This is a genomic window from Microbacterium album (genome assembly GCF_014643695.1).
GTDB lineage: Bacteria > Actinomycetota > Actinomycetes > Actinomycetales > Microbacteriaceae > Microbacterium > Microbacterium album.
Genome location: NZ_BMJY01000011.1, coordinates 57,232 through 104,948 on the forward strand (window position 1 = coordinate 57,232; position 47,717 = coordinate 104,948).

The following is a 47,717-nucleotide window of genomic DNA, read 5'->3' on the forward strand; positions in this document are numbered from 1 at the left end:
CCCATCGGGGAGCAGATCGTCGCGCCGGACGTGTACGCACAGCTGGTGCGCAGCCGCGACGAAGGGATCGCGGAGTTCCTCGATCTCGCGCACGTGAAGCCGAACACCCTCGGCAACACGCGCATGCTCAAGCTGCTCTGACCCACGGCGGCACGCGCGGCGACACGCGACGCGCGTGCCGGAGGGGACGCCCAGACAGCCGCGCCTACGCTGGAGGCGTGGGATCCCAGCCGCGTCGTCGACACTCGCCCGCCGTGTACCGGCGGCGCAGGATCGCGGTGCTGCTGATCGCGCTCCTCGTCGTCGCCGGTGTCGTGTGGGCGGTGATCGCGCAGCCCTGGCGCGGCCTGGCCGATCTGCTGCCGCAGTCGGCACCGGAGCCGACCGCGTCCGCACCGGCATCCTCGCCGAGGCCGACCGGTTCGCCCACGCCGACCGAGTCTCCCGCGCCGACGGAGAGCCCCGAGCCCTCCGAGTCGCCGGACGACGGCGAGCCGCCGGCGCCCCAGCCCTGCGACCCGCACGTCATCGAGGTCGTTCCGCTCATCAACGGCGAGCGGTTTCGGACGCGGCCCATCGAGTTCTCGATCCAGCTCACCAATACCGGATCCGTCGACTGCACCATGAACGTCGGCACCTCCGTGCAGCAGTTCGTCGTGACCAGCGGCACCGACACGTGGTGGCGTTCGACCGACTGCCAGCGGGAGCCGAGCGACATGGTCGTCACCCTCGCCGCGGGCCAGACCGTCACGAGCGCGGAGCCGCTCGTGTGGGATCGGACGCGCTCCAGCGTGGACACGTGCGACAGTGAGAACCGGCCGCGGGCGCCGGGCGGAGGCGCGACCTATCACCTCAAGGTGCGCGTCGGCGAGGTCGAGTCCGCGTCCATGACGCGCTTCTTCCTGTACTGAGCGACGCCTGAGCCGCGCGCGCGGCCAGAACGTGCGGGGGTGAGATGGGTGGAAATCCGGGGCGGACGCTCGTACCGTGGGGCTACATGGGCACACTCTTCTACGGGGCCGGCAGCACGCCGATCGAGATCGACGACAGGGCGCTCGCGCACCTGAAGGCCGTGATCGTGGCGAAGCTGCGGCGGGACGAGGCGTTCACGCTGTCGCTGCAGCACGAGGACGGGAGCGGCCGGAGCACGCTGTGGATCAACGCCGCGATCCCCCTGCGGTTCCGTTTCGACGAATCGGAGCGGCCGGAGCTGAATCCGGAATGGCTCGAGGATCTTGCGGAGTCGGCCAGCCTCCTGGGCGGGATCACGCTGGTGCCGGAGCGGCCGGGGCCCTGACCGGCCCGCGGTATTCTCACATGCCGCTCGGCTGCTGACCAGCCCCCTGTGCGCCTTCTCCACCGCGCTTTGACTGGGTCCGTAACGACCACCCAGCACATCGCCTCACGGCGGAGAAGGAGAGACGCATGTTCTTCCACAGGCAGGAGCTCCAGCACACGGTGAAGCCGGATGCGCCCGACGCCGTCTACGCGCGCAAGCTGCAGGAGGTGCTCGGCGGCCAGTACGGCGAGATCACCGTGGCGATGCAATACCAGTTCCAGGCATGGAACATGCACATCCCGGGCAAGTATCGGGACCTGCTCTTCGGCATCGGCGCGGAGGAGATGGGCCACGTCGAGATGCTGGCGATCATGATCGCCCAGCTGCTCGAGAAGGCTCCGCTCGGCGTGACCGAGAAGGCCGTCCAGGACGACCCCGTCGTCGCCGCGATCGTCGGAGGAACCGACGTGCAGCAGGCCATCGTCGCGGGGGCGGGCGCGCGCCCCGTGGACAGCAACGGCAACCCCTGGCAGGGCAGCTACATCACCGCGAGCGGCAATCTGCTGGCCGACTTCACCGCGAACGCGAACGGGGAGATGCAGGGCCGTCTCCAGGTGGCGCGGCTCTACCACATGACGGACGACGCCGGCGTGCGGGACCTCCTGGCGTTCCTGCTGGCACGTGACACGATGCACCAGAACCAGTGGCTCGCGGCGATCCAGCAGCTGAAGGAGGACGGCGTGGAGGATCTGCCCGTGCCCAGCAACTTCCCGCTGAACAAGGAGCACCGCGAGGTCTCCTACCAGTACCTCAACTTCAGCGACGGGAAGGCCGCCGCCGAGGGGGCCTGGGCCAGCGGTCCCACCCCGGACGGCAAGGGCGAGTTCACGTACCACGACGGGCCGACCACCAGCGCGCCGATGCCGCCGCCGACGCACCCCGACTCGCGGTTCTACGGCACGACCGAGCTGCCGAACGTCGTCGAGAAGACGGCGGGAGCGGTGCAGGACGCGATGAACAAGGAGTAGGAATCGCGGGAGGGGCCGGGAGCCGGTGCTCCGGGCCCCTCGCCGCGTACCCCCCCCGCATAGGCTGGGGGAATGGGTTCTCGGAAGCGCTTCTCGAAGGCTGATCCCGCGGCGTTCCGCTCCGAGGCGCTCGCGCAAGCGCTCGAGCGCCAGGACATGGCGGCCGTGGCGTTGGCGCTGCGCAACGGGAACACGGTGGTCCCGCTGCTGAAGCCGGGACCCCGCGACAACCCCCTCGACGGGGGTGAGGTCTGGACGTACCGAGACCCCGGCACGGGCGACGTGGCGCTGCTGCTGTTCAGCGACGCACGCAACAAGCCCGCGAACCTCCCCCCGAGCGTGGGCCTCTACTCGCCCGCGTGGCTGCGGTCGTTCCTCTCCGCGCATCGCGACACGCTCACGACGGTGTTCCTCGACATCGCCGGCCCGCATCCGATGCAGGCGTCGCCCGCCGAACTCCTCGCCGCGCTCGACGCCTGAGGCGCCCGGGCGCGTGAGCGGGCGGCGCCCCGCGACCGTCAGAAGCCCGGGATGTCCTTCAGGTAGTCCGGGATTTCCGGCGCCCGCACGTCCTCCAGTGCCGCGAGGAGCTTGCCCGAACGGTCGTCGACGACCCGTCCGTACCCGAGGCGCGTGGCCTCGGAACGGCGCTGGGCGGCCTGCGTGATCGGCCGGATCTCGCCCGCGAGGCTGAGCTCGCCTACGGCGGCGATCCCACGCGCGACGGCCCAGTGCCGCACGGAGCCGGCGACGGCGATCGCGATCGCCAGGTCGGCCGCGGGCTCGGTGAAGCGCACGCCGCCGACGGTCGAGACGTACACGTCGAGGTCGCTCGTCTTCACGCGTGCCTTGCGCTCCAGCACCGCGAGCACCATCGCGACGCGCGACGCGTCCACGCCGTGGACGACGCGTCGCGGGTTCGGCGCGCTCGTCGGCACCGTGAGCGCCTGCACCTCGACCGGAAGCGCCCGGCGCCCCTCGAGCGCGATCGCGACGCACGTGCCTGGCTCGGGCGTGCCGCGCGAGAGGAACAGGCTGCTGGGGTCGGGGACCTCCATGATGCCGTAGCCGGTCATCTCGAAGCAGCCCACCTCGTCGGTCGGCCCGAAGCGGTTCTTGAGCGCGCGGATGAAGCGCAGCGCGGTCTGCCGATCGCCCTCGAACTGGCATACGACGTCCACGAGGTGCTCCAGCATGCGCGGCCCCGCCACCTGGCCGTCCTTCGTCACGTGACCGACCAAGATGATGGGCAGACCCCGCTCCTTCGCCACGCGGATCAACGATGAGGCGACCTCCCGGACCTGCCCGGGCATGCCGGCGGCCCCGTCGGAGAGCGAGGACGAGACGGTCTGCACCGAATCGACGATCACGAGCTGCGGCGCGACCGCGTCGATCTGACCGAGCACGGCCGCGAGGTCGGTCTCGCTGGCCAGGAACAGCTCGTCGTGCAGCGCACCCGTGCGCTCCGCGCGGATGCGCACCTGAGCCGGCGACTCCTCGGCGCTGATGTAGAGCACGCGGCGGCCCTCCAGCGCCGAGCGCGCCGCCACCTCGAGCAGCAGGGTCGACTTGCCGACGCCGGGTTCGCCCGACAGGAGGATTGCGGCGCCCGGGACGATCCCGCCGCCCAGCACCCGGTCGAACTCGTCGACGCCAGACGCGCGCCGGGGAGCCTCGGCCGGGTCGATCTGGGTGATCGGCCGCGCGGCCGCGGTCGGGATCAGCGGTTCGACCCGGCGGGTGATGCCGGTCTGCTCCGACGCCTCCGCAACGGTTCCCCACTGCTGGCACTCGCCGCAGCGGCCCACCCATTTGGCGGCGGTCCAGCCGCACTCGGTGCAGCGGTAGGCGGCGGGGGCGGTGCGCTTGGTGGCCATGGGATCAGCGTAGGCGGGGCCGCCGACATCGCCGGTCGGCGATGCACAGGTCAGGCCGCGTCGCGCACGCGGTCCGCGGTCTCCCTGATGGCTTCGGCCGACGCGTGCAGCAGCGCGTGCTCCTCGTCCGAGAAGCGGGTCTCCCGGATGGGGAAGGCGCCCGACGATCCGACGATGGACGGCACCGACAGGGCCACCTCCGGCAGCCCGCGGAAGTCGGACAGCACGGTCGAGACGGGAAGCACGGCCCGCTCATCGCGCAGCACCGCCTCGACGATGCGCGTCGCCGAGAGCCCGATCGCGTAGTTCGTCGCGCCCTTTCCCGCGATGATCCGGTACGCCGCCGTGCGGACGTCCTGCGCGATCTCGTCGAGCTCATCCGGAGTGAACGGGTCGCGGTCGAGCGGATCCCATTCGAGCAGCGGCACGGGGCCGATCGTCGCCGACGACCACAGCGGGAACTCCGTGTCGCCGTGCTCGCCGACGATGTGCGCGTGGACGGAGGACGCCGCCACCCCGGCGCGCTCGGCGAGGCGCCACCGCAGGCGGGAGGTGTCGAGCACGGTGCCGGAGGCGAAGAGGCGCTCGGCGGGCAGTCCGGTCTGCTGCTGCGCGAGGAGGGTGAGCACGTCGCACGGGTTCGTGACGATGACGAAGACGGCGCCCGGCGACGCCTCCACGAGCCGGGGCATCATCGTGCGGAAGATGCGCGCGTTCGTGTCGATCAGCTCGAGACGCGTCTGCCCGGGCCGCTGGGGGGCGCCGGCGGTCACGACCACGACGTGCGAGTCCGCGGTCGCGTCGACGTCCGCGGATCCCGTCACGGTGCTGGAGCCGGTGAACAGGGAGCCGTGCGCGAGATCCAGCGCCTCCGCCTCGACGCGCGCGGCGTCGATGTCGTGGAGCACGACGTGCCGCGCGGCGCCCCGGATGAGCGACGCGTACGCGGTCGCGGCGCCGACCGCGCCCGCACCCACGATCGTGAGCTTCGCGTTCTCGATGACCGCCATCGCGCTGGTCCCTTCGCTGGCACTGCGTCCCCGTCGGCCCGGGCGCGTCGCGCCGGGAAGACAGATCGACGCGGCCAGTCTGTCAGCGCGGTCGCGTCAGCGGGAGGGGGTGGGGCGTTCCCGTCGTGCCCGTCGCCCCCGCGGGGCTACGCGACGCGGGTGCCCTGCGGCAGCCGTCCTGCGGGCGTCCGGTTCCGGGACCACGCCCATGCCAGGGCGCCCGCGGCGAGGAGCACGTGGCTGCCGAGCCCGACGAACCAGCTCGGGGTCGTCGACGCGATGACCTCTTCGCCGGTCGCCCACGAGGGCCCCGACGACGGTACGAAGCCCTGGGGTGTGGGTACGCACCCGTCGTCCACGGGGTTCAGGTCGGGGGTGCGCTGGGCGTGGCGGGCACCGAGCTTGATCTGCCCGAACAGGTCGACCGGGTTGCCGTGACGGTCGAAGGTGGTGGGCGTGGCGTCCGCGAGGATGACGTAGGGATTCGCCGCCAGGAACCCCCACACCAGGTCGAACCGGGGCGTCTCATAGGTGTAGGTCTGCCACTCCGAGCACTCGTACTCCTGGCCGGCGACGCCGTACTCGATGTAGCGGCTCGTGCTCACGACCTCGCTGCGGACGGCCGCGCCGCCGAGCCCGAACGCGATGAGCGTCCCGATGCTGAGGGCCGCGACCGTCAGGTAGGTCACGGCGACCGAGAACAGCGGTCGCGCGAGCACGCCCGACAGGCCCACGCCGATGGCGGCGACCACGCCGACCTCGGCCATGAGCACGAGCAGAGACACCGCCACCACGCCCGGATCGCTGTTGCCCGCCACGGTCGCGATCAGGATGAACGGCACGGCCGCCGCGAGGAACGCCAGGCCCGTGACCCACGCCGCGAGGAACTTGCCGAGCACGATCTGCCCGGTCGTCGCGAGCGTCACCTGCACGGGAGCGAGGGTCGCGGCGTCCCGGTCGCCGTTGATCGCGTTGCCGCTGAGCGCAGGGGAGACGAGTGTGGCCAGCAGGAGCACGAAGAAGATCACGATCGAGTAGACGAACCCGCCGACGGCCTCCCAGGTGCCCGACACCAGGAAAGCCAGGACCGTGACGATCAGCAGCAGCAGGGCGAACACGCCGAGCAGGACGTACCACGCCACGCTCCGCACGCGCTGGCGCAGCTCGAGCGCGACGATCGTGCCGAGGCCGGTCAGATAGGTGTTCACGACGCGCGGCCCTCCGGTGTGCCCAGACCCAGGAACGTCTGCTCGAGTCGCCCGGCGACCGGGGCGAACTCGGTGATGCGCAGCTCAGCCGCGACGAGCGCAGCGAGACCGGCGGCGGCCGCTTCGTCGGACGCGAACGGCACGATGAGGTCGCCGCGGTCGCGGCGCAAGGCCGAGACGTCCACACCGACGCCGACGAGCGCCGTGACCAGCTCCGGAGAGGCGGCCGGCTCGGCCTGCGCGGCGAGGAAGCGGATGCGCCAGTCGCGCGTCCCCGCGCCTGCCCGCGCCACGTGCTCCTCAGGCACCGTCGCACCGCGCAGCATGAAGACGGCGCCGTCGGCGATCTCCTCGAGTTCGGACAGCACGTGGCTGGAGACGAGCACCGTGCGTCCGTCGGCGGCCAGGCCGCGCAGCAGCGTGCGCAGCTCGATGCGCGCCTCGGGGTCCAGCCCCGAGGCCGGCTCGTCGAGTAGCAGCACGGCCGGGTCGTGCACGAGCGCCCGGGCGAGCCCCAGCCGCTGCTTCTGCCCGCGGGACAGGACCCGGGCCGGGCGATCCGCCAGCGCGTTCAGGCCCACGACGCCGAGCAGCTCGGCGGCCCTCGCCGCGGCCTGCTCGCGCGTCATCCGGTACAGCTGTCCCGTGACGGTGAGCGTCTCGCGCGCGGTGAGCGACGGCCACGCGCCGAGGGCATCGGGCATCCACCCCATCCGGGCGCGCACGGCCGCGGGTGCCGCCACCGGATCGGCGCCCGCGATCTCGATCGATCCCGCGTCGGGGCGCAGCAGCGACGCGAGCATGAGCAGGAGCGTCGTCTTGCCGGACCCGTTGGGCCCGACGAGCGCCGTCACCTAGCCCGCGGGTGCCTCGAACGTCGCGTCGGTGACCGCGTGCACGTCGCCGAACGAGCGCCGGAGGCCACGGGCGACGATGCCGAGGTTGTCCGTCACGCCCCTGAGCCTAGGGCAGACCTTCCCTCGGGCCAGGTCCGGCTCGCGCGCATGCGCGGCTACGCTCGGTGCATGGCCCGCCGTGACCTCGACCTCATCCGCACCGTCGACGAGGCGCTCCGCGGCGACGCGTTCGACCTCCTCGTGTACGCCAGCCGCGTGCTCGAGATGCTGCGACGCCCGCTCGATCCCAACGGCGAGCCCATCGAGGGCATGCCGACGCTTGCCGAGATGGTCGAGAGTACGCTCGCCGACGCCGTACGGCAGAGCGACGCGCTGCTGCTGGCGATGGCGGTGCTGCTGGATGGGGGCGGTACGGCCGACGACGCCGTCGCCGAGCGCATCCGCTCCTCGGCGGGCGACCGCTGGCGCACCCTTCCCGGCTGGCTGTCGGGATCGGCCTCCCGGCAGCCGGGCGCGGAGATCGCCGGCGTGATCGCGTTCGAGCACGTCCTCGGCGCCGACGCGACGATCCTCATCGGTGCGGTCCTGCCCGACGGCACGCCGATCACCGCGACCGTGTTCATCGACCGGGACGGCGGTGGCACCATCGGCGACGCCTTCGTCACGCCCGAGACCCTCGACGCCGCGCTCGCCGCGGGCGCCCGCGGGGTCGACGCCGAGGAGTTCCCGCGTGTCGAGATCGCGCCGGCGGATGCCCGCGAGCGGGTCGCCCGGGCGATGGTGACGGACCTCGCGCTCGAACCGGCGCTGGTCACGGACTCGTGGCCCGCGTGCCGGCCCCTGCTCGCGTGGCTGCTGCGGTCGCTCCCCGACGGCGGAGGGGACTTCCCGCGGCCGCCGGCCGAGTCCTCCACCGACGACGCGCTGATCGCCGCCGTGCGGGAGACGGTGCCCGACGGAGAGCAGCACGCCCGGCTGCTCATCGCGCTGAACCGCGAGCACAGCGGCGCGGGAGACGCGCGACTGTGGAGCGACACGTTCGTCGAGTCGCTGCTGCTCGACCTGCTGCCGTTCGAGGACGACGCCGAGGCCGATCCGGAGGGCGTGCTCGCGGCACTCCGGGCGCTGATCGTGGCGGGGCACGTGCGCGCCGAGGTGCCGGAGCGGCTCACGCTGCGGACGCTGGAGGCGGTGGACGAGCTCGCAGATTCGTTCCTGGAGCTGCTGGCGATCGACGAGGATCCGTACGGCGACGGCTTCTTCGACGACCTTGGCGACGGTGCGCCCGACGGCGGTGCGTCCGAGGGCGACGCGGCCCGCCGCGAGCTCGCGCTGCTGGCGCTGCGCGTGGGAGGGCACCGACACCTCGACGCGCTGGACACGGTTCCGATGACGCGGGTGGTGCGGGATCATCGCGCGCTCGACGAGCGCGCCCGCACGGGGCTCGCGACGGTGCGTGGCCTGATCGAGCGGGCGTGCGGCACGCTGTTCGAGGACCCTGAGCTCGCAACCGCCGCGACGAGCGTCGCCGACCTCCTGGTCGACGCAGACCCGCGGATCTTCGCCAAGGGCAAGCCGGAGCTGGCCGCCGCGGCGGTCATCTGGATCGCTGCGACAGTCAACGACGCGCTCGCGCCGGCCGGCGACGTCCCCGTCTCCGCCGTGATGTCGGCGCTCGGCCTGCGCGGCAGCACGCCCGCGGCACGCGCCGTCGGCTACCTCGCGGTGCTCGACGTGGACGAGCCTGACCTCTGGTCCGGACTGCCCTCGCTCGGCGACCCGTCGCTCCTCACCGCCGGCACCCGCCGCGAGCTGATCCGCCGCCGGGACGAGGCCCGCGCCCGGCTCTGATGCCGCTTCGTCCCTGATTCGCGTCTCGCGTGAACCTCACGTAAACTGGTCGGCGGTGACGTGTCCGAGCGGCCGAAGGTGCAACTCTCGAAAAGTTGTGTAGGGTAACCCCCTACCGTGGGTTCAAATCCCACCGTCACCGCCACTGTCCTGAGTCGCGACATCGTTTACGAACGTGTCGCGACTCAGGGCTTTTTTGTGGGTTCGGGTCTGCTGAACGAACTGGTGACAGTTTCGGTTAGGCCGCGAGGGCCAGGTTCTGGTTAATGATGGTCTCGAACTCGATCGGCGTCAAACGGCCCAGGCGGGTCTGTCGGCGGCGCCGGTGGTAGGTCCGCTCGATCCAGGTCACGATTGCGATGCGCAGCTGTTCTCGGGTGGCCCAGGACCGGCGGTCGAGGACGTTCTTCTGCAGCAGGCTGAAGAACGATTCCATGGCCGCGTTGTCGCCCGCAGCTCCCACCCTGCCCATCGAACCGACGAGTCCGTGACGGGTGAGCGCGCGGGCGAAGCGCCGACTTCGAAATTGCGATCCGCGGTCCGAATGCACGATGCAGCTGGCGACTTGCCCGCGCATCGCGACGGCGTTCTCGACCGCACGGACGGCGAGTTGGGACTTCATGCGGTCGCTGATCGAATAGCCGACGATCGGGTTGCTGAAGACGTCTTTGACGGCGCAGAGGTAGAGCTTGCCCTGGCGGGTCCGGTGCTCGGTGATGTCCGTCAGCCACAGCTCGTTCGGCGCGGTCGCGGTGAAGTCGCGCTGCACGCGGTCGTCGAACACGGGCGGGCCGGCCTTCTTGCCGTTCTTGCCGCGCTTCTTCCCGAACACCGACCACACGCTGTTGCGGGAGCTGTGTTTCCAGACCGTCCGATCCGACACCTCCCACCCGTTGTCGCGGACGGTGTCGGCGATAAGGCGATACCCGAACTCTGGATCGTCGGCATGCGCGTTGATGATCGCGTCGACCAGATGCGCCTGCGCCCAGTCCCGGTCGGTCACGGGGTCGGCCAGCCACCGGTAGTACGGCTGGCGGGCGATCTTCAGCACCCGGCACGTCACCGCGACCGGCACCCGGACGAGCGCCGACTTCGCGGCCAGCTCGCGGACGAGCGGGTACATCATTTTGAGGAGCCACCGAGGCGCAGGTTCGCCTGCGACAGATACGCCGCCGCCTTCCGCAGCACCTCGTTCTCCTGCTCGAGCAACCGGTTCCGCTTGCGCAGCTCACGGAGCTCATCGGCCTCGGTCTTCGTCACGCCGGGCTTGACCCCGGCTTCGACGTCGTCCTGGCGCATCCAGTTCTGCAGGCAGGTCTCGCTGATCCCGAAGTCCGCCGCGATCTTACGCAACGGCACCCCGGCATCCCGACCACGAGCAACGCGGACCACGTCCTCACGGAACTCGCGCGGATAGGGCTTGGGCATGATGACATCCTCCCAGCGGCGCCTCCCGGCACCACAGATCAGGTGTCACCTATCCGTTCAGCAGACCCGTCTTTAGGAATCCGGTGCTGCGGTCGATGACATCGTTGGCTTGCTCGGCCGTCAACGCGCTGTGGGGATAGCCGTCGTTGACCGTCCTTTCGTGATGACCGCATCGTGCGCTTCGGTCCTTCAAATGCGCTGAGCGCCCGACAATTCGGTTACCCCGAAGGCCTCCAGTCGAGCCTTCGTCGCACTCATCGGCGGCAGCGACTCCGGCGGTCTCGGTTGCAGGCCAGTGAGACGCCCACCGGAGCGCAAGGAGACGCCGTCCTGGGAGAGCTTCGTGCCTCCTTCGACCCGGTGGACGCTGGTGGACCATTCGGTTCGTCGAGCACGACCTGTACTTCAGTAAACGTGCGGCTCGGCTGGCGGTGCTGCCGCCAGCCGAGCCGCAGAACGGGCCGCATCAAGCGATGAGGAAGCCTCCGCCGTCGACGCCGATGAGCTGCCCGTTGACGTACCCGGCTCCCTCGCTCGCGAGGAAGACCAGGACAGGCGTGAGGTCCTCGTACGGGGTGCCGAACCGCCCTGTGGGGTTGTTCGCGGCCATGGACTCCGCGGCGGCCCGACCCTGTTCGCTCAGGTCGTACGCTGGAGTGCGAACAACAGGCATGAAGGTGTTGGCGACGATGCCGTACTTCGCCCACTCCTGCGATGCGTTGCGCGTCAGGGCCATGATGGCTCCCTTCGCCATCTCATAGGGGGCGAAGCCCGGTGCCCCCATCACTGCGGAGTGGGACGCGGTGTTGATGATGCGACCGTAGCCGCGCTCCTTCATGTGCGGGAGGCACTTCTGCATGAACAGCATGCTCTGGAGCGGACCCGTGACGAAGTTCGTGGTGGCCTGATCGATGGTCGTCTCGTCCAGATACGCCATGTCTCCCATGGCGCCCTGGGCGATGTTGGCCATGATGTCGATCTGACCGTAGTTCTCGACGGCAGTCTGCACGACCTTGTCGATATCGACCTCCTTCGCCACGTCGCAGGTCACGGCCACGGCGGTTCCGCCGGCCTCCGTGATCGTCTCGGCGACCGCTTCGACGCGATCGCCGACGATGTCCGCCAGAACCAGCCGGGCTCCCTCCTCTGAATAACGACGCGCGACAGCAGAACCGATCCCTCCGGCTGCGCCCGTGATGATGGCCACGCGTCCCTCGAGTTGAGTCATTGCTTTCTCCTTGTGTTGTATGCGGTCGGATTGGGGTGCGAGGTCGCGCGGCTCAGAGGTTCCGCGGCGACCGGGCTCGTTGTGAGGGCAGAGCCTTCGAGTCCGCGGGGATCTGCGCAGTTGGGCTCGCTGACGAGCCCGCCTATCGGGTCTGTCTCGGATACGTAGGCCATTGGCGTATTGCAATGCGGTTCTGCCAGCACCCAACTGGCGTCGTGCGCCTGCTGTTGTTTGTTCCTCGTCATCTCAGCGACCTCACCGTGCGGGGTCGACCAGCGTGCGGATTGGAGAGGAGGGAGCGTTGATCGATGGAATCGCGGCCGCGACCTCCTCGAGCCCAATCGTGCGCCCAACCCACGACCGCACGTCGATGCTGCCATCTGCGATTGAGGCGAGCGCGAGGGCCATGTCCTGGAGTTCCTCACCGCTGGCGAAGTAGATAGTGAGCCGGCGGTCCTGCGCCGGCGGAACGAGAAGTTCTTCCGGCTCGAGGCTGTAGCCGCCCATCACTATGCGGGCACCGACACCGAGGCCCGGGATGATCTGGTTCAGCATCCCCCGCCGGCCCACGCACTCGTAGACGAGATCGACCTGCTTGCCATCGAACGCTTTCTGCGGGCCGTAGGGCGAGGTCTCACGAGGGTCGACGCCGAAGGTGGCGCCCATCTGCACTGCGAGGTCGCGACGGCCGGCGTCGAGATCGGCCGCGATGATGCGCTCAACGCCAGCCTTCTTCAATCCGGCAATGACACCCAGCCCGATCGCCCCGGCTCCGATGACCAACACCGTGTCGTCGACCGTTGGGTGACCTGCGCGAGCGTGCTCAAGACCTACGGCCAGCGGTTCAACCAACGTAGCGAGGTCGTCGGACACTTCATCGGGTACGGCGAGCATCAGAGGCTCGAACAGCAGCATGTACTCGGCAAATCCCCCGGGGTAGCTGCTGTCATAGCCGACGATTGACAGTTGGTCATCGACGACCATGCCAGGAATGGCAGTTACCCGCGTGCCCACCGGGTGCTGCTGCTGGGTCTGCGGACCGTACTCGACGATTTCGGCGACGAATTCGTGTCCCATCGCGATGGGCTTCGTCAAGTCGATGTTCGCGTACGGGCCGCCGAACCGCTTGGAATTCTCGATCATCACATCGGCGGATGTCACGAAATGAGTATCGGAGGCGCAGATCGCACATCGGCGGGTCTTCACCAGCACCTGCATCGGTCCCGGGACGGGAATGGGAAGCTCATCGACGGTGATGGAGCCGTTGAGCAATGTTGCTGCACGCATGGAAGTCCTTTCTACAAAATTCTAGATCGAGGAAGAAGGTTGAGATTCTGTCCGTAGTGAGCGTTTGTCAGCGCTGGACGGACTCGGTGTGGAGGCTAGAGAACGTCGGTCCAGCAGACCGCCCACTCCCTCGCTCAGGCGCCCCACAACGCGCCGGGCCGGTCGGCTCTCGACGGATCCATAGAGTCCATATCCGCTACGTATCGACTGGGCGAGCGTCCGATTGGAACGGGTTCAACGACCGTCAAGTCGACCGGGTCGCGAAGTCGATCCGCCCTGACGTGCAGCCTCCATACAAGCGATGAGCTGAAGGGCGGGCGCAGGATGCTGCTTAGCACCTCGCGGCACGGCGATCGATCTACGTGAATCGCGGGCTGACGTAGTCCACCACGGCTTGAGTTCTCCGCCGCCTGCTCGAAGCTGTGCGAAGTGTGGACCCCAAGATGTTCATGGTCTCCCGGCCCCGGCCCAAACCATGCCGGGTTCCGCGGCGACATTGCCGTAGCCCGTGAACACCATCGGCTTGTGTCCGAATTCCACAAAGAAGTGATCGAGTATATCTTCAGTGGCGCGATGAAGCCGTAGTTGTGATCGCTCGAAAGGACGGGGTACCCGCTCGCGGCATCCAGCCGTCGACCAACTTGACCTTTGACAGCAGTGCCGTAGCTGCGCCAGACCGACGGGTAGCCGGGCGCCGTCGGTGTGTCGCGATCGAACTCGGGCTCGTCGCGTAGGTCGAGGGGGTCGACCCCGAGGTCGCGGCGGAAGCGCAGGCGTCCGAGCGCCCAACCCGCGGGAAGATCCGGAAACCTCCCCTGGTGCACGGTGGCCACGACCAGTTCGACGCGTACCACTGACTTCCGCTCATCGATCTGTGCCATCTGTCGCAACTGCAGGAAGGCACCGTCGACCTCATAGGTGCTGCCAGTGACGCAACTTGCTTCATCAGACAGCAGGAACGCGACGATGCTGGCGACCTCGGACGGTTCGGCCATTCGATGCAACGGGATGTGAGCGGCCCACTGATCCTGCAACTCCTGCGGAAAGCTCGCCATCGCTGGCTTCCGGGTGGTGCCCGGCGCGACCGCGTTGACGCGGATTCCGAGTCCTGAATATGCGAGACCTGCGTTCCGAGTCAGTCCGACGACGGCATGCTTGGAAGCGACGTACGCGTCGAGGTTCAGCGACACCTTCTGTCCGGCCCCCGAAGGGGTGTTGACGATTGCGCCCGATCCCGCACTCACCACGTGCCCGAGCTCGCCGCGAAGGCGGAAGAAGGTGCCACGCCGGTCGGTTCCGGTCACGCGATCCCACTCAGCAGTGGCAAGCTCGTGCAACGGAGTCGGCGGATAACCGATACCCGCGTTGTTTTGGGCCAGGTCCAGTGCCCCATACGTCTCCAGAGCGAACGCGACCATGGCATCGACCTCGCGCTCGTCGGAGGTGTCCACGTGGACGAAAGCGGCAGTACCGTCGGCCTCCTCGATCTCGGTGACGACCCTGTGACCGCCGTCATCGACGACATCGGCGACGACCACCCGCGGGCCGCGAGCAGCTTCGCCGTCGCCTCACCGATACCGGAACCCGCTCCGGTCACCACTGCCACCTTGCTGGTGATCGTCATCGACCGCTCCCAACTAGTGTCGCTCCGACAGCAATGATCGTACTCGTTTAGTGGCGCTCCGAGAGCAGGTGACCATACCTGTACGCTGGCTTCGTGACTGTCGGACCTGGGCCACGAAGGAACCAACGGCAAGAACTCCCGACCGAGCTGCCCTACCACGTCGACGCACTGACGGCAGTCAGTGCACTGGTCTACATCTGGACGCTGCCAGCGTTCCAGCACGCACTCGGGGAGCAGGTCGAGGCCAACCCCGATGTGCCCGTGCAGTTGCTGGTCCGGCACCTCGAGATGTTCGGTCCTCAGTCGCCCACCGCGCTGGCACGCGACCTCGGAATGACGCGCTCGAACGTCAGCAAGATCGTCGGCCGGGCAGAAGCACGAGCGCTTCTGGTGCGAGTCGTCGACCACGAGGACGCCCGGTCGATACAGATCCGACTTGTTGAAGCGGGACGGGACCTCGCCCGCCGAACCCTCGCAATCGGTGACGCGATGATGCGGCAACTCACCAAGGAGTGGGCGGCCCAGGAACTGCAAGCCTGGACCGACCTTTCCCACCGACTATCACGGGAAGCAGCCCGATATGCCGAACGCATCATTGGTGGGCACTGATCCTGCCTCCGACACCCGGCCGCTGTCGTCCTCGAGTCATCAGGGCGACCCCATCGGCGTCGCCCTCGGCGAGAAGACCGTACTAGCGGACAAGCAAGTACTTCGCATTAACGCACTTCGCGGCCAGCTACTCGGCGCAGATGCTCGCCAACCTCTGCGCCAGCCGCGCCGCCGTCTACCGCGCACTCGCCCTTCTCGACGCTTGGCGTGATCGCGGTGCGCATGAGCCGCTGCTGCCGGGCCGACCCGGTGGGGCCGTGACCGGCAGGGATCGCCCTCGCAGCCGTCGCACTCGCCGTCACCAGCAGGAGGAAGCGCAGCAGCGCATGACGCTAAGTCGCTCCTCGCGGGCTGGGACCCGGACGCGACTTTCTGGCTTACTGACCTACTGGCGCCTGATCCGCAGCACGAGCGATGGCAGCGGAACTCTCAGAACTACCAGTAGTCCAGGTCTAGCGGATCAGCCGATGACCCGCGCCGCCTGGGCTCGCTCGATCCCTCGAACTCCACTTCGAGTAGGCGATCTGGGTGCAGTTGGTGGCTCGGAGCTGTCGGCCGACATGACAGGGCTCTGTCCCGGGGCTTAGTCCTCGACCGCGGCGTCGAGCTCAATGCCGTCGTACTCATCTTTTTCCGCCTCGATCGGCCGCGTCTCGCCAATCATCGAGGACAGCTTGCGACGGATCCGCTCGGCGAGCGCCGCCCGACGCCTTTCGAAGAAGTGGGGGAAGTCGCGCGCGTCGCTCGGGAGCGTAGTCAGGAGCCAAGAACGGCGATTAAGACGATCTCGGCGTCGCGCGGACTCCCGCGGCGAGTTGCCACGCGGCGGCAGGCATAGATCCGACAGAGGCGACGGTCACGGCGCGAGCCGACGCTGCCTGCGGTTCGAGTTGTGTGACGCAGCCGTGGGATGCCTCCACGCGCACCGAGACCGCGTGGGGACGCAGGACGGTCATGATCGCGTCGGCGATCTCCTGCCCGAGGCGCTCCTGCAGTTGCGGACGACGAGCGGCCACGTCAACGACCGCCGCGATGCGGCTGAGACCGGCGATATGTCGCTCCGGTGCGTAGTAGACGTCCACCGATCCCTGGAAGGGCAACAGGTGGTGTTCGCATACCGAGTGAAACGGGATGTCCGTCAAAGCGACGAGCTCCCCGGGCTGATCGTTGTCGGTGAGAGCGACCGGCGTGCCCAGTGCGGCGGCCGCATCGACACCGATGCCGGCGAAGAGATCCAGGAACAGGTCGGCGACCCGCTCCGGGGTGCGAACAAGGCCGTGTCTCGTAGGATCCTCTCCGACGGCGGTCAAAAGGAGGCGAACCGCTTCGACGGCGTCCTGGCGATTGACCGATCCGCCCCTCTGCGACTGCAAGGGCCTCATCTTCTCCGGCAACGGCGAATCCTTCCACGACGACGGTGCGGATGTGCTCGATCTCCGGATGCTTCGCGAGCTCGGGCGGTGATGCCTGCGGTCGCAGGCACCCCAAGGCTAGAGCGCTCCCCGGGAGGACGCGGTGTGATTCTTTCCTGCCGAACCGGATTGAACCGTACGCGTCGGACCGGCTCAGCGCTCAGCGCTGAACGACGCAGTGCTCGGCGAGCGCGGCCTCACGCGCGCAGGAGAACGCATCGGGATGACGCAATCCGCCGTCAGACACGCCCTGGCGAAGCTTCGCGAACTGATCGACGACCCGATCCTCATGCGTCATGGCCGTGGGTGGGTGCTCACTTCCCGCGCGGAAGCGCTCCGGCCGATCGTGTCCGAAGCGATCGCGCAGGTGCAGCGGGTCGTCGACGTGCGATCTGGCTTCGACCCACGCACCAGTACCCGGGAGTTCCGGATCTCGGCCTCCGACTACGCCCTCGCCATGATGACGGCGCCTCTCCTGGGCCTGCTGGCGGACGAGGCGCCCGGCATCTCCGTGCGCTTCGACTCCTTCGACAATCCTGACCCGGTCGATCTCCTGAGGAAGGACGTGCTGGTGGCGTCCGCGCATCAGGGCATTGCGGGCAAGCGTCAATCGCTGTTCTCCGACTCGTTCGTGTGCGTCGTTCGCCGCGGGCATGCCCGCCTCAGAAACGGCGCGCTCTCACTCGAAGATCTGGCGGCGATGACATACGTGCAGGTGCGATTGCTCGGGAATCTCGTGATGCTCGCCGACGGAGCGCTGGCCGCTGCGGGAGTGAGTCCGAGAGTCGAGCATGACCGTTCCTGGATTCTTGAGCGTTCCCTTTCTGGTGGCGGAGTCGGACATGTATGCGTTCGTGCCCTCGCGGGTCGCGGACGTTTACCGGAGCGACCTCGACTTCGTCGTCGCGGCGACACCGGTCCAGCATCCGACCCTGGTCGAGGCGGTGTACTGGCACCCATCCAAGAACGACGATCCTGCACTCCGCTGGATCGTCAAGCTGCTGCGTACGACCGCCGAACGGATCGAGTTCGCCTCCGAGGCGGGGGATGTGGCCGTTTGCCAGTCTACTGACCGGTAGGCTGGCAGGAACGCCAGGAGGAGGAGGACTGTGAGCGTGTCAACCGGGAAGCCCGCGCCGACGGGGACGCGGCTCTCGGGTGAGGTGCGCCGCCAGCAGATCCGAGACGCAGCCGCACGACTCTTCGACCGCTACGGGTATCACGAGACGTCGATGGACCGCATCGCGGAAGCCGTGGGCATCCGCAAAGCCTCGCTGTATTACTACTTCCCCAGCAAAGATCGCCTGCTCGTCGAGATGCACGATGAGATGATCGAGCGGGTCATCGCCTCTCACGAGGCCCGGCTCGGTAAGACGGAGACCTCCCCAACGGACTTGATCGTTGGAATTATGATCGACCTGATCTCGCTCCAGGAGACGCATCCCGGGTCGCTGCGCGTGTTTTTCGAGCACCGGCGCGAGCTTCCTGAGGGAGAGCAGCAGCGGGTCGCCCAGCGTCGCGACCGCTACGCCGAATACCTCCGTGACGCCATTCAGGCGGGAATCGCGTGCGGCGCTTTCCGCGAGGTGGACGTGACGCTCACCAGTCTCGCGATCCTGGGCATGTGCAACTGGTCCTATCAATGGTTCCGATCGGGCGGAACCCAGGACGCCGCCACGGTCGCTCGTTCCTTCTGGGCGGTGCTGTCGGAAGGGCTCGTCGCCCCGTGAACTTGCGAGCCGGTTCGGTCATTTCAGGGCGATCGGGTTCACGGGCGAGCCGACCGCGCCTGTGAACGGCAGCGGGGGAGCCGACAAGAGGAATTCGAAGACTCCATCGTCCGCGCAGTCGGCCGCGAGGATGTCCAGGTCCCACATCTCGCCGAGGAGAAGGCCGACGTGGGGGAGAAGCACCTGGTGCAGCGGCTGTACGGAGCCTGGGAACTCGTTGGGGCGCACCTCGACGCCCCACGTGTCCGTCGCCACGGTGGCAATCTCGTGCTCATGGATCCACGATGCGGTCGTGAACGAGAGCCCGGGAGCCGGACCTCCGGCGTATGTGCCCCACCCCGCGCCTTTCCGGACGCGCGTCAGTTGCCCCGTGCGCACGAGGAGCAGGTCGCCACGGCCCACACGGGAGGTTTCGCCCTGCAGCTCGATCGTCGCGTCGAGGTGCTCCGGCGTGATCGCGAACCCGTCCGCCAGCTCGCCGTCGATTCCGAAGGCACGCCCGACGTCGAGCAGCACCCCGCGGCCGATCACAGAAGCGGACTGGTTCTCGATCCCGGTCTCGAGATCTCCGTCGCTGGTGACGGTGGTCGCCGCGTTCCTGCCGTTCCACCCGATTCCGTGGTCGAAGACGTGGCCGAGTCCGTCCCATTGCGTGCTGCACTGAAGCGGCATGTAGACGGCGTCGTCCGCGACGCCCAGACCGTGTGGCAACCCGAGCATCTCCGCGGTCGACGCGCCTGTCGACGTCATGGTGTGGACGGGATTGACGCGCCGACGCCAGCCGTTCTGCGGTCCGTCGTCATCAAACGGGAGGGAGAGCGAGAACGAGACGCCGCGCCGGACGAGCGTCCCCGCGTAGGCCCTGTGCGACGGCTCGATGAAGTTGACGGTGCCGACCGCATCGTGGGGTCCCCAGCGATTCCAGTTGCTGCAGGCAGCGGCGGCGGCGGCGATGGCCGCTGCGGGATCCTGGCCGTATCGGCGCGTCGCCGCGTTGTCGTAGGTGCCGGCCGCGGTCGCGTCGTCGGGGGCTGGTTGATTCATCGTCGTGCTCCATTCGCTGTCAGACGGTTCCCGAAGAGGAGCCGGGCGCTGTGTTCAGTCGTGGCATGGAAGTCGTCGACGCTGAGACCAGCGGCCGCAATGCGTTCCAGCGGATCGGTGATGCCCATGTCGAAGGGATAATCGGTGCCCACGGTCACGTGGGCGGCGCCCACGCTTTCCACGAGGAACCTCAGCGCGTGCGGTGTGTAGACGAGGCCGTCGACCCACACTCGATCCCGGAGATAATCGCTCGGCTTAGAGGCGCAGGTGCGTGCGTCTGCGCGCTGCTTCCAGGCGTGGTCGGCGCGACCGCTGTAGCTCGGGAGCCATCCTCCGCCGTGTGCTGCCCACACGCGCAGCGCGGGGATGCGGTCGAAGACGCCGCCAAAGATGAGCCGCGACAGCGCGAGCGAGGTCTCCGTCGGATTTCCGACATGGTTGAACAGATAGCCGATATCCAGGCGCGCGCCGAGCGTGCATCCCCACGGATGGATGAGCACCGGCACATCGAGCTCGACTGCTCGCTCCCAGAGCGAATCGAGCCGACGATCGTCGAGTTCGAAGTCAGGACCGGCGTGCGTGAGAATTTGAACCCCGATGGCGCCGAGTTGCTCGACGGCCCGCGTCAGCTCGTCGGCGGCAGCCGCCGGGTGCTGATAAGGGACCGACGCGATCATCCGGAGCCGCTCTGGGGCTGCCGCGCAATGCTGAGCGACACCGTCGTTGAGGGCTCGGTGATACCGAACCGCGAGACGTTCCTCGAGCCAGTGCCGCTGCGTCGGCATGGCACTCACGGTCTGCACGTCGACGGAGGATGCGTCCATCTGGGCGAGTCGGACCTCGACGTCGGTCAGGCGGGGAAAGAGGTCGGAGAAGGCCCGCTGGTTGTATTCGTTGCTTGCGGCACCCATCGTCGCGAGATCGACGGCCTGCTGCCGTTGCAGGCCCGGGTGGTCGGCCAACAGGGCTTCCGCCTCGAACACGGCGAGGTGGGCGTGGACGTCGACGATCGGCACTGTTTACTCTTTTCTGTTCAACACGGTACCCTGCTCGAGTTACGTTATCGACCGACTGTTAGGTAGGCAAGCATGAGGCTCGCAACCCGGGACGACGGAACCCGCGACGGACGATTGGTGGTCGTCTCTGCGGCGGGAGACCGCGCAGCGGAACACCCCAGCATCCTCACTCTTCGTGAGGCGCTAGAGGATTGGGGTCCGGCGGAGGAATCTCTTCGTTCCCTCGCCAGGGAAGTGGACGCGGGTCGGATCGGGGAGCCCTTCTCAGACGCAGAAGCCCTTGCTCCCCTACCCCGTACGTGGCAGTGGTTGGACGGATCGACCTACTCATCGCACGGCGACCTCATGGCCCGGTCCCTAGGCGTCGAGCCCATCGTCTCGGACGAGCCTCTCATGTATCAGGGGATGTCGCACACGTTCCTGGCGCCCTACGCCGACGTTCCGTTCCCTTCGGAGGATGGGGAGATCGACTTCGAGGGCGAGCTCGGGGTCGTCCTCGTAGACACACCTGCAGGGATCGACGCACACACCGCGCTGGAACACATCGCGCTCTTCGTCCTGGTCAACGACTGGTCCCTGCGCGCCGTGGTCGTGGGAGAGATGCAGCGCAGATTCGGCTACATCGTCGGCAAGCCGGCGTGTGGGGCGGCTCCGCTCGCAGTGACGCCCGACGAGCTGGGCGGCACGTGGCAGGGCGGCAAAGCGCGCCTGGTGCTGCACGTGGCGCTGAACGGGACACGTTTCGGAGATGTGCCGACGGACGGGATGAGCGTGGGATTCGGCGAGCTGATCGCGCATGCTGCGCGGACGCGTGACCTTCCCGCGGGCACGATTGTCGGTGCGGGGACCACCTCCAGTCGCGACTACGCGCGCGCGGGATCTGCGTGCGTGGCGGAGCGCCGAGGGATCGAGATCCTGCAGACCGGCGCTGCGGTGACTTCCTACCTCTCCGACGGCGACGTCGTCACGATGACGGCGAGCGCGGGGAACCGCTCGCTCTTCGGCCGCCTTCAGCAGCGCGTCGCAGTGGGTCGCTCGCGCGAATGAGCGGGTGGACCGACCCGGGGGCGGGCATGCGGGTCTGTGTCAGGCGTAAGCCGGAGCGATGGTGGCGATCGCCGTCCTGCACTGCCCAAACCTCTCTCATCTACGTGATTGTGAACTGCGCCGCACTGCCGGCGCAGATGTAAAGGAGCATCGGATGTCGAACACGCAACTCTTCCCGCTCATCAGCGCGGCAGGTGGTCGAAGGTGACCGGCGGCTACATGATCGGCAGAATCACTCAGCCGGGGGTGGAGACTCCGAGCACGGCGGTCGTGTCCGGCGACGCATTCGCACTCCTCGGCCCGGAGGCCGACGACGTGAATCGGCTTTTCGGCGACCTGGCCTCCTGGGAGGAGCGGATCGGAGCCGCCCTGCAGGGTGAGCTGCGCCCCTTGAGTGAGGTGCGGGTCGAGGCGCCGGTCGCGCCCCGCCAGCTCATCCAGGGCGGCGCGAACTACCGTAAGCACGTCATCGACCTGGCCGTCGCGCACGCCGCGCCGGATGGCGATCTCGCGGAGGTCCGAGCGGCGGCGGAGCGTGAGATGGATCAACGTGCTGCGTTCGGACTGCCGTTTCTCTTCACCGGGTTGCCGACCGCGATAGCGTCGACGGCCGATCCGCTCTCGCTGCCCGCCTGGAGCGACGCGCACGATTGGGAGCTCGAGCTCGCTGCCGTGATCGGCGCACCAGCATTCCGCGTCGGCCCAGACGAGGCGCTCTCGCATGTCGTGGGCTACACAATCGTCAACGACATCACGACACGCGATGCGATTTTCCCGAAAGGGGCCCCGGCGACATTCGCGGATTGGTTCCGCGCGAAGAACTCGCCAGGCTTCTTCCCGACGGGGCCCTTCGTCACGCCGGCGCAGTTCGTCGCCGACCCGCAGTCGCTCGCTCTTCGGCTCGAGGTGAACGGCGTCGTTCGCCAGGACGAATCGACAGCGGATATGGTCCATGGCGTCGCACAGCTCGTGTCTGCGGCTTCGCAGATCACCCGTCTGCTTCCGGGCGACCTCATCCTTACGGGCAGCCCGGCGGGAAACGGTATGCACTACGGCATAGCACTCCGGGATGGCGACGTAATGGTGGGGTCGATCACCGGCTTGGGCGCGCAGACCATTCGTTGCGTCGCTGGCTAGTGGCGAACCGCGCGATTCGAAAAGTCACCTACCAACGGAGCGTGGTCGCCGTCATCGACGGCGGCCCGCGCCGCGGGCTGGATGCGCGCCCAGACGGGAGTGTGGGGTCCGATCGGCACGGGGACGGCCTCATGATGGTGCGCGGTGCAGTACCGCGGGGGTCGGCGACTCGTCCGGACTTTCGCTCCGCCAATTTTCCGACATCGAGCCCGGACGCGACGCAGTTTAGGTCCGCAGTTTCGCAGTCGGCCTGAACCCCTCCGACGCGGAGGACCGAAAGGCCATGGGCACCGGTCCAGGTAGGGGACGCCGTATTCGGCGCTCATGACCGGGGGGCGCCCTGCGCGAGTGAATCACGCTCTCCGCTGCAGAGCCTGCCCGCAAGGCGGAGCACCTGACGTGGGAGATCGCCGCATCGTTGCCTCGTCCCGCCGTCGCAGCGCGTGCGGCTCTCGACGAACTGACGATCGGAGCGGGCGATATCGTGCTCGTCAGTGCGGCAAGCGGCGCGGTCGGTTCGCTGTATTCGCAGTTGGCGCTAAGCAGCGGCGCCTCCGTCATCGGCAGGGCTTCTGCACTCCACGATCCCCATCTGACCTCACTCGGGATCGTGCCCATCGAGTACGGCGCCGGCCTGATCGATCGGGTCCGTCAGAGCGCGCCGCTCGGACTCACCGCGGTGCAGGACTGCCATGGTGGCGAGACCATCGCCGTGGCACTCGAACTCGGCGTGCAGGCGGAGCGGATCTGCACCATCACTGGCTACGCGGCCAAAGCGAACTTCGACGTGCGGATGCCGACAGATTACCGGTGCACTCAGCAACGCCTCGAAGAGTTCGCGGCACTCGCCGCTTCAGAAGGGCTGCAGATCGGGTGAAGGATCCATTCGACCTCGAGGACGCGCGCGGCGTTCCAGCTGCTGGAAACAGGTCATCCCGTGGGGCATCATCATCCGAATGCCTGACCCCACAACTTCCTGAATCGCCCGCGCTTCCCATCCGAATCAACCCTTCAGTCCAAGAAGTGGTCGGTTGGCCGTGTCGTCAGAGCGGCGCGGCAGCGCATGCGACCAGCCCGTACGCGGCGTACAGTGCGGGGATGTCGATCGTGGACGGGTACTTCCTCGCGCATCGCTCGCCGGAACAGAGCTCACCGATACGGCGGGGGTGCGTGTGGCACTCGAAATGTCCGAGGGACATGGCGTCGAGCACACGACGTTCCAGGTCAACCAGCCCACACTCCAGGACGGCTGTTCCACGACTCGAAGCCCCCGGTTCGTCCCTTCCGCGATTTCGTGCTCGATCACACGAAGTTCCTGCAGAAGCAGGTGCGCGACAAGAGCCCTGTTCAGATTTGCTTCGCAGCTGCAGGAAATGGGCGCAGACGCTTTGGAGCCTGCCTGATGCCGATCCTCGCGGTATCGGTCGGCGAATGCTGACAGCGCATAGAGACGACGTCGTTGCCGCGGCGCAGGAGGCGGCGCTCGAGACGTGGTCGGATGAAGGCTGCCGGGTCTACCACGTCGGTGTCGACGCAGGAGACAGCGAGCTGCTGATCGCCGGAGAGCTGGGGAACTCCGAGGCGGACCTCGACGCGCACTGAGACCACGAGCACACCAACGCTATCCTCGACGTGGCCATCCGAGGAAGTGACAGTCCACTCGCGCTGCGGATCACCGCCGTGAACGAGCCGGCTTAGCGAAACGGTTGGACCTGCTCGCTTCCCGTGAGATTGAGGAGGCGAGCAGATCACCCCGCTCCGCCAGGGCTGGATAGCGGCCAGAGCGTACGCTCCGGCCCGGTCACCGGTGGCGGAACTCGGGAGTCCGCTTTTCGCGAAACGCGGCCATACCCTCGCTCTGATCCACGGTGTCGAACAGCTGCGCGAATGCGCGCCGCTCGAAGCGAAGACCCTCGGACAAAGAACCCTCCTGTGCGGCGTCGAGCGCCGCGGTCGCCGCGTACAGCGCGGGCAACGAATGAGAGGCGATGGCGGCAGCCACATCCGCCGCTTCCTCGAGAAGGTGCTCCGCCGGGACCACCCGGGCGACCAGTCCGGCCCGTTCCGCTTCCTCCGCACTGAGCTGCCTGCCCGTCAGGACGAGATCTGCTGCCTTCGCGGGACCTACGGCGCGCAGCAGACGCTGCGTGCCTCCCATGCCGGGGATGATGCCGAGGCGGATCTCAGGCTGCCCAAATCGGGCATCGTCGGCGGCGATGATGAGGTCGCACATCATCGCGAGCTCGCAGCCGCCGCCGAGTGCGTAACCGGCGACGGCGGCCACGACGGGCGTGCGCACCTCGGCGAATCTCTCCCACAGCGCGAAGGGGTCGTCGAGCAACATGTCACTACTGCTCATGCCCTCCATCTCGGCGATGTCGACGCCGGCCGCGAAGGCGCGAGTGGAGCCGGTCACGACGATGGCGCCGATGTTGTGACTGCGGTCGAAGGCTGCGGCAGCCTCGACGACTTCGCGCATCAGTTGCGCAGTGAGCGCGTTCAGTGCGCGGGGCCGGTCGAGCGTGATCCATCCGACGCGCCCGTCGGTATGAGTGCGGATCGTGGATTCGGTCTCGCTCACGGCGCACCCGCCTCGAGCCGCGCGAATGTCAGCCCGGTGAGCTTCTCGAGGTGATCGACGGTGTTGTGCCCGAACAGCTCACGAACCGCGAAGCCGCCTGCGGCGACGTCGAAGACAGCATGGTCCGTATACACGCGGGTGACGCAACGCAGGCCGGTGAGCGGGTAACTGCACTCCGCGATGAGTTTCGACTCGCCCTGCTTCGTCAGCAGGTCGGTCATCACGTAGACGTTCTTCGCGCCGATGGCGAGGTCCATGGCGCCGCCCACAGCCGGGATCGCGCCGGGTGCACCTGTGGACCAGTTCGAGAGGTCTCCCGCCTGCGATACCTGGAACGCCCCTAAGACACACACGTCGAGGTGTCCGCCGCGCATCATGGCGAAAGAGTCGGCGTGGTGGAAGTACGCCGCGCCCGCGAGCGCTGTGACGGGCTGTTTCCCCGCGTTGATCAGGTCGGGGTCGATCTCGACGTTGGGCGGCGGGGGACCCATGCCGAGCAAGCCGTTCTCGGTGTGCAACAGGATCTCGCGGTCCGGCGGCAGGAAGTTGGCGACCAACGTGGGTGCGCCGATGCCGAGATTGACGGTCGCCCCTTCGGGGATGTCTGCGGCGATGCGCGCGGCCAGCGTGAGGCGATCGATCTTCGTACTCATACGTGTTCCTTCCGTGGTCGCCCCTCGACGTCGACGCCACCCACGAACACCCCGTCACGCAGCCAGCGGCGCTCGCCGACAGCGACGACGCGATCGACGTAGAGGCCGGGAGTGACGACGGCCTCCGGATCGAGCGCGCCGAGCGGCACGACCTCGTCGACCTGCACGATCGTCGCCGTCGCGGCGGCCGCCATGACGGGGCCGAAGTTACGGGCCGTCTTCCGGTAGACGAGATTCCCCCACCGATCGGCCGTCCGTGCACTAATCAAGGCCACATCAGCGCGGATGGGGTACTCCAACACATAAGTGCGGCCGTCGAGCTGCCGTGTCTCTTTGCCGTCCGCGAGGTGAGTGCCCACGCCGGTCGGCGAGTAGAACCCCCCGATGCCCGCGCCGGCTGCACGGATGCGCTCGGCCAGGTTTCCTTGCGGAACCAGCTCGAGCTCGATCTTTCCGTCGCGGTAGAGCTGGTCGAAGACCCACGAATCGTTCTGCCGAGGGAACGAGCAGATGATCTTCCGTACGCGCCCGGCCGCGAGGAGCGCCGCGAGGCCGGTGTCCCCGCTTCCGGCGTTGTTGTTGACAATCGTCAGTTCGGACGCACCCTGGGCGATCAGCGCATCGATGAGCTCGGCGGGCTCTCCCGCGCGTCCGAAGCCGCCGACCATGATTGTCGCGCCGTCGTCGATTCCGGCGACGGCTGTAGCGACGTCGGTGACCGTCTTGTCGATCATGCCCGCGCCTTCGCCGGGTGAAAGAGGTCGCGACCCATGAGACCCAGTTGTGCGTTGATCTCGGCCGGGTTCTTGTCGCCGACCTGCTTCTGCAGGAACGGGGTGCGATCGAGCATGAAGTCGCGGATGGGGCGGAGGATGGCCGGCGTGTGGTGGAACGTCCGGCCGAGCATGTAGGCCTGCGCGACCTGGTCGGAACAGTGATCGACACGGTGGGCCTGGTAGGTCTGCAGTGCGGCCTCCACAGCTGCGGTATCTGACAGGTCCGTGGTCGCCAGCACCTGCCCGAGGAAGTAGCCGTCGACGATGGACATGCCCGCGCCGTAGGCGGCGTAAGGACTCGTGGCGTGCACCGCATCCCCCGCCAGGACGACGCGGCCGCGTGCCCACTCACGCGGAGGGACCCCGCGGTCACGGATCGGCCACCGGATGACGTGCGCGGGATCGGTGCGTGCCACGAGCTGCTGCAGGTCGGCGGGGAACTCTTTCGCTAGTTCGATGCTGTGCTCGTGCAGCGACGTCGGCGCGGGTGCCGCCGGATCCATCGCCTCGACGAACCACCATTCCGCGCCATCGCGACCGTCGCTGCGGACGCCCGTGTAGCTGCCCTGCACGGTGCGCGAGTGCCGGATGATCGCCTTGCGCGTGTCGACGCCGTCGGGCACGTCGAACGTGTAGCCGCCGATGACGTGCAGATTGTGCTCGCGCATCGGCGCCTCGCCGAGAAGTTTCCGGCGCACGGTCGAGTTGATCCCGTCGGCGCCGACGAGAAGGGGGGTGCGCACGGACGTCCCGTCGATGAACCGCACTTCGACGTGGTCACCATGATCTTCGAAGCTCGCCACCTCGTGCTCCCCCACGAGCGTCTCGTCGGGCAGGGCCGCGAGCATGCGGGTGAAGAGATCCGGGCGCAGCAGACCGATGAAGCCGCCGCCGTAGGCGCGTACGACATCCTCGGAGATGTGCACGTCGGCCCGGAGGCGGTCTCGGTGATTGCGGAATGTTGACTCGCACGGTGCGCCGATGTCATCGACATCGACTCCCAGGCACTCGAGCGCCTTGATGGACGGGGGCCAGAGGTTGAGGATGTTGCCCGCGGGTTTCGGTGAGGCGTACCGCTCATAGATCTTCACCGGCTTGCCCACCGCTCGCAGCGCGAGGGCGGCGGCGAGGCCGGCTGGCCCGGATCCGATGACGGCGATGGTTTCGTCTGTGCTCATACTGGCTCTCCTCTTCGAGTGCGAGTGGGACTGGTCGATTGTGTTTATCTTGCGAGGAACTCTGCGCGGCGACGGAGATGATCGACGGATCGAGCGGCCTGATTCTGCCCTCGCGCCTCCAACTCCAGCACGTCCGCGAGAGGGAGTGAGCTGGCCTCGCGCAGGAGGCGTTTCGCGAGCGTCTGTGCGAGGCGTGGCCCCGCGGCGAGCTCGCGGGCGCATGCAGCGGCGCGTGCCGGCAGTTCCTCGACGGGAACCGCCTCCGTGGCTAGGCCGAGGCTGACGGCCTCCTGTGGCTGCACTCTGCGACCCGTCGTGACGAGTTCGAACGCGCGCGCCGCCCCGACGGTACGTGCGAGCTGCCACGAGGTACCGCTGTCGGGTACGAGACCGACTGCGCCGAACACGCACGCGAGCGAGGCCCGTTCGGACATGAGCACGACGTCGCACGCGAGGGCGATGCCCATGCCTGCGCCGACCGCGGCGCCGTTCACCGCCGCGATGACCGGAAGATCAGCGTCGACGATCGCGTGGACGATGGGGTTGTACGTCCGCGCGACCGTGTCGTAACAGTCGTCTAGCTCCGCAATGGCCGAAAGGTCCTGTCCGGCGCAGAAGGCGCGTCCAGCACCGGTCAGGATCACGGCGCCGAGCTCGGGATCGTTGCCGCAGGTCGCGATGGCCTCGGCCAACCGCAGACGCATCGGCTCATCGAGAGCGTTCAACCGCTCCGGTCGGTCGATGGTGATGGTCGCCACGCGGTCGGCGACGTCGATGCGCACCGTCACTGCGCCGCTCCCGCCGGGATATGGATGGCGCTGGCGGGGGTCGCGAGCGTCGAGTAGCCGCGCTGCGTGTAGGGGAACCCGTCGAGCTCGGTCGACTCGTTCCTCTGCTGGTAGTACGAGCGGATCTCGCTGATCCGGCCGTCGGTGAAAGTGAACCACTCCGAGCCGCGTGTCGCCACCTGCTCGCCCGTCTCCGGCGGTGTCCACATCATCGTCCACTCGATGACGGCGTCGTTTCCCGATTCCACGATCGCGTCGATGATCCAGGTCGCTGCGATCATCCCGGTCACTTTGCGCCAGTAGCGAGCGAGATGCTCCGCGCCCGCCACGGGTGCGGAGCCGACGTTGGGAGCCAGGAAGTAGTGGACCACGTCGGGGTGCAACGTGCTCAGCATCCCCTCGACGTCTCCCGCCGAGCACCCGTCGTAGTAGCGGCTGATCACCCGCAGCGCGCTCATCGCTGCATCGCCTTCACAACGGTGAACTCCTCTATTCCAAATTCACCGAACTCCCGGCCGTATCCCGAGGCTTTGACACCTCCGAACGGTGCGACGGGATTGAACGCCGCGCCGTTGAGGTCTACTTGGCCGGTTCTGATCCGACGCGCGACGCGCTCGGCGCGCTCCACATCCGCGCTCCACACCCCGCCCGCGAGACCATAAGGGCTGTCGTTCGCGATTGCGATCGCCTCATCCTCGGTGTCGTAGGGGATGACGGACAGCACCGGCCCGAAGATCTCCTCCTGTGCGAGTGCGGAGGCGTTGTCCACGTCCGCGAAAATGGTGGGTGCAACGTAGAAACCCTCGTCGAGCCCGACCGGAGATCCCGCGCCGCCGGCCACCAGGCGAGCGAGCGTCTCGCCGCGACGGATGTGCTCACGAACGCTCTCACGCTGCTTCTCCGAGACCAGCGGTCCGAGACGAGTGCCCTCGTCCAGCGGGTGGCCGAGCCGCAGGCGCTCTACGGACGCGACCGCGATCTCGAGCACCTGTTCCTGCAGCACGCGGGGAACCACCAGGCGTGTCCAGGCCGAGCAGGTTTGACCCGAGTTCAGGAAGGCGTTGCTCACACTTGATCGGATGGCGCGTTCGAGCTCGGCGTCGTCGAGAACGACGCTCGCCGACTTACCCCCCAGTTCGAGGCTTGTGCGGGTGACATTGCGTGCTGCCGCGGTGGCGATGCGCACGCCCACGGGTGTGGAGCCCGTGAACGAGACGAGATCCACACCAGGGTGCCCGGCCAGGGCCTCGCCGACGGCAGCACCGCTGCCGCTCACGAGGTTGAACACTCCCGCAGGCAGCCCGGCGGCGGCGATCGCGTCCGCGAGGGCGAACGCCGCCAGGGGGGCATCGGAAGCAGGTTTCGCAACGACGGTGCTGCCCGCAGCGAGCGCCCCGCCCACCTTGCCCATGAGCTGGTGCAGCGGATAATTCCACGGGGTGATTGCGGCGACGACCCCGACGCCCTCCCGGGTGACCGTCGAGTTTCCTACCTGACGATCCCACTCGAAGGTGCGAGCGGCATCCGCGAAGCCCTGAAGGGTGAGGAGGGGCAGACCCACCTGCACCTTCTTCGAGATGTTCGAGGGCGTTCCGACCTCCAGGCTGATGATCTCGGCGATCGCGTCGGCGCGGGCGGACAGCTCCTCGCGTACGGCCTCGAGGGCCGCGGCACGGTCTTCGGGTCGAGTGTGCCGCCACTCGTTCGCCGCCGACTCGGCCGCCCGCACTGCGCGGTCGACGTCCGCTGGGCCGGCGGAAGGCACGGTGCCCAGTTGACTGCCGCTCGTGGAGTCGATGACCGTGAACGGTGCGCTGCTTTCCACCGGCGAGACCCACTCGCCGTCGATAAAAAGTCCGTCGCGTTCGCGTGAGGTGTCGGTCATGTCATTCTCCTTCTCGGTAGAAGCCGGCGCCGCTCTTGCGCCCGAGTCGTCCTGCGGCGATGTGGGCGTGCAGCGTCGCGGCCGGCCGCAGTCGTTCGTCGATCGAGGTCTCCGCCATCGATGACAGCGCCGCCACGGTCACATCCAGGCCGATGAGGTCAATGAGCGCGAACGGCCCCATGGGAACGCCCGCCTCGGCCACGAGGGACTCGTCGATGAGCTCGATCGAAATGCCCGATTCGTGCAGGCGGACGGCGTCGTTGAGGTAGGGGATGAGGAGCCGATTGACGATGAACCCCCGCTCGTCCGCGCTGCGAACGGGCGTCTTGCGCAAGCTGCGCACCCATGCTTCGGCGAGGGGGACGAGGTGGGCGCTGTGGGGCCCGGGGATGATCTCGACCAGTCTCATCGCCGGCGCGGGGTTGAAGAAGTGAAGGGCGAGAACGGGACGGTCGGGCCCGACCCTGGACATGACCTCGGCGACCCGGTACGAACTGGTGTTCGTCGCGATCGGGACCGCAGGGGCGAGCGTGCGGTCGAGTTCGACCATGAGAGTCTGCTTGACGGCGAGGTCCTCCGCCACCGCCTCGACGACCAGGTCGACCGGCGGAAGCGCCGACAGTGACGGCACGAACGAAGTGCGTCGCATCGTTGCCGCCGCGTCCTCGGCGCTTAGTCGGCCCCGTGCGACGGACCTATCGAGACTGGCGGAGAGGTCAGCATTGCTGCGCGCGGCAGACGCTTCGCTACGTGCGACGACCACCACGTCGCCTCCCGCGCGCGCGATCGCCTCAGCGATTCCGGTCGCCATGCGGCCCGTGCCCAGGACGGCGACCTTGGACCACGGCGTCTCGGTACCGGAGTCGGTTTCGGCTGCGTCGCCCACCGCGATGCCGCGTGCGGCGAACGGGCCCGCGGCGTACCCGGCTCCCAGACGCATGCTGGTGTCGACGTGCGCGGCGCTCGCGACGCCGCGCGACACGAGCGCATCCGCGTCGGCGTAGTAGCCGTCGAGGAGCGCAGCGGCCGGGTCGGGATGGGTCATTGCGCCTCTCATTCAGGATACTCTACCTACCAGTAGGTAGAGAGACTACCGCATGTCGGACGGATTCCCATGACGTCATCCCCTCGCGTTCCCCCCGTCGACGACCTCACGCTCGAGGCGTACAGACTTCCCGACGGGCGACCGCTGCAACTTTTCGCTCTGCTCGGTCACGCGCCCGCAGCGTTCAGCGACCTGAAGGGCGCGACGGCGCGATCCCTCGAGGCCACGACGCTTCCGGTACGGATGCGCGAACTCCTCATCCTGCGGGTCCTGCATCGCTTCGCCGCCACGCCGGAGTGGCAGGTGCACGTCACGCTGTTCGCCGACGCTGCTGGGATGGATGAGGGAGATCTCGACGGTCTGACCTCCACGACGCCGGCATTTACGGGCACCGAGGCCGACATCGTGGCCTTCGCCGATGGGCTGTGCGACGGTGGGAACATCGACGATGCGCTGTGGAATCGCCTCGTCGGCGCGTTGGGCACGAGAGGTGCAGTCGAGGCAACTTTCGTTGGCGCACAGTATGCGAAGGTCGCGATCATGACGAACGTCCTGCGAGTCCCGCCGCTCGAGACTGAGTGACCCGGACCCTCATCGGCGCCGTCCGCGGCGGGTGGTCCGCTCAGCGGGGCGGCCGGCTGAGACGCAGATTCTCGACGACCGGGGCGAGGAGGTCGGCGAGTGGTCGCGCACCGTCTTCCGGCAGTCGGTCGAGGAATGAGGGACGCTTCGATATCGATCACTTGACCGGACGCGAGATGCTCGCCCGACTCGCCGAGCTGCTGCGGGAAGGGGCGATCCGCATCCCCGTCGCCTAGACGGTCTTGTCCGACGAACTCCCCCCGCGCGCTGGAATCCTTCCGCACGCACCATCACTACGGCAAGATCGCCCTGCTCCGCGAGTGAGGTGCCGGTCGTGCGTCGGTGGTTGAATCCCATCGGCACACGACGGGCCCTGTGTCGTCGGCTCACATCCCCACCTGCAGGAACCGGTCGTGCATTTGCGGCGGCCCGCTCATCGCGGATGACACCTGTGTAATAAAGACTGTCACCCGCCTCAAGCGGCAAGGTTCCCTCAGGGGAAGACGATGGTGTGGTTGCCGTGGCGGATGACGCGGTCCTGGGCGTGCCACTGCACGGCCCGCGACAACACGGCGCGTTCGACGTATGCGCCGCGGGCCTGCAGGGCCGCGGCGTCCATGGTGTGGTCGACGCGGGCGACGTCCTGCTCGATGATGGGACCTTCGTCGAGGTCTTTGGTGACGTAGTGGCTCGTCGCGCCGATGAGCTTGACGCCGCGCTCCGCGGCTTTGCGGTAAGGAGCGGCGCCGATGAATGCGGGCAGGAACGAGTGATGGATATTAATCACGGGCACGCCGACCGCGTCGAGGACGTCCTCGGAGATGATCTGCATGTATCGCGCCAGTACGACTAAGTCGACGTTGCCGCCCAGCAGTTCCAGGATGCGGGCCTCCGCCGCGCTCTTGTCCGGACCCTGGGACGGCACGTGGAAGAACGGGAGGCCGAAGGAGCGGACGTCCTCGGCGACGTTGGTGTGGTTGGAGATCAACATGGGAATTGTGACCGGTAGTTCTCCGCGCCGGTGCCGCCACAGCAACTCCAGCAGGCAGTGGTCGCTCGTGGACGCGAGGATCGCCATCCGCTTCGGCACCGACTGGTCGGTCAGCACCCACTGCACGCCGTAGGGGTCGAGCGTCTCTGCGACGTCGGCGTCGATTTGGGGAAGCGCGATCGAAAGCCCCGGACGGTGGAACACGACGCGCTGAAAGAACGCGCCGCCCTCCGGATCGTCGGAGTACTGATCGAGCGTGACGATATTGGCCTCGTGCCGCATGATCAGAGCGGTGACGGCGGCCACCAGGCCGGTTCGGTCCGGTCCATGAACGATGAGGCAGGCGTGATCGCGGGCCATATCAAGGCGTGGGGGCATGTCGGGTCTTTTCCGTGGGATGGAACAGAGATTCGTCAGCGGATGAAGCGCTCGGCGGCTTCCACGACGTTGGAGACGAGCAGAGCGCGGGTCATGGGTCCCACGCCGCCCGGGTTGGGCGAGAGCCATCCGGCCACCTCGGCGACCGCGGGTTCGACGTCGCCCGCCAATCTGGCCTTGCCGGAGTTGGTGGTGCCCACCTGAGTGACGCCGACGTCGAGTACCGCAGCACCGGGCGCGATCCATTCGGCCTTCACTAGGTGCGGCACGCCGACGGCCGCGACGACGATGTCGGCGCGCCGCACCTCGGCGGCGATGTCGGGTGTGCGCGAGTGCGTTAGGGTCACCGTCGCATCGATGCCCTTGCGGGTGAGCAGCAAACCGAGGGCGCGACCAACGGTGACGCCGCGCCCGATCACCGTGACGCGGCGGCCGGCGATCTGGACGGCGTTGCGCTCGAGCAACTCGATGACGCCGGCGGGGTGCAGGGCAGGGGCGCGGGCGTCGCGCGGGCGGGATCGACACCCAGCACGAGGCGGCCGAGGTTGGTCGGGTGCAGGCCGTCAGCGTCCTTCGCCGGGTCGATCAGCTCGAGGATCGCATTTTCGTCGATGCTTGCGGGCAGCGGTAGCTGCACGATGAGTCCGGTGACCGCGGCGTCGTCGTTCAGGGCCCGGACGGCCGTGGCGATGTCGTCCTGCGTGGCGTCGGCGGGTAGCTCCACCGAGGTCGATTCGACGCTGACCTCGGCGCAGTCGCGGTGCTTGCCGGTGACGTAGGAGCGTGAGGCGGGGTCATCGCCGACCAGCAGAGTGCCGAGGTCGGGCACCACCCCGCGGGCGCGCAGCGCGGCGACGCGATCGCGCAGATCGTCCTTGATGGCGGCTGCAGCGGCGTTGCCGTCAAGGGTGCGTGCGGTCACGACCGGCTCACGAACGCGCGGCGACGTAGTCGCGTGCCCACTCGGAGGTGGCCAGCAGTCCTCCGAAGGCGTAGAAGTGCAGCTTCACGACGCCACTCGCCTGGTCTTCGTCCGTAAGGCGTGCGAGGTCGGTCACGAACGTGTCGGGCCCGGCCGTGCCGAGCAGGTTGGTGAGGGAGAAGCCGTACTTCTTCACGATAATCGCGTTCGCGCCGATACCGAAGCGACGCGCGAAGGACAGCAGCCGCTTGATGCCGGCAGGACCCGGCGTGCCGATGCGAATCTCGCTGTCAATTCCCCGCTCGCGCACCCCGTCGATCCACGCCATCACGGGGTCGGTGTCGAAGGCGAACTGGGTCAGGACGACCGCATCCAGTCCCTGCTCCTTCAGCACGGCCGACTTGTCTTCGAGGTGGCGCCAGAGCACGTCGGACGCGATGTCGGGGTGGCCCTCGGGGTAGCCGGCGATCGAGACCTCGCGGACGCCGTACTGCTGTAGCAGACCCGTGCGGATGACTGAGAGCGCGTCAGGATACGGCCCCTCGGGCGTCGCCGGGTCGCCGCCGACGGCGAAGATATGCTCGGTCGCACCGACCTCCTGCAGCCGCCCGAGGAACTCCTCCAGCTGGCCTGGAGATGCGAGGCGCCGGGCCGAGATGTGCGGCACGGGGGTGAAGCCGAGATCCTTCACGGCCTTGGCCGCCGCGACACGCATGTCGAGGTTCTCGTTGCCGAGGAACGTGACGTTGATCTTCGTTCCCGCGGGAATGGCGTGTCGAGCTTCTTCGAGCCCGGGCACGTCCTTGCCGGTCATCTCTAGTGAGAAGTCGCGGATGAACTCCACGACGGCCTCATTTCGTGTGCTGTGTGCCACCAGGCAATCCTTCCGAGATCAACGCGTGCGAGCGAGGCGGGGCGGGGGGGCGAAGCCGGCGTGCTCGGCCCCCACCCTCCCAGCACGCATCGTCGGCGTCGCATCCCGTTTCGTGATACAGAATCCGTCTCGGGCCGCGCGTGCCGCTGATAGCTTTCCGGAAATCCGAGTCTCGGGGCCCCGAGAAGCTCACGGCGTGGTCAGCGTAGGAGGCATACAAATGACGGTTGTCGTCGAGACGCGGTCCCCGTCCACGTCCTCCCTCGGGCCGGGAGCGCGAGGGCGCGTCGCGCCGACCATCGCGATCGTCGCGACGCTGGTGCTCTGGCAACTGGCCGTGACGGTGGGGCTGATCGACGCGCAGTACTTCCCCGACATGGTTTCCACCGTGACGCAACTCGCGGGGCTGGTCGTCTCGAGCAGCTTCTGGCTCGCGCTCGCGGACACCCTTATGGGTGCCGCGCTGGGGATGGCGTGGGCGGTCGCTCTCGGCATCCCGCTCGGCGTGCTCTTCGGCTCGACCGAATGGCTCTACCGTGCCTTCCGAGTACCGATCGAGTTCCTTCGCCCCATGCCCTCCGTCGCCTTGATCCCCGTCGCCGTCCTCGTCTTCGGCACGGGTCTCGAGGGCAAGGTCTTCCTCGCTGCCTTCGCCGCGTTCTGGCCGCTCTTCGTACAGACGGTATACGGGATGCACGACACCGACAGCGTGGTCGTCGAGACGGCCCGCTCGTACCGAGTTCGGACTTTCGACCGCCTCTGGCGTATCAAACTCCCAGGAGCACTGCCGTTCATCATGACTGGTGCCCGCATCTCCGCGGCAGTCGCACTCATCCTCGCCGTGACCGCCGAGCTGCTGTTCAGCCAATCCGGGCTCGGCTACGAGATCAATCTCGCTCGTTCCTCCGGCGCGATCTCGCTCATGTACGCGCTCATCATCGCCGCCGGCTTCCTTGGGCTGCTGCTAAATGCCGTCATGGTCTTCATCGAGCAACGAGTGCTGTCGTGGCACCCCTCGACACGGGAGCTCCTGCCATGAGAGCCGGAACACGCAGCGGGCTCCTCGTCGGCCTCGAGATCCTCGTTCCCATCCTCATCCTCGCCGTGTGGTGGGTGTGGTCCGCCAGCGCCGACTCGTTCTATTTCCCGCCGCTCGCGGAGATTCTCAGGAGCTTCCAGGAAACATGGCTCTTCGCGCGCTTCCCGACCGATGTGCTGCCGAGTCTCGGGCGGATGTTCCTCGGATACGCGATCGCAGTCGTCATCGCCGTCGTGTCCGGCGTCGCACTCGGTTTGTCGGTGGTCGCCCGGCAAGCGGCGTCGCCACTCGTGGAGTTTTTCCGCGCCATTCCGCCGACGGCTCTACTGCCCTTCGCGATCCTGGTTTTCGGAGTGGGATTCGAGATGAAGGTGTTCATCATCGCCTTCGTGTGCGTGTGGCCGGTCTTGCTCAACACCATCGACGGCGTGCGGGCGATCGATCCGGTGCTACGCGAAACGGTACGCGTCTACCGCCTCTCGAACGTCGATCAACTGCGTCGCATCGTGCTGCCGGCCATCGCACCTCAGGTGTTCGCGGGGATGCGCACGAGCTTGTCGCTCGCCGTCATCCTCATGGTTGTTAGCGAGATGGTCGCCAGCACGAACGGCATCGGCTACTTCGTCCTGCAGGCGCAGCGCTCGTTCGACATCGCCGAAATGTGGTCGGGGATTCTCTTGCTGGGCATCTTCGGGTACCTGCTGAACGCCGTCTTCATCTGGATCGAACGCCGGTCGCTGACCTGGTACCGCGCCATCCGATCATCGTCCACGTGAATCCGAGGGAGAGAAATGCTGGTAGTCGACAAGCTCGGCAAGACCTACGGCACCGGGGCGACGCAGTATGAGGCGATCGACGAGATCTCGTTCGAGGTGCGTCGCGGTGAGTTCGTGTGCATCGTCGGCCCGTCGGGCTGCGGCAAGACGACGCTCTTGAAGGCCATGGCCGGCCTGCACTCGCCGACGCGAGGCGTGACGCGGCTGAACGACCGCGCCGTGACCGGCCCGCCCGCCGAGATGGCCGTCGTCTTCCAGGAGTACGGGCGCTCGCTCATGCCCTGGTTGACCGTCAAGGACAACGTGCTGCTTCCCCTGCGCTCGAGGAAGATGTCCAGCGCCGAGCGCAAGCAGCGGGTGGCGGAGTCGCTGAACTCGGTCGGGCTGGGCGCAGCGGGTGAGAAGTACCCCTGGCAGCTGTCCGGCGGAATGCAACAGCGCGTCGCGATTGCGCGCGCCCTCGCGTACAAGCCGGACATCCTGCTCATGGACGAGCCGTTCGCGTCGGTGGATGCGCAGACGCGCGGTGATCTGGAAGACCTCATCCTCAAGGTACGAGACGAGTTTGGTGTCACCATCGTGCTGGTCACGCACGACATCGACGAGTCCGTGTACCTCTCGGACCGTATCGTCGTGCTCACGAACGCCCCGACGAGGGTGAACGAGGTGATCGACGTCGATCTGGGGAAGCCGCGCGATCAAGTCGAGACCAAAGAGCTTCCCGCCTTCGCGCATCTGCGGGCGCACGTCTACCGACTCATCAGGCACCGGGAGGCGGAGCAATGACGCGCCGGCGTAGCCCCGGAACAACGAAAGGGAGAACAATGAAGCGAAATCGTCGGCTGATAGCTCTCGATGTCTTGGTCGCTGGATCCGTGATCGCACTCACCGCGTGCTCCAGCGGCTCGGGCGCACCGAGTGGCGACGCCGGTGGGGATGCGTCAGGAGAGCTGACCACGATCCGGGTCGGGATCCTCCCCTACGCGAACGTGGCACCGCTGTACGTCGGTATGCAGGAGGGCATCTTCGAGGAGCACGGCTTCGAGATCGAACCGAAGACCTTCAACAACGGCGCGGAAGAGGTGACCGCTCTCGTCGCCGACGAGATCGACGTCGCGTTCGTCGGGTACTTCACCGCCGCCGTGCCGATCAGCAAGGGACTGCCGCTGCAGATCATCAGCAACAACGACCAGGAGGCCGCCGAGGCCGACGCCGCGTGGGCCGCGGTCACGCTGGTGAGTGCCGACAGCGACATCCAGAGCGTCGAAGATCTTCCCGGCAAGACCCTCGCCGTCAACGCGCTGCGCAGTCAGGCCGAAGTGCAGAACACGATGTCGTTCGAAGCGCAGGGCATCGACCCGGCGAGTGTCAACCTACTCGAAGTGCCAATGCCCGAGATGGGCGCGGCACTTGCCAACGGGTCCGTCGACGCGATCAACATCGCCGAGCCCTTCGCCTCCGCCGAGATCGCGAAAGGTGCCCGGCAGATCGACGCGCCCCTCGTCTCGATCACGGAGGAAGGGGAGAACTTCCCGAACGGCGGCTGGGCCGTCACCCAGGACTTCCTCGCCAGATCCGATGCCGAGGCGCTCGCCGAAGCGCTCGCCGAGGCGACCGACTTCACTCAAGAGAACCCGGAGGCCGCACGCGCGGTGATTCCCGAGTTCACCGCGCTCACAGCAGAGCAGGTGGACAGCGTCCGTCTGCCGTACTGGAGCTCCACCGTCAGCCGCGCGCTCGTGCAGCAGGCGATCGACATGGCAGATCAGGTGGGCCTGCTCGAGGACGAGGTGACGGTCGACGACCTGCTGGCAGAGCCGGCCCGGAAGTTCAGCGATCAGTGATGTCACCGTCCCGCAGCGCGCTCGACGTCGTCGTCGGGACGCTCCTCGCCCATGGCGTTCAGACCGTCTTCGGTCTGCTCGGCTCGGGCAACTTCCCCCTGGTCGAACGACTGGTCGGCCAGGGGGTGCGGGCGGTCGCCGCTCGGCATGAATCGGCAGCCGTCACGATGGCCGACGCGTGGTCCCGCTCGACCCGCCGTGTGGGTGTGGCGACCGTGCACCAGGGGCCCGGTTTCACCAACGCGGTGACAGCCCTCGTCGAGGCGGTCCGCTCGCACACGCCGCTCCTCGTCGTGACCGGCGAGGTGGCGACGACCTCGCTCCACAAGAATCAGGCGTACGACGCGGCGACTCTGGTCCGCGACGCGGGAGCCGGCTGGGTGCGCATCGTGTCGGGGGCGACGGCGGGTCGTGACATCGCTCGCGCGTGGCGCGATGCGGTGGCCGAGCGGCGTCCCGTGGTCGTGAGCTTCCCGGTGGACGTGCAGCGGCAACCGGCTCCCGATGATCCGATGCTCCGCCCGCTTGCCCCCGTCGCGGCATCGGGACCGAACGCGGATGCACTCGCCCAGGCCGTCGAGATCGTCGAGGCAGCGCGCAAGCCCGTCGTGATCGCCGGTCGCGGCGCCGTCTTGGACGAAGCGGAGCGCGATATAGCCGTGCTCGCCGATCGCATCGGTGCGGTGCTCGCAACGACGGCGCAGGCGCACGGCGCCTTCGCCGCCCATCCGTGGTCGGTGGGCATCGCCGGCGGCTTCGCGGCACCGCGCGTGCGGGCGATCGTGGCGGAGAGTGACCTGATCATCTCGTTCGGTGCGAGCCTGACCTATTGGACCGCCGGTCACGGCGAGGTCATCGCCGACAGCGCACGCATCCTTCAGGTTGACGTGGATCCGCGCGCCTTCGACGTGCACCGGCGCCCGGAGCTCGCGGTGCTCGGCGGTGCGCGCGAGACAGCGCGCCAGCTCACCCGCGCCGTGAGCCCCGGTGGTGGATACCGCGCGGCGCTCGGCGAACTCGGCGATGTCCGCTGGCCCGTGCGGGAGGACACCGCGCCGGCCGGCACGGTCAATCCCGCGCGGCTGGTCTCATGGCTGAACGAGGCGGTGCCCGCCGACAGGAATCTGACCCTGGACGGCGGGCACTTCATGTGGTTCCTGATGCGCCACTTTTCGGTGCCCGACGCATCGTCGTTCGTGTTCACGCAGAATTTTCAGGCGATCGGGCTGGGCCTGGCCAGCGCCGTAGGGCTCGCGATCGCGCAACCGACCCGCCCGACCGTGGTGTTCTCGGGAGACAGCGGTGCGCTGATGTCGCTCGGCGAGTTCTACAGCATCGCGAACTCGCGCGAGCCGATCCTCGTGGTGATGATGGACGACGCCGGGGCCGGCGCCGAGCGCCATCACTTCGGCCCGGAGGGCAGCCCGACCGATCTCGTCGACTTCGGATTCCGCGACTTCGCCGGAATAGCGCGAGCGCTGGGCATCCCCGCCATCAGCGTCCGGGGGCTCGAAGACCTGGATGTCGCGGAGCTGCGCCACTGGCTCGCCAAGCCGGTCGGCGCGTTCCTCGTCGATGCGAAGATCGACCCCGGAATGCGCCGCCGCGCAGGCCGATCTCGCCCTGCGCGGCGGCGCATGAATACCCGCGCCCCCGGGTTCAGCCGGCGACGAGATCGGCTTCGATGCGCTCGCGGGCGAGGAACAATTCGTCGGCGCTCCTCGCGATATCGTCACCGGCGATCGTGTCAGGAGTGCGAGCCGATACGGTCAGCGCCGCGATCGGCTGACCCGACGCATCCCGCACGCATGTCGCGACCGCGGTAACGGATCTGTCGACCTCGCCCCGGGAGAACGAGAATCCGGCCCGGCGCGCGCGGTTGACCTTGACGAGCAGATCGTCGAATTCGGCATGCGAGAGCGCGGGCGTGCGCGCGTGCACCTGCTGCGAAGTGGAGGCGTACCGGCGCGACAGCGTGTCGTCGTCGAGCTGTGCGAGCATTACCCGGCCTCCGGCGGTACGGTGAGCCGCCATCAGGCTGCCTCGTCGATCGTAGGTGCCCCCCGGGAACGTGACACAGGTCAGGAACCGTACGTGCCAGCCGTCGTTGATCAAGAGGTTCGAGGCGTGTCCGAGCTTGCCGACGAGCCTGTCCATGTGCGGCTTCGCCCGTGCCCGTAGGTCGCGCAATCCCGCCATCTCCAAGGGGCGGGCGGAGATGGCCGGGCCCTGCTCGTACACGTGATCCTCGTTCTGCACGAGGAAATCGCGGTAGACCAATGCCTGTAGGAGGCGGTGCGCGCTCGATCGCGACACGCCGAGCTCGTCGGCCGCCTCCATGACGCGGATGCTTCCCTCGTCACGGACGAGCTGAATGAGGCGAAGGCCGCGGTCGAGGGCGTTGGTCGGGTACGCCAAGGGCGTCGTTGCCGAGGACATGCAGGGAATGTACCTCACGTCGCGGAGCACCTCAATCGCAGCCCGCAACGTCGGTGCGGAATTTCGCTGTCCAGAATCTCGACCCCCGCCGGCTGAGAAATCAGGAGGCTTCACTGCAAGGTCACGCATCGACGCGCTCACCCGATGCGACCGACAGAGATGAGGATCGCAATGCAGACCATGGATGGCCGAGCCGACAGTCCCGAACTGGAGCAGCTCTATCGTGATTTCGACGCGAACAGCATGGCACCGCTGTGGACGCAACGCGACGATCTCATGCCACCTGTGCCTTCCCCCAAGGCGATTCCCCACCTGTGGAAATGGCGGACGCTCTATGACATCGCGAAGCGTTCCGGGGATCTCGTGCCCGTGGGCCGCGGCGGAGAGCGTCGCGCGATCGGCCTGGCTAACCCCGGTCTGCCGGGCACCGGATACGCGACTCCGACCCTGTGGTGCGCCATCCAGTATCTCGGCGGCCATGAGACGGCGCCCGAGCACCGTCACGCGCAGAACGCATTCCGATTCGTGCTGGAGGGCGAAGGCGTCTGGACCGTCGTGAACGGCGATCCCGTCGCCATGCGCCGCGGGGACCTGCTGCTCACCCCGGCGTGGAACTTCCACGGCCACCACAACGACACCGCGAATCCGATGGCGTGGATCGACGGCCTCGACGCACCGTTCTCCTACTACACCGACGTGGGCTTCTTCGAGTACGGCTCCGACCGTGTGACGGACGAGGCCTCTCCGGACATCTCGCGCAGCGAGCGTCTCTGGGGCTATCCGGGCTTGCAGCCCCTGTCGGAGCCGCGCCGGCTGCCGAGTTCCCCTCTCAGCGCATACCGCTGGGAGTACACCGACCGCGCTCTGGCCGCACAGCTAGAGCTCGAGGACGAGGGTCACCCCGCCACGGTCGAACAGGGGCACGCCGCCATCCGGTTCACGAACGTCACCACCGGTCGCGACGTGATGCCGACGATCCGCGCGGAGATGCACCGACTGCGCCCCGGCGCGTCGACACCGCCGCGGCGCGAGGTCGGTTCCTCGGTGTGGCAGTCGTTCGAGGGAAGCGGAACGGTCGTACTCAACGGCGAGGAGCTGCGCCTGGAGAAAGGCGACCTGTTCGCCGTCCCCAGCTGGACCTCGTGGGAGCTGCACTCGGACTCGGGAGGGCTCGACCTCTTCCGTTACAGTGATGCGCCGATCATCGAGCGCCTCGGCTTCAATCGCACGCTCACGGCACCCCCGGCGGGCTGATGAGCGCTCGTTCGGATCTCATCGACGATCCCGCGGTGCAGCAGGACCTGCTGCTCGCGCGTCGCGGACAGGCGTATTTCCTGCGGGGGCTGTTCCACCTGCCCGATGCCCAGCTCTCGGCGGTCGTGACCGCTGACGGTGCGACCAAGGGTGCGGTCGTGGCCGCCGCCGCGCTGCGAGCGCGTCTCCTCGCCGATGCCCTCGACCGGCTCACCGGTGTCGAGAGCGAAGGCACGTGGGATGAGATCGACACGGCCGACTCCTTCGCCGACGCCGTGGTGTTCGCCGCGACGCTCCCGCCTCTCGCGCTTCGGCACCTCGCGACGCACAGCGGGGTGCATCTGAACGTCTCGTGGCGCGATCTCCCGCCCGCACTCTGGCGAGAACACGTCTATGTCGCGGGCGCCCGGCTCACGATCTCCGAGACGCCGCTGTGGCGCGCGCAAGAGATCTGGCGGGCTGCCATCCTGCTCGGCAACGGCCGTTCCCGGGACGTGCCCGCGCAGCTGCGCGACGTGGTCGCGGCCGAGACATGACTCGATCCGCGACTCGGCGAGCAGCTCGCGTCGCTCCGGCTGACGTCCGCTGCTGCGTGACCGCGCCGCCGGTTCGGGATCACGGAATTCCCGCCGAGCGGCGTCCGGCCGCTTCTAATCTCGCTCACGACAGCGACGGCCGCTGCCAAAGCCGAAGAAGGTGACATGAGAATCGGATTCGACGCCCGTCACGGGCTCGTCGCGATCATCGATGGTCGGATCGCGCCCATCGGTGCACAGGCCGGCGTTCCTGCGGACCAACCCGACCCGCTCCTCTGGGCCCTCCAGCACGGTGTGACATTCACCGACCTGGACGTGCCGGATCCCGTCGCCGAGGCCGATCCGGCGGCGCTGCGCGCCCCGATCATGCGGCCGCCCAAGGTGATCGCCGCACCGGTGAATTACATAGATCACAAAATCGAGATGAGCGAGCAGAAGACGATTGCCGAGTACGGCGTCTTCCTGAAGGCGTCCACCTCGGTGATCGGACCCGACTCGCGCATCGTCCTGCCGTACACGGACAAGAGGATCGACCAGGAGGGCGAGCTGGCCGTGGTCATCGGAAGGGGCGGTCGTCACATCGTGCGCGAGGAAGCCCTCGCGCACGTGTTCGGGTACGCACCGCTGCTGGATATCAGCGTGCGTTCTACCGAAGACCGCTCGACCCGTAAGTCCTACGACACGTTCACTCCGGTCGGCCCATGGATCACGACCGCCGACGAGATCGCGGATCCCGATGCGCTCGCACTGAGGACGTGGGTCAACGGTGATCTGCGGCAGCACGCTTCCACCGCCGACCTCATCTTCGACGTCGCAACCCTCATCGAGTACGCCAGCTCCATCATGACGCTCGAGCCTGGCGACGTGATTGCGACCGGTACGCCTGCCGGCGTCGGGCCGCTGGCAGACGGAGACCGGGTCACCGTTGCCATCGAAGGCCTCGGCGAGCTCAGCATCCCGGTCACCTCCGAGGGCGCGATCCCGTATTCCGACCGGCCCGGAGCGCTCTGACCGGTCGTCCCCCTGCCCATCACAGAACGAACCATCACACGAAAGAAGAACCAATGACGGCTCAGAATCTCCAGGAACTCCTGGATGCATCCGGTGACCCGGTCGCGCACGTGCGCAACTCGCGCGTCGGCAACTACGTCTACCCGGTCGTCGCCCCCGAGTACCACAACTGGCGCGACGAGCAGCTGGCGTGGCGCACGTCCGCGGTGCTCATGGACCAGACCCACCACATGGACAACCTGCTGATCAGCGGCCGCGACGCATTCAAGCTGGTGTCTGACACCGCGATCACGAGCGTGGCGAACTTCGCGGTCGACCGTGCGAAGCAGTTCATCCCGGTCACCCCCGCCGGCCACGTCATCGGCGACGGCATCATGCACCGTGAAGCCGACGACGAGTTCGTCTTCGTCGGTCGCGCGCCCTCTGCCAACTGGTTGCGGTTCCAGGCCGAGCACGGCGGATACGACGTCGACCTCACGATCGACCGCCGCTCGCCGAACTTCCCCCTGGGCAGCGCCGTGACGCGCGAGTACTGGCGTTTCCAGATCCAGGGCCCCCGCGCGTGGGATGTCATCGAGAGACTTAACGGCGGCCCGCTCGAGCAGATCAAGTTCTTCGCGATGGACTGGATCACCGTCGACGGCGTGCGTGCGCGGACGTTGCGCCACGGGATGGCCGGCGCACCCGGTCTCGAGATCTGGGGGCCCTACGAGTCGTACCACCGCGTGCGCGACTTCATCCTCGAGCAGGGTGCGGAGTTCGGCATCGTCCCCGTCGGGGCGCGCGCCTACCCGCCCGCCGCCGTCGAATCCGGCTGGGTGCCCGCACCGTTGCCCGCGATCTTCACGGGCGACGAGCTGCGCGCCTACCGCGAGTGGCTGCCCGTCGACGGTTATGAGGCGACCCTGTCTGTGGCAGGGTCGTACGTGCCCGAGTCGATCGAGGGGTACTACCTCAGCCCCTGGGAGCTCGGATACGGCAACTTCGTCAAGTTCGACCACGACTTCATCGGCCGCTCGGCGCTGGAGGCATACGACGTCGAGAACGGACGGAAGAAGGTCACGCTGGCGTGGAACCCCGACGACGTCAAGCGCATCCTGGGCTCGGTCGTCGACGTCGACGGTCCGCAGTACAAGTTCCTCGACCTGCCGCTGGCCAACTACGGCTACTCCGGCTACGACGCCCTTCTGGACGCCGACGGCAACCAAGTCGGCTTGTCGTTGAACAACGTCGCCTACACCGCCAACGAGCGACGTGTGCTGTCCATGGGTACGGTCGACGCCAACGTCCCCGAGGGGGCGGAGCTGCGCCTCGTGTGGGGCGAGCCGGACGGCGGCAGCGGTAAGGTCAACGTCGAACGTCACGAGCAGACCGAAGTGCGTGTCGTGGTCAGCCCGACGCCGTTCTCCGCGGTAGCCCGAGCCGAGTACCAAGGCGGATGGCGCACCGCCTACGCCTCTTCGAACGCCTGAGATCAAGGACGCGACTATGGCACGGGACAAGTCACTGCAAGACCTGCTCGACGAGCAGGACGATGTCGTCGAGTACTTCTTCAACGAGACCATCGCCCCGCACTTCCGGGCGCGCACCGGACTCACCGCGGCGTTCATCCCGCCGGCTTTCACCAACTGGCGCGACGAGCAGCGCGGATGGGCCGAGACGGCGGTGCTGTTCGACCAGTCGCACCACATGCCCGAGCTGTTCATCGAGGGCCCTGACGCGACGAAGCTGCTCGAAGGATTGTCCATCAACAGCTTCTCGACGTTCGATGTCGGGCGGGCGAAGCAATTCGTCTCGGTGACCCCGCGCGGCCACGTGATCGGGGACTGCGTGGCCTACCGGCTGACGGAAGATCGCTACGAGCTGATCAGCGGCATGGCAGTGCTCAACTGGGTGCAGTATCAGGCGGAGCTCGGCGGGTATGATGTGTCGATCGAGCGCGATGACCCGACACCGTACAACCCCAAGGGTCGTCGAATTCTCTACCGCTACCAGCTGGACGGGCCGAACGCGCGAGCGATCTTCGAAGACGTGCTCGACGAGCCGGTCGACGACATCCCGTTCTTCCGGACGGCACGGGTGAGCATCGCAGGCAAAGAGGTGCTCGTGCTGCGTCACGGCATGGCCGGACAGCACGGATACGAGATTTCCGGGCCGTACGACGAGGCCGACGCAGTCCGCGGAGCGATCCTCGCTGTGGGGGAGAAGCACGGTCTCGTGCGCGGCGGCACCCAGGCGTATTTCAGCACGCTGTTCGAAAGCGGCTGGATGGCGTATCCGCTACCGGCCATCTTCACAGGCGAGGAGCTGCGGGGCTTCCGCGAGTGGCTCTCCGCCGACGGGTGGGAGGCGAACTCGCAGCTGGGCGGCAGCTTCCGGACCGATGACATCGAGGACTACTACGTCACCCCGTACAACCTCGGATACGGCAAACTCGTGAAGTTCGATCACGACTTCATCGGCCGCGAGGCTCTCGAAGCGCTCGACCCCGCGGCCGAACGGCGGAACGTGACCCTCGTGTGGAACCGAGACGACGTCGTGAAGGTGCTCGCGTCGCAGCTGGGCTCGGGTCCGCGCTACAAATCGCTCGAGTTCCCGGTGTCGTACTTCGGTTTCCCGCACCTCGACGAGGTGAGGGTCGAGGAAGGCGGCGCGATCGTCGGACTGTCCGCGCATGTCGGGTACTCCAACAACGAGGGAGATGTCCTCTCGCTCGCCTACCTCGATCCGGAGGTCGCGGCCCCCGGCACCGAGGTCATCGTGACCTGGGGCGAGCCCGGCGGCGGATCCCGCAAGCCTCACGTGGAAAAGCACGAGCAGACCACGGTTCGCGCCGTCGTAGCACCGAGCCCCTACACCTCGGCGGCGCGGCAGGACAAGGGCTCGTCCATCGTCGGGAGCTGATCGCGTACTGCGAACCACCGCGGGCCGCCTCGCGCCGGTCCTTGGGTAGTAGGCGCAACTCCACGCCCGGGGAGGATTCCGGAACGGCGCGGGGTGAGAGATCCTCGACACCCCCGAGCCGGCGACGGGTGACGGCACACAAGGGCAGCCATGCTGTTTGCTCAGCTCGAGTACTTCGTCGCGCTGGCGCGGGAGCGGCACTTCGCCCGAGCCTCTGCGGCGTCGTAGGTGTCGCCACCGGCATTGTCCGAGTCACTGCAGAAGCTGGGGGGCTGAGCTCGGCGGGCCGCTCGTGCGGCGCGGCAGCGTTCGAAGGACTGACTCCCGAGGGGAGGCCGTCCTGGTGTGGGCCCGTCGGATGATCGCCGATCACCAAGTGTTGAAGGACGAAGTAGCCGGCGCGCAGGGACGGCTGCAGCGGGTTGTGCTACCGGCTCAGGGGCCACGGCCTCGGCAGCCTCCCCAGCACCCGCCCCGACATCACCGACCCGGCTGACTAACACGCCCGGGTCAAGTCCCCGGTAGTGGTGTAGCCGCTTCGTGATCCTTCGGTGCTGGGTTAGGCGCTGAGTTCGAGGATGGTGTCGGT

44 protein-coding genes, 1 tRNA gene and 4 pseudogenes (1 of these 49 running past the window's edge) are annotated in these 47,717 nt (G+C 67.7%); 26 read left to right on the forward strand and 23 right to left on the reverse strand.

The genetic code is table 11. The features are described 5' to 3' along the window. The 5 genes from IEX37_RS11910 to IEX37_RS11930 all read left to right on the forward strand — a co-directional run. On the forward strand, positions 1-141 hold the end of the coding sequence (locus IEX37_RS11910) for an amino-acid N-acetyltransferase (protein WP_188756501.1). The gene continues 378 nt to the left of window position 1, outside the view; 141 of the gene's 519 nt are visible here — the last part of the coding sequence; its start codon lies off the left edge, out of view; its stop codon occupies positions 139-141. A 77-nt stretch (positions 142-218) separates the two neighbouring features. Beyond that, positions 219-911 (forward strand): hypothetical protein, encoded by a 693-nt coding sequence (locus IEX37_RS11915; RefSeq protein ID WP_188756502.1) that lies wholly within the window; start codon positions 219-221, stop codon positions 909-911. Positions 912-997: 86 nt separating this feature from the next. Beyond that, positions 998-1,297 (forward strand): DUF7882 family protein, encoded by a 300-nt coding sequence (locus tag IEX37_RS11920; protein WP_188756503.1) that lies wholly within the window; start codon positions 998-1,000, stop codon positions 1,295-1,297. A 128-nt stretch (positions 1,298-1,425) separates the two neighbouring features. Continuing rightward, complete coding sequence (locus tag IEX37_RS11925) at positions 1,426-2,307, forward strand: manganese catalase (protein ID WP_188756504.1); 882 nt, start codon at positions 1,426-1,428, stop codon at positions 2,305-2,307. 72 nt (positions 2,308-2,379) lie between these two features. Beyond that, complete coding sequence (locus IEX37_RS11930; RefSeq protein WP_188756505.1) at positions 2,380-2,787, forward strand: dehydrogenase; 408 nt, start codon at positions 2,380-2,382, stop codon at positions 2,785-2,787. Positions 2,788-2,825: 38 nt separating this feature from the next. Here IEX37_RS11930 and radA read toward each other — a convergent pair whose 3' ends face one another. The 4 genes from radA to IEX37_RS11950 all read right to left on the reverse strand — a co-directional run bounded on the left by radA (position 2,826) and on the right by IEX37_RS11950 (position 7,256). Continuing rightward, positions 2,826-4,184, reverse strand: a complete 1,359-nt coding sequence (gene radA, locus IEX37_RS11935; protein WP_188756506.1) for a DNA repair protein RadA — start codon at positions 4,182-4,184, stop codon at positions 2,826-2,828. A gap of 50 nt (positions 4,185-4,234) precedes the next feature. Further along, on the reverse strand, positions 4,235-5,194 hold the full coding sequence (locus IEX37_RS11940) for an L-lactate dehydrogenase (protein WP_188756507.1): 960 nt from the start codon (positions 5,192-5,194) through the stop codon (positions 4,235-4,237). A gap of 146 nt (positions 5,195-5,340) precedes the next feature. Next, complete coding sequence (locus IEX37_RS11945; protein ID WP_229663234.1) at positions 5,341-6,402, reverse strand: ABC transporter permease; 1,062 nt, start codon at positions 6,400-6,402, stop codon at positions 5,341-5,343. Then, entirely contained in the window at positions 6,399-7,256 is an 858-nt protein-coding gene (locus IEX37_RS11950) for an ABC transporter ATP-binding protein (protein WP_188756508.1), read from the reverse strand. Before IEX37_RS11950 ends, IEX37_RS11945 begins: the two co-directional genes overlap by 4 nt. 171 nt (positions 7,257-7,427) lie before the next feature. Here IEX37_RS11950 and IEX37_RS11955 point away from each other — a divergent pair, with 171 nt between their 5' ends. Together IEX37_RS11955 and IEX37_RS11960 are read left to right on the forward strand one after the other, a co-directional pair. Continuing rightward, entirely contained in the window at positions 7,428-9,110 is a 1,683-nt protein-coding gene (locus IEX37_RS11955; protein ID WP_188756509.1) for a hypothetical protein, read from the forward strand. Positions 9,111-9,164: 54 nt separating this feature from the next. Beyond that, positions 9,165-9,255: transfer RNA gene (locus IEX37_RS11960), tRNA-Ser, on the forward strand. Positions 9,256-9,348: 93 nt separating this feature from the next. Here IEX37_RS11960 and IEX37_RS11965 read toward each other — a convergent pair. The 4 genes and pseudogenes from IEX37_RS11965 to IEX37_RS11980 form a co-directional block, all read right to left on the reverse strand. Further along, positions 9,349-10,538 (reverse strand): IS3 family transposase gene (locus IEX37_RS11965; RefSeq protein WP_373286266.1). Its coding sequence is split into 2 segments (ribosomal slippage): positions 9,349-10,269 and positions 10,272-10,538, totalling 1,188 coding nucleotides; the frame shifts between segments, so codons are not numbered across the junction. A 466-nt stretch (positions 10,539-11,004) separates the two neighbouring features. Next, positions 11,005-11,766, reverse strand: coding sequence for an SDR family NAD(P)-dependent oxidoreductase (locus IEX37_RS11970; RefSeq protein ID WP_188756510.1), 762 nt, complete (start codon positions 11,764-11,766; stop codon positions 11,005-11,007). 255 nt (positions 11,767-12,021) lie between these two features. After that, positions 12,022-13,053, reverse strand: coding sequence for a zinc-binding dehydrogenase (locus IEX37_RS11975; protein ID WP_188756511.1), 1,032 nt, complete (start codon positions 13,051-13,053; stop codon positions 12,022-12,024). A gap of 134 nt (positions 13,054-13,187) precedes the next feature. Next, positions 13,188-14,597, reverse strand: a pseudogene (locus tag IEX37_RS11980) (SDR family NAD(P)-dependent oxidoreductase); the annotation flags it as partial. 173 nt (positions 14,598-14,770) lie between these two features. On the opposite strand from IEX37_RS11980, the gene IEX37_RS11985 reads away from it, so the two are divergent. Further along, complete coding sequence (locus tag IEX37_RS11985; RefSeq protein WP_188756512.1) at positions 14,771-15,286, forward strand: MarR family winged helix-turn-helix transcriptional regulator; 516 nt, start codon at positions 14,771-14,773, stop codon at positions 15,284-15,286. Positions 15,287-16,062: 776 nt separating this feature from the next. Here IEX37_RS11985 and folE read toward each other — a convergent pair. Continuing rightward, on the reverse strand, positions 16,063-16,659 hold the full coding sequence (folE, locus tag IEX37_RS11990) for a GTP cyclohydrolase I (protein ID WP_188756513.1): 597 nt from the start codon (positions 16,657-16,659) through the stop codon (positions 16,063-16,065). Between the two features lie 262 nt (positions 16,660-16,921). Here folE and IEX37_RS16145 point away from each other — a divergent pair. From IEX37_RS16145 to IEX37_RS12000, 3 genes and pseudogenes are all read left to right on the forward strand, one after another. Further along, positions 16,922-17,428 (forward strand): annotated as a pseudogene (locus tag IEX37_RS16145) (LysR family transcriptional regulator); the annotation flags it as partial. 61 nt (positions 17,429-17,489) lie between these two features. Further along, positions 17,490-17,777 (forward strand): type 2 periplasmic-binding domain-containing protein, encoded by a 288-nt coding sequence (locus tag IEX37_RS15990; RefSeq protein ID WP_229663237.1) that lies wholly within the window; start codon positions 17,490-17,492, stop codon positions 17,775-17,777. A gap of 30 nt (positions 17,778-17,807) precedes the next feature. Beyond that, positions 17,808-18,428 carry a TetR/AcrR family transcriptional regulator gene (locus tag IEX37_RS12000; RefSeq protein ID WP_229663238.1) on the forward strand — a complete coding sequence of 207 codons (621 nt, stop codon included), beginning with the start codon at positions 17,808-17,810 and terminating at the stop codon, positions 18,426-18,428. Positions 18,429-18,446: 18 nt separating this feature from the next. Here the strand turns inward: IEX37_RS12000 and IEX37_RS12005 are convergent, their stop codons facing one another. After that, positions 18,447-19,472 (reverse strand): cyclase family protein, encoded by a 1,026-nt coding sequence (locus IEX37_RS12005; RefSeq protein WP_188756515.1) that lies wholly within the window; start codon positions 19,470-19,472, stop codon positions 18,447-18,449. Next, positions 19,469-20,488, reverse strand: coding sequence for an amidohydrolase family protein (locus IEX37_RS12010; protein ID WP_188756516.1), 1,020 nt, complete (start codon positions 20,486-20,488; stop codon positions 19,469-19,471). Before IEX37_RS12010 ends, IEX37_RS12005 begins: the two co-directional genes overlap by 4 nt. A gap of 72 nt (positions 20,489-20,560) precedes the next feature. Here IEX37_RS12010 and IEX37_RS12015 point away from each other — a divergent pair, with 72 nt between their 5' ends. The 4 genes from IEX37_RS12015 to IEX37_RS12030 all read left to right on the forward strand — a co-directional run bounded on the left by IEX37_RS12015 (position 20,561) and on the right by IEX37_RS12030 (position 24,274). After that, positions 20,561-21,535 (forward strand): fumarylacetoacetate hydrolase family protein, encoded by a 975-nt coding sequence (locus IEX37_RS12015; protein WP_188756517.1) that lies wholly within the window; start codon positions 20,561-20,563, stop codon positions 21,533-21,535. Positions 21,536-21,739: 204 nt separating this feature from the next. After that, positions 21,740-22,672 (forward strand): fumarylacetoacetate hydrolase family protein, encoded by a 933-nt coding sequence (locus IEX37_RS12020; RefSeq protein WP_229663240.1) that lies wholly within the window; start codon positions 21,740-21,742, stop codon positions 22,670-22,672. 418 nt (positions 22,673-23,090) lie between these two features. Then, the gene (locus tag IEX37_RS12025) at positions 23,091-23,549 is read left to right on the forward strand and encodes an MDR/zinc-dependent alcohol dehydrogenase-like family protein (protein WP_188756518.1); all 459 of its coding nucleotides are present in this window, start codon (positions 23,091-23,093) and stop codon (positions 23,547-23,549) included. Between the two features lie 554 nt (positions 23,550-24,103). Next, positions 24,104-24,274 (forward strand): NIPSNAP family protein, encoded by a 171-nt coding sequence (locus IEX37_RS12030; RefSeq protein ID WP_188756519.1) that lies wholly within the window; start codon positions 24,104-24,106, stop codon positions 24,272-24,274. A gap of 199 nt (positions 24,275-24,473) precedes the next feature. Here IEX37_RS12030 and IEX37_RS12035 read toward each other — a convergent pair whose 3' ends face one another. The 8 genes from IEX37_RS12035 to IEX37_RS12070 are packed head-to-tail and all read right to left on the reverse strand — an operon-like array spanning position 24,474 to position 31,578. Then, on the reverse strand, positions 24,474-25,253 hold the full coding sequence (locus tag IEX37_RS12035; RefSeq protein WP_188756520.1) for an enoyl-CoA hydratase-related protein: 780 nt from the start codon (positions 25,251-25,253) through the stop codon (positions 24,474-24,476). After that, the gene (locus IEX37_RS12040; RefSeq protein WP_188756521.1) at positions 25,250-25,906 is read right to left on the reverse strand and encodes a 3-oxoacid CoA-transferase subunit B; all 657 of its coding nucleotides are present in this window, start codon (positions 25,904-25,906) and stop codon (positions 25,250-25,252) included. The genes IEX37_RS12035 and IEX37_RS12040 overlap by 4 nt, the downstream gene beginning before the upstream one ends. Further along, entirely contained in the window at positions 25,903-26,640 is a 738-nt protein-coding gene (locus tag IEX37_RS12045) for a 3-oxoacid CoA-transferase subunit A (protein ID WP_188756522.1), read from the reverse strand. Before IEX37_RS12045 ends, IEX37_RS12040 begins: the two co-directional genes overlap by 4 nt. Further along, positions 26,637-27,860, reverse strand: a complete 1,224-nt coding sequence (locus IEX37_RS12050) for an FAD-dependent oxidoreductase (protein WP_188756523.1) — start codon at positions 27,858-27,860, stop codon at positions 26,637-26,639. Before IEX37_RS12050 ends, IEX37_RS12045 begins: the two co-directional genes overlap by 4 nt. A 44-nt stretch (positions 27,861-27,904) precedes the next feature. After that, positions 27,905-28,648, reverse strand: a complete 744-nt coding sequence (locus tag IEX37_RS12055) for an enoyl-CoA hydratase/isomerase family protein (protein WP_188756524.1) — start codon at positions 28,646-28,648, stop codon at positions 27,905-27,907. Further along, positions 28,645-29,106, reverse strand: coding sequence for a nuclear transport factor 2 family protein (locus IEX37_RS12060; protein WP_188756525.1), 462 nt, complete (start codon positions 29,104-29,106; stop codon positions 28,645-28,647). The genes IEX37_RS12055 and IEX37_RS12060 overlap by 4 nt, the downstream gene beginning before the upstream one ends. After that, positions 29,103-30,533: an aldehyde dehydrogenase family protein gene (locus tag IEX37_RS12065; RefSeq protein ID WP_188756526.1), complete on the reverse strand. Its 1,431-nt coding sequence runs from the start codon at positions 30,531-30,533 to the stop codon at positions 29,103-29,105. Before IEX37_RS12065 ends, IEX37_RS12060 begins: the two co-directional genes overlap by 4 nt. Position 30,534: 1 nt before the next feature. Further along, positions 30,535-31,578: a 3-hydroxyacyl-CoA dehydrogenase family protein gene (locus tag IEX37_RS12070; RefSeq protein ID WP_188756527.1), complete on the reverse strand. Its 1,044-nt coding sequence runs from the start codon at positions 31,576-31,578 to the stop codon at positions 30,535-30,537. Between the two features lie 69 nt (positions 31,579-31,647). Here IEX37_RS12070 and IEX37_RS12075 point away from each other — a divergent pair, with 69 nt between their 5' ends. Continuing rightward, positions 31,648-32,160, forward strand: a complete 513-nt coding sequence (locus IEX37_RS12075; protein ID WP_188756528.1) for a carboxymuconolactone decarboxylase family protein — start codon at positions 31,648-31,650, stop codon at positions 32,158-32,160. 493 nt (positions 32,161-32,653) lie between these two features. On the opposite strand, the gene purU is transcribed toward IEX37_RS12075, so the two are convergent. From purU to IEX37_RS12090, 3 genes and pseudogenes are all read right to left on the reverse strand, one after another. Beyond that, a complete protein-coding gene (gene purU, locus IEX37_RS12080; protein ID WP_188756529.1) occupies positions 32,654-33,529 on the reverse strand; it encodes a formyltetrahydrofolate deformylase in 876 nt (291 codons plus the stop codon). A 35-nt stretch (positions 33,530-33,564) separates the two neighbouring features. Continuing rightward, positions 33,565-34,451 (reverse strand): annotated as a pseudogene (locus IEX37_RS12085) (bifunctional methylenetetrahydrofolate dehydrogenase/methenyltetrahydrofolate cyclohydrolase). Between the two features lie 7 nt (positions 34,452-34,458). After that, positions 34,459-35,265 carry a methylenetetrahydrofolate reductase gene (locus tag IEX37_RS12090; RefSeq protein ID WP_188756544.1) on the reverse strand — a complete coding sequence of 269 codons (807 nt, stop codon included), beginning with the start codon at positions 35,263-35,265 and terminating at the stop codon, positions 34,459-34,461. Between the two features lie 280 nt (positions 35,266-35,545). On the opposite strand from IEX37_RS12090, the gene IEX37_RS12095 reads away from it, so the two are divergent. The 5 genes and pseudogenes from IEX37_RS12095 to IEX37_RS15995 all read left to right on the forward strand — a co-directional run. Then, entirely contained in the window at positions 35,546-36,364 is an 819-nt protein-coding gene (locus IEX37_RS12095) for an ABC transporter permease (RefSeq protein WP_188756530.1), read from the forward strand. A 74-nt stretch (positions 36,365-36,438) separates the two neighbouring features. Continuing rightward, positions 36,439-37,140, forward strand: a complete 702-nt coding sequence (locus tag IEX37_RS12100) for an ABC transporter permease (RefSeq protein WP_229663241.1) — start codon at positions 36,439-36,441, stop codon at positions 37,138-37,140. Between the two features lie 15 nt (positions 37,141-37,155). After that, positions 37,156-37,926 carry an ABC transporter ATP-binding protein gene (locus IEX37_RS12105; protein WP_188756532.1) on the forward strand — a complete coding sequence of 257 codons (771 nt, stop codon included), beginning with the start codon at positions 37,156-37,158 and terminating at the stop codon, positions 37,924-37,926. Positions 37,927-38,015: 89 nt separating this feature from the next. Beyond that, positions 38,016-38,984: an ABC transporter substrate-binding protein gene (locus IEX37_RS12110; protein WP_188756533.1), complete on the forward strand. Its 969-nt coding sequence runs from the start codon at positions 38,016-38,018 to the stop codon at positions 38,982-38,984. Beyond that, positions 38,984-40,495: pseudogene (locus IEX37_RS15995) on the forward strand (thiamine pyrophosphate-binding protein); the annotation flags it as partial. The gene IEX37_RS12110 and the pseudogene IEX37_RS15995, both read left to right, overlap by 1 nt. 148 nt (positions 40,496-40,643) lie before the next feature. Here the strand turns inward: IEX37_RS15995 and IEX37_RS12125 are convergent. Further along, a complete protein-coding gene (locus IEX37_RS12125; RefSeq protein ID WP_188756534.1) occupies positions 40,644-41,423 on the reverse strand; it encodes an IclR family transcriptional regulator in 780 nt (259 codons plus the stop codon). 171 nt (positions 41,424-41,594) lie between these two features. Between IEX37_RS12125 and IEX37_RS12130 the strand changes: the two genes are divergently transcribed. From IEX37_RS12130 to IEX37_RS12150, 5 genes are all read left to right on the forward strand, one after another. Further along, entirely contained in the window at positions 41,595-42,677 is a 1,083-nt protein-coding gene (locus tag IEX37_RS12130; RefSeq protein ID WP_188756535.1) for a cupin domain-containing protein, read from the forward strand. Continuing rightward, positions 42,677-43,213: a DinB family protein gene (locus IEX37_RS12135; RefSeq protein WP_188756536.1), complete on the forward strand. Its 537-nt coding sequence runs from the start codon at positions 42,677-42,679 to the stop codon at positions 43,211-43,213. The genes IEX37_RS12130 and IEX37_RS12135 overlap by 1 nt, the downstream gene beginning before the upstream one ends. A 165-nt stretch (positions 43,214-43,378) precedes the next feature. Further along, positions 43,379-44,224: a fumarylacetoacetate hydrolase family protein gene (locus IEX37_RS12140; protein ID WP_188756537.1), complete on the forward strand. Its 846-nt coding sequence runs from the start codon at positions 43,379-43,381 to the stop codon at positions 44,222-44,224. 53 nt (positions 44,225-44,277) lie between these two features. Next, positions 44,278-45,696, forward strand: coding sequence for a vanillate/3-O-methylgallate O-demethylase (gene ligM, locus IEX37_RS12145; protein ID WP_188756538.1), 1,419 nt, complete (start codon positions 44,278-44,280; stop codon positions 45,694-45,696). 16 nt (positions 45,697-45,712) lie between these two features. Beyond that, entirely contained in the window at positions 45,713-47,128 is a 1,416-nt protein-coding gene (locus tag IEX37_RS12150; RefSeq protein WP_188756539.1) for an aminomethyl transferase family protein, read from the forward strand. The last annotated feature ends 589 nt before the right edge of the window (positions 47,129-47,717 follow it).

Bases quoted from the DNA above. Each gene is read 5' to 3' on its own strand.
- IEX37_RS11920 (WP_188756503.1), top strand. From the start codon at position 998: ATGGGCACACTCTTCTACGGGGCCGGCAGCACGCCGATCGAGATCGAC.
- IEX37_RS11925 (WP_188756504.1), top strand. From the start codon at position 1,426: ATGTTCTTCCACAGGCAGGAGCTCCAGCACACGGTGAAGCCGGATGCG.
- IEX37_RS11930 (WP_188756505.1), top strand. From the start codon at position 2,380: ATGGGTTCTCGGAAGCGCTTCTCGAAGGCTGATCCCGCGGCGTTCCGC.
- radA (WP_188756506.1), bottom strand. From the start codon at position 4,184: ATGGCCACCAAGCGCACCGCCCCCGCCGCCTACCGCTGCACCGAGTGC.
- IEX37_RS11940 (WP_188756507.1), bottom strand. From the start codon at position 5,194: ATGGCGGTCATCGAGAACGCGAAGCTCACGATCGTGGGTGCGGGCGCG.
- IEX37_RS11955 (WP_188756509.1), top strand. From the start codon at position 7,428: ATGGCCCGCCGTGACCTCGACCTCATCCGCACCGTCGACGAGGCGCTC.
- IEX37_RS11970 (WP_188756510.1), bottom strand. From the start codon at position 11,766: ATGACTCAACTCGAGGGACGCGTGGCCATCATCACGGGCGCAGCCGGA.
- IEX37_RS11975 (WP_188756511.1), bottom strand. From the start codon at position 13,053: ATGCGTGCAGCAACATTGCTCAACGGCTCCATCACCGTCGATGAGCTT.
- IEX37_RS15990 (WP_229663237.1), top strand. From the start codon at position 17,490: ATGACCGTTCCTGGATTCTTGAGCGTTCCCTTTCTGGTGGCGGAGTCG.
- IEX37_RS12005 (WP_188756515.1), bottom strand. From the start codon at position 19,472: ATGAATCAACCAGCCCCCGACGACGCGACCGCGGCCGGCACCTACGAC.
- IEX37_RS12015 (WP_188756517.1), top strand. From the start codon at position 20,561: ATGAGGCTCGCAACCCGGGACGACGGAACCCGCGACGGACGATTGGTG.
- IEX37_RS12030 (WP_188756519.1), top strand. From the start codon at position 24,104: ATGCTGACAGCGCATAGAGACGACGTCGTTGCCGCGGCGCAGGAGGCG.
- IEX37_RS12040 (WP_188756521.1), bottom strand. From the start codon at position 25,906: ATGAGTACGAAGATCGATCGCCTCACGCTGGCCGCGCGCATCGCCGCA.
- IEX37_RS12045 (WP_188756522.1), bottom strand. From the start codon at position 26,640: ATGATCGACAAGACGGTCACCGACGTCGCTACAGCCGTCGCCGGAATC.
- IEX37_RS12050 (WP_188756523.1), bottom strand. From the start codon at position 27,860: ATGAGCACAGACGAAACCATCGCCGTCATCGGATCCGGGCCAGCCGGC.
- IEX37_RS12060 (WP_188756525.1), bottom strand. From the start codon at position 29,106: ATGAGCGCGCTGCGGGTGATCAGCCGCTACTACGACGGGTGCTCGGCG.
- IEX37_RS12065 (WP_188756526.1), bottom strand. From the start codon at position 30,533: ATGACCGACACCTCACGCGAACGCGACGGACTTTTTATCGACGGCGAG.
- IEX37_RS12070 (WP_188756527.1), bottom strand. From the start codon at position 31,578: ATGACCCATCCCGACCCGGCCGCTGCGCTCCTCGACGGCTACTACGCC.
- IEX37_RS12075 (WP_188756528.1), top strand. From the start codon at position 31,648: ATGACGTCATCCCCTCGCGTTCCCCCCGTCGACGACCTCACGCTCGAG.
- purU (WP_188756529.1), bottom strand. From the start codon at position 33,529: ATGCCCCCACGCCTTGATATGGCCCGCGATCACGCCTGCCTCATCGTT.
- IEX37_RS12090 (WP_188756544.1), bottom strand. From the start codon at position 35,265: ATGACCGGCAAGGACGTGCCCGGGCTCGAAGAAGCTCGACACGCCATT.
- IEX37_RS12095 (WP_188756530.1), top strand. From the start codon at position 35,546: ATGACGGTTGTCGTCGAGACGCGGTCCCCGTCCACGTCCTCCCTCGGG.
- IEX37_RS12105 (WP_188756532.1), top strand. From the start codon at position 37,156: ATGCTGGTAGTCGACAAGCTCGGCAAGACCTACGGCACCGGGGCGACG.
- IEX37_RS12125 (WP_188756534.1), bottom strand. From the start codon at position 41,423: ATGTCCTCGGCAACGACGCCCTTGGCGTACCCGACCAACGCCCTCGAC.
- IEX37_RS12130 (WP_188756535.1), top strand. From the start codon at position 41,595: ATGCAGACCATGGATGGCCGAGCCGACAGTCCCGAACTGGAGCAGCTC.
- IEX37_RS12135 (WP_188756536.1), top strand. From the start codon at position 42,677: ATGAGCGCTCGTTCGGATCTCATCGACGATCCCGCGGTGCAGCAGGAC.
- IEX37_RS12140 (WP_188756537.1), top strand. From the start codon at position 43,379: ATGAGAATCGGATTCGACGCCCGTCACGGGCTCGTCGCGATCATCGAT.
- ligM (WP_188756538.1), top strand. From the start codon at position 44,278: ATGACGGCTCAGAATCTCCAGGAACTCCTGGATGCATCCGGTGACCCG.
- IEX37_RS12150 (WP_188756539.1), top strand. From the start codon at position 45,713: ATGGCACGGGACAAGTCACTGCAAGACCTGCTCGACGAGCAGGACGAT.